At 36.6% G+C, this 56,434-nt stretch carries 49 protein-coding genes and 2 tRNA genes; 5 read left to right on the top strand and 46 right to left on the bottom strand.

Annotation, left to right across the window (positions count from 1 at the left end):
* From mutL to IV36_RS02890, 9 genes are all read right to left on the bottom strand, one after another.
* Positions 1-1,406 (bottom strand): DNA mismatch repair endonuclease MutL (gene mutL, locus IV36_RS02930; protein WP_056990713.1); only part of this gene is annotated, 1,406 nt, incomplete at its 3' end.
* A 28-nt stretch (positions 1,407-1,434) separates the two neighbouring features.
* On the bottom strand, positions 1,435-4,062 hold the full coding sequence (gene mutS, locus IV36_RS02925; protein ID WP_056990712.1) for a DNA mismatch repair protein MutS: 2,628 nt from the start codon (positions 4,060-4,062) through the stop codon (positions 1,435-1,437).
* Between the two features lie 23 nt (positions 4,063-4,085).
* The gene (locus IV36_RS02920) at positions 4,086-4,883 is read right to left on the bottom strand and encodes a TIGR00282 family metallophosphoesterase (RefSeq protein WP_056990711.1); all 798 of its coding nucleotides are present in this window, start codon (positions 4,881-4,883) and stop codon (positions 4,086-4,088) included.
* A gap of 228 nt (positions 4,884-5,111) precedes the next feature.
* Positions 5,112-6,677 carry a ribonuclease Y gene (rny, locus tag IV36_RS02915; protein ID WP_056990710.1) on the bottom strand — a complete coding sequence of 522 codons (1,566 nt, stop codon included), beginning with the start codon at positions 6,675-6,677 and terminating at the stop codon, positions 5,112-5,114.
* 269 nt (positions 6,678-6,946) lie between these two features.
* A complete protein-coding gene (gene argS / locus IV36_RS02910) occupies positions 6,947-8,641 on the bottom strand; it encodes an arginine--tRNA ligase (RefSeq protein WP_056990709.1) in 1,695 nt (564 codons plus the stop codon).
* Positions 8,642-8,878: 237 nt separating this feature from the next.
* A tRNA-Gly gene (locus IV36_RS02905) sits at positions 8,879-8,949 on the bottom strand.
* Between the two features lie 43 nt (positions 8,950-8,992).
* Positions 8,993-9,205 (bottom strand): hypothetical protein, encoded by a 213-nt coding sequence (locus IV36_RS02900; protein WP_003688309.1) that lies wholly within the window; start codon positions 9,203-9,205, stop codon positions 8,993-8,995.
* Between the two features lie 100 nt (positions 9,206-9,305).
* Positions 9,306-10,664, bottom strand: coding sequence for an MATE family efflux transporter (locus IV36_RS02895; protein WP_056990708.1), 1,359 nt, complete (start codon positions 10,662-10,664; stop codon positions 9,306-9,308).
* Positions 10,665-10,768: 104 nt separating this feature from the next.
* Positions 10,769-11,662, bottom strand: coding sequence for a LysR family transcriptional regulator (locus IV36_RS02890; RefSeq protein ID WP_056990707.1), 894 nt, complete (start codon positions 11,660-11,662; stop codon positions 10,769-10,771).
* Between the two features lie 134 nt (positions 11,663-11,796).
* Here IV36_RS02890 and IV36_RS02885 point away from each other — a divergent pair, with 134 nt between their 5' ends.
* On the top strand, positions 11,797-12,981 hold the full coding sequence (locus IV36_RS02885) for an aminotransferase-like domain-containing protein (RefSeq protein WP_056990706.1): 1,185 nt from the start codon (positions 11,797-11,799) through the stop codon (positions 12,979-12,981).
* A 125-nt stretch (positions 12,982-13,106) separates the two neighbouring features.
* On the opposite strand, the gene purD is transcribed toward IV36_RS02885, so the two are convergent.
* From purD to IV36_RS02815, 14 genes are all read right to left on the bottom strand, one after another.
* Entirely contained in the window at positions 13,107-14,363 is a 1,257-nt protein-coding gene (gene purD / locus IV36_RS02880; protein WP_056990705.1) for a phosphoribosylamine--glycine ligase, read from the bottom strand.
* Positions 14,364-14,379: 16 nt separating this feature from the next.
* Positions 14,380-15,918: a bifunctional phosphoribosylaminoimidazolecarboxamide formyltransferase/IMP cyclohydrolase gene (purH, locus tag IV36_RS02875; RefSeq protein WP_056990704.1), complete on the bottom strand. Its 1,539-nt coding sequence runs from the start codon at positions 15,916-15,918 to the stop codon at positions 14,380-14,382.
* Between the two features lie 6 nt (positions 15,919-15,924).
* Entirely contained in the window at positions 15,925-16,506 is a 582-nt protein-coding gene (purN, locus tag IV36_RS02870) for a phosphoribosylglycinamide formyltransferase (RefSeq protein ID WP_056990703.1), read from the bottom strand.
* Positions 16,507-16,516: 10 nt separating this feature from the next.
* On the bottom strand, positions 16,517-17,554 hold the full coding sequence (purM, locus tag IV36_RS02865) for a phosphoribosylformylglycinamidine cyclo-ligase (protein ID WP_056990702.1): 1,038 nt from the start codon (positions 17,552-17,554) through the stop codon (positions 16,517-16,519).
* Entirely contained in the window at positions 17,551-19,008 is a 1,458-nt protein-coding gene (gene purF / locus IV36_RS02860; protein ID WP_056990701.1) for an amidophosphoribosyltransferase, read from the bottom strand. The genes purM and purF overlap by 4 nt, the downstream gene beginning before the upstream one ends.
* Entirely contained in the window at positions 18,993-21,212 is a 2,220-nt protein-coding gene (gene purL, locus IV36_RS02855; RefSeq protein WP_056990798.1) for a phosphoribosylformylglycinamidine synthase subunit PurL, read from the bottom strand. The genes purF and purL overlap by 16 nt, the downstream gene beginning before the upstream one ends.
* 5 nt (positions 21,213-21,217) lie before the next feature.
* Positions 21,218-21,907: a phosphoribosylformylglycinamidine synthase subunit PurQ gene (gene purQ, locus IV36_RS02850; protein WP_056990700.1), complete on the bottom strand. Its 690-nt coding sequence runs from the start codon at positions 21,905-21,907 to the stop codon at positions 21,218-21,220.
* On the bottom strand, positions 21,907-22,155 hold the full coding sequence (purS, locus tag IV36_RS02845; protein WP_056990699.1) for a phosphoribosylformylglycinamidine synthase subunit PurS: 249 nt from the start codon (positions 22,153-22,155) through the stop codon (positions 21,907-21,909). Before purS ends, purQ begins: the two co-directional genes overlap by 1 nt.
* Before the next feature lie 2 nt (positions 22,156-22,157).
* Positions 22,158-22,877 (bottom strand): phosphoribosylaminoimidazolesuccinocarboxamide synthase, encoded by a 720-nt coding sequence (gene purC / locus IV36_RS02840; RefSeq protein WP_056990698.1) that lies wholly within the window; start codon positions 22,875-22,877, stop codon positions 22,158-22,160.
* 549 nt (positions 22,878-23,426) lie between these two features.
* Positions 23,427-24,722, bottom strand: a complete 1,296-nt coding sequence (purB, locus tag IV36_RS02835; protein ID WP_056990697.1) for an adenylosuccinate lyase — start codon at positions 24,720-24,722, stop codon at positions 23,427-23,429.
* A 12-nt stretch (positions 24,723-24,734) separates the two neighbouring features.
* Complete coding sequence (gene purK / locus IV36_RS02830) at positions 24,735-25,856, bottom strand: 5-(carboxyamino)imidazole ribonucleotide synthase (RefSeq protein ID WP_056990696.1); 1,122 nt, start codon at positions 25,854-25,856, stop codon at positions 24,735-24,737.
* Positions 25,849-26,313: a 5-(carboxyamino)imidazole ribonucleotide mutase gene (purE, locus tag IV36_RS02825; protein WP_056990797.1), complete on the bottom strand. Its 465-nt coding sequence runs from the start codon at positions 26,311-26,313 to the stop codon at positions 25,849-25,851. Before purE ends, purK begins: the two co-directional genes overlap by 8 nt.
* A 260-nt stretch (positions 26,314-26,573) precedes the next feature.
* Positions 26,574-26,777, bottom strand: a complete 204-nt coding sequence (locus tag IV36_RS02820; protein WP_010077680.1) for a hypothetical protein — start codon at positions 26,775-26,777, stop codon at positions 26,574-26,576.
* 123 nt (positions 26,778-26,900) lie between these two features.
* Positions 26,901-28,121: an acetate/propionate family kinase gene (locus IV36_RS02815; RefSeq protein ID WP_056990695.1), complete on the bottom strand. Its 1,221-nt coding sequence runs from the start codon at positions 28,119-28,121 to the stop codon at positions 26,901-26,903.
* A 172-nt stretch (positions 28,122-28,293) separates the two neighbouring features.
* Here IV36_RS02815 and IV36_RS02810 point away from each other — a divergent pair, with 172 nt between their 5' ends.
* A complete protein-coding gene (locus IV36_RS02810; RefSeq protein ID WP_056990694.1) occupies positions 28,294-28,851 on the top strand; it encodes a nucleotidyltransferase family protein in 558 nt (185 codons plus the stop codon).
* Between the two features lie 150 nt (positions 28,852-29,001).
* Here the strand turns inward: IV36_RS02810 and IV36_RS02805 are convergent, their stop codons facing one another.
* The 4 genes from IV36_RS02805 to IV36_RS02790 form a co-directional block, all read right to left on the bottom strand.
* Positions 29,002-30,444 carry an APC family permease gene (locus IV36_RS02805; RefSeq protein WP_056990693.1) on the bottom strand — a complete coding sequence of 481 codons (1,443 nt, stop codon included), beginning with the start codon at positions 30,442-30,444 and terminating at the stop codon, positions 29,002-29,004.
* Positions 30,445-30,608: 164 nt separating this feature from the next.
* Positions 30,609-31,037, bottom strand: a complete 429-nt coding sequence (locus tag IV36_RS02800) for a hypothetical protein (protein WP_056990692.1) — start codon at positions 31,035-31,037, stop codon at positions 30,609-30,611.
* Positions 31,038-31,163: 126 nt separating this feature from the next.
* On the bottom strand, positions 31,164-31,496 hold the full coding sequence (locus IV36_RS02795) for a hypothetical protein (RefSeq protein WP_056990691.1): 333 nt from the start codon (positions 31,494-31,496) through the stop codon (positions 31,164-31,166).
* Positions 31,497-31,512: 16 nt separating this feature from the next.
* Positions 31,513-31,962, bottom strand: coding sequence for a universal stress protein (locus IV36_RS02790; RefSeq protein WP_056990690.1), 450 nt, complete (start codon positions 31,960-31,962; stop codon positions 31,513-31,515).
* A gap of 220 nt (positions 31,963-32,182) precedes the next feature.
* On the opposite strand from IV36_RS02790, the gene IV36_RS02785 reads away from it, so the two are divergent.
* Positions 32,183-32,266, top strand: a tRNA-Leu gene (locus IV36_RS02785).
* A 431-nt stretch (positions 32,267-32,697) separates the two neighbouring features.
* Here the strand turns inward: IV36_RS02785 and IV36_RS02780 are convergent.
* The 18 genes from IV36_RS02780 to IV36_RS02695 all read right to left on the bottom strand — a co-directional run bounded on the left by IV36_RS02780 (position 32,698) and on the right by IV36_RS02695 (position 53,365).
* The gene (locus IV36_RS02780; RefSeq protein ID WP_056990689.1) at positions 32,698-33,654 is read right to left on the bottom strand and encodes a 3'-5' exoribonuclease YhaM family protein; all 957 of its coding nucleotides are present in this window, start codon (positions 33,652-33,654) and stop codon (positions 32,698-32,700) included.
* Positions 33,655-33,676: 22 nt separating this feature from the next.
* Positions 33,677-35,911: an ATP-binding protein gene (locus IV36_RS02775; protein ID WP_056990688.1), complete on the bottom strand. Its 2,235-nt coding sequence runs from the start codon at positions 35,909-35,911 to the stop codon at positions 33,677-33,679.
* The gene (locus IV36_RS02770; RefSeq protein ID WP_235810223.1) at positions 35,892-37,103 is read right to left on the bottom strand and encodes a metallophosphoesterase family protein; all 1,212 of its coding nucleotides are present in this window, start codon (positions 37,101-37,103) and stop codon (positions 35,892-35,894) included. Before IV36_RS02770 ends, IV36_RS02775 begins: the two co-directional genes overlap by 20 nt.
* Positions 37,104-37,271: 168 nt before the next feature.
* Positions 37,272-37,610 (bottom strand): YlbF family regulator, encoded by a 339-nt coding sequence (locus tag IV36_RS02765; protein WP_056990686.1) that lies wholly within the window; start codon positions 37,608-37,610, stop codon positions 37,272-37,274.
* A gap of 74 nt (positions 37,611-37,684) precedes the next feature.
* Positions 37,685-39,805 (bottom strand): PBP1A family penicillin-binding protein, encoded by a 2,121-nt coding sequence (locus tag IV36_RS02760; RefSeq protein WP_056990685.1) that lies wholly within the window; start codon positions 39,803-39,805, stop codon positions 37,685-37,687.
* A gap of 108 nt (positions 39,806-39,913) precedes the next feature.
* Positions 39,914-40,378, bottom strand: a complete 465-nt coding sequence (gene argR / locus IV36_RS02755; RefSeq protein ID WP_056990684.1) for an arginine repressor — start codon at positions 40,376-40,378, stop codon at positions 39,914-39,916.
* A 74-nt stretch (positions 40,379-40,452) separates the two neighbouring features.
* The gene (locus IV36_RS02750) at positions 40,453-41,175 is read right to left on the bottom strand and encodes a Crp/Fnr family transcriptional regulator (RefSeq protein WP_056990683.1); all 723 of its coding nucleotides are present in this window, start codon (positions 41,173-41,175) and stop codon (positions 40,453-40,455) included.
* Positions 41,176-41,339: 164 nt separating this feature from the next.
* Entirely contained in the window at positions 41,340-42,380 is a 1,041-nt protein-coding gene (gene recA, locus IV36_RS02745) for a recombinase RecA (RefSeq protein WP_056990682.1), read from the bottom strand.
* A gap of 100 nt (positions 42,381-42,480) precedes the next feature.
* Positions 42,481-43,719 carry a competence/damage-inducible protein A gene (locus tag IV36_RS02740; RefSeq protein ID WP_056990681.1) on the bottom strand — a complete coding sequence of 413 codons (1,239 nt, stop codon included), beginning with the start codon at positions 43,717-43,719 and terminating at the stop codon, positions 42,481-42,483.
* Between the two features lie 92 nt (positions 43,720-43,811).
* A complete protein-coding gene (pgsA, locus tag IV36_RS02735; RefSeq protein WP_056990680.1) occupies positions 43,812-44,399 on the bottom strand; it encodes a CDP-diacylglycerol--glycerol-3-phosphate 3-phosphatidyltransferase in 588 nt (195 codons plus the stop codon).
* Between the two features lie 47 nt (positions 44,400-44,446).
* Positions 44,447-45,334 carry a helix-turn-helix domain-containing protein gene (locus tag IV36_RS02730; protein WP_056990679.1) on the bottom strand — a complete coding sequence of 296 codons (888 nt, stop codon included), beginning with the start codon at positions 45,332-45,334 and terminating at the stop codon, positions 44,447-44,449.
* 90 nt (positions 45,335-45,424) lie between these two features.
* The gene (ymfI, locus tag IV36_RS02725) at positions 45,425-46,150 is read right to left on the bottom strand and encodes an elongation factor P 5-aminopentanone reductase (protein WP_056990678.1); all 726 of its coding nucleotides are present in this window, start codon (positions 46,148-46,150) and stop codon (positions 45,425-45,427) included.
* Positions 46,150-47,451 (bottom strand): EF-P 5-aminopentanol modification-associated protein YfmH, encoded by a 1,302-nt coding sequence (gene yfmH, locus IV36_RS02720; RefSeq protein ID WP_056990677.1) that lies wholly within the window; start codon positions 47,449-47,451, stop codon positions 46,150-46,152. The genes ymfI and yfmH overlap by 1 nt, the downstream gene beginning before the upstream one ends.
* Entirely contained in the window at positions 47,438-48,709 is a 1,272-nt protein-coding gene (yfmF, locus tag IV36_RS02715; RefSeq protein ID WP_056990676.1) for an EF-P 5-aminopentanol modification-associated protein YfmF, read from the bottom strand. Before yfmF ends, yfmH begins: the two co-directional genes overlap by 14 nt.
* Positions 48,710-48,887: 178 nt before the next feature.
* The gene (locus IV36_RS02710) at positions 48,888-51,215 is read right to left on the bottom strand and encodes a DNA translocase FtsK (protein ID WP_156648624.1); all 2,328 of its coding nucleotides are present in this window, start codon (positions 51,213-51,215) and stop codon (positions 48,888-48,890) included.
* A 59-nt stretch (positions 51,216-51,274) separates the two neighbouring features.
* Positions 51,275-51,787, bottom strand: a complete 513-nt coding sequence (gene trmL / locus IV36_RS02705) for a tRNA (uridine(34)/cytosine(34)/5-carboxymethylaminomethyluridine(34)-2'-O)-methyltransferase TrmL (RefSeq protein ID WP_056990675.1) — start codon at positions 51,785-51,787, stop codon at positions 51,275-51,277.
* 207 nt (positions 51,788-51,994) lie between these two features.
* Positions 51,995-52,852: a methyltransferase domain-containing protein gene (locus tag IV36_RS02700; RefSeq protein WP_056990674.1), complete on the bottom strand. Its 858-nt coding sequence runs from the start codon at positions 52,850-52,852 to the stop codon at positions 51,995-51,997.
* A gap of 15 nt (positions 52,853-52,867) precedes the next feature.
* Positions 52,868-53,365 (bottom strand): YbaK/EbsC family protein, encoded by a 498-nt coding sequence (locus IV36_RS02695; RefSeq protein WP_056990673.1) that lies wholly within the window; start codon positions 53,363-53,365, stop codon positions 52,868-52,870.
* 212 nt (positions 53,366-53,577) lie between these two features.
* Here IV36_RS02695 and IV36_RS02690 point away from each other — a divergent pair, with 212 nt between their 5' ends.
* Positions 53,578-54,555: a GMP reductase gene (locus tag IV36_RS02690; RefSeq protein WP_056990672.1), complete on the top strand. Its 978-nt coding sequence runs from the start codon at positions 53,578-53,580 to the stop codon at positions 54,553-54,555.
* A 142-nt stretch (positions 54,556-54,697) separates the two neighbouring features.
* On the opposite strand, the gene IV36_RS02685 is transcribed toward IV36_RS02690, so the two are convergent.
* Positions 54,698-55,054: a PTS glucitol/sorbitol transporter subunit IIA gene (locus IV36_RS02685; RefSeq protein ID WP_056990671.1), complete on the bottom strand. Its 357-nt coding sequence runs from the start codon at positions 55,052-55,054 to the stop codon at positions 54,698-54,700.
* Between the two features lie 144 nt (positions 55,055-55,198).
* On the opposite strand from IV36_RS02685, the gene IV36_RS02680 reads away from it, so the two are divergent.
* Positions 55,199-56,230, top strand: a complete 1,032-nt coding sequence (locus IV36_RS02680) for a lactonase family protein (protein WP_056990670.1) — start codon at positions 55,199-55,201, stop codon at positions 56,228-56,230.
* Positions 56,231-56,434: the final 204 nt, after the last annotated feature.

Genomic DNA, 56,434 nt, shown 5'->3' with positions numbered 1-56,434 from the left:
CTTTGCGCAAAGAGATATGTACCATGCATTTGTCCAATATATACTAGGTCTGGAAACCTCTTTTTTGTTTTTTGCTCGTCTAAACTGGCTTGTTTTATAGGAAACTGGGTATCAGCCTGTTTCTTGCCACCCTTATTACCATATTTTTTATCCCACTCGGCCAAATTAGTTGTCAAATCAGCTTTTTTTTCAACTACAAAAACATCTGGAACACTTTCTTTATCCACCAGCGTCTTCTCGTCTACCTTATCTGACACATCCCCATAACCAGAAGAAGTTTTATCTTTCTGTAAGCTTACAGGTGTTTCATTTTTTGTTTGATAAAGTCTAGAAGACTCATTCAAATCAATCTCCAATTGTTTTAAATCAACTGCAGATTTCTCTTTTTTTTCGAGGTTCTTCAGTGCATCGGGGATCAAATTCTCCGGTGCAATTCTTTGTGCAATACTTTCTCGTATTAATCCACCTAATTGTTCTTCCTTACTAATTCTGACTTCTTGTTTTGTAGGATGCACATTAACATCAATCAAAAGCGGATCCAATGAAATTGCAAGGACGGCAAATGGATATCGGCCAACCATCAGCTTGGATCCATATCCCTTTATAATTGCATTCGTTAGTTGATAATTCTTAATATACCTGCCATTAATCAAGATACTGATATAATTCTTGGATGCCCTTGTTAATTCGGGTAAAGATACAAAGCCGCTAATCTTAAAATCAAGGTCTTCGTTCGCAAAAGCCAGCATTTTCCTAGCATTATTGACACCATAGATTGCACTAATTGTCTGTTGTAAATTTCCATTGCCAGCAGTCTGTAGCAAAGTTTTACCATTACTTGAGAATGAAAACGCGATATCCGTGTTGCTCAAAGCCAATCTGTTCACAATATCACTGATTGCAGCCAGCTCAGTCTGGATACTCTTGAGATATTTCAGTCTGGCAGGAGTATTAAAAAACAAGTCAGCTACCGTGATCGTTGTTCCTTGTGAACGTGCTGCCATTTTCTTTTCAAGAATTTGTCCACCCTTAATCTTAATGACCGTCCCAGTAGCATTCTTAGCAGCTGTTTCCAGTTCAACTTCCGCTACCGACGCTATGCTTGGAAGAGCTTCACCCCTAAAGCCAAGTGTTCTAATTTTGAACAAATCCTTTTTTGTCAAAATTTTACTAGTCGAATGTCTCTTAAAAGCTAGTTCCACATCACTGTCTTCGATGCCTTCACCATTATCGATAACCTGAATTTTAGCCAATCCACCGTCTTCCACTAAAATGTCAATTTGTGAACTATTAGCATCAATTGCGTTCTCAACTAACTCTTTAACGACAGATGCGGGACGCTCAACAACCTCACCAGCAGCAATCTGATCAGCCAAAATATCTGTTAATTCATGGATTTTTCCCAAGACAATCGCCTCCAATCAACTACTCTAGTTATTTTCTTAATTCCTTTTGCCATTCATACAACTTATTGAGAGCATCAAGCGGAGTCAGTGACATTAAATCTGCCTCCTTGATTTTATGCATAACTTTTTCCTTCTTATTTGATAGCTTCTTTTCTGGAGGTCCAAACAACGAAAGCTGCTCTTCTTCAATCATTTCTGGGTCATTCTCGACTTTTTCTTTCTGTCCAGAAGATTTAACATCATCTAAAACAGGTTCTGCCTTTGAGGTATCCTTTACATCATTTTCAAGTGCAGTAAGGATTTCGGTGGCACGCTTTAATAAAGCAGCTGGCATTCCTGCTAATTTTGCGACGTGAACACCATATGATTTGTCGGCCGGGCCTGGCTGCATTTTGTGCAAAAATATTAAATCGCCATTTTTCTCAATTGCTCCAACGTGAATATTTTCCAATTCAGGCAAAGTCTCAGATAAATCTGTGAGTTCATGATAGTGCGTTGAAAATAACGTCTTAGCATGAACATGATCATGTACGTACTCGATAATTGCCTGCGCAAGTGCCATTCCATCATAGGTTGCAGTTCCTCGCCCAATCTCATCAAACAAGATAAGTGAGTTTGATGTCGCATGCTCTATGGCTTGATTGGCCTCCTTCATCTCTACCATAAATGTTGATTGACCTGCAATCAAATCATCAGCTGCCCCAATTCTTGTAAAAATTTGATCAAAAATTGGTAATTTTGCTGAATTAGCTGGCACGAAACATCCAATTTGAGACATAACCACAGTTAATGCAAGTTGTCTCATGTAAGTACTTTTACCAGACATATTCGGACCGGTAATTAGCAAGATATTTAGGTCTTTTGGCATAACTACATCATTAGGTACATAACTTTGTTTACCCATAACCTCTTGGACAACTGGATGCCAGCCATCCTTAATCTCAACATCATTACCATTTTCGATTAGTTCTGGCATAACAAAATGCTGTCGTTCACTAACTACGGCGAATCCTTGAACAACATCTAAGGCAGCTATTGCTTTTGCGAGCCTCTGCAAACGTTTAATCTGGTCTTTAATTCGTTCACGAATATCAACAAATAGCCGATATTCTAAGTCCGTTGCCTTCCCCTGTGCACCAAGAATCAATTCTTCTTTTTCTTTCAATTCTGGTGTAATGAATCTCTCAGCATTCGTTAATGTTTGTTTGCGCTGATACCTTTCTTCTGGCAACTTAGCTAAATTAGCCTTTGATACTTCGATAAAATAACCAAAAACCCTGTTGAATCCGATTTTGAGCGTTGATATACCAGTTATATCACGCTCTTTTTTCTCCATCTGTGCTAACCATTTTTTCCCATTTTTCATGGCATCAGTATAACTATCAAGCTCAGAGTTATATCCTTCCTTGATCAAGCCACCGTCCGTGACCGATAAAGGCGGTTCATCAACAATCGCTTGTTCTATCAAGTCAACTACATCTTCAACAGGATCAAGTTCGTCAATAATTGATGTTAACGAGCCATCATTAATTGTCTCTAAGACATATTTAATTTTGGGTACTTGCTGTAATGACTGCTTTAATTGAATCAAGTCACGTCCATTAACACTTCCAAATGCCACTCTTCCAGCAAGACGCTCTAAATCATATACTTGTGTCAAATCCTCTTGAAGTGCACTGCGTTCAAAATAATGATCAAGCAGCAACTTGACCATATTATAGCGCCTTGTAATTTTCTCTTTTTCTAATAAAGGACGATCAATCCATTGTTTTAACAGTCTGCCACCCATTGCGGTCTTAGTCTCATCAAGAAGCCACAACAAAGTCCCAGCCTTTTTTCCAGTACGGCTATTTTCAAGTAATTCCAAATTTCTCTTTGAATAATGATCCATCTTGAGAAAATATCGTGGCTCATAATGAATTGCACGTTGTAGATGACCCAAACTGCGCTTTTGAGTATTATTTAAATAACTAATTAGGTGTCGTACGGTCTCAATCTCTAATGAATCTTTCAAATCTTGTATTGCATAATTTAATTCAGAATTTTCAATGGTCTCATTTTGTTTTGAAATCAAAATTTTTAATGGTGCTAAATCTTCTAGCGTCGCTGTTGATACTGTTTGATCTACAACCAATTCCTTGGTTTGCAAACTGATCAATTCATTTATTACCTGCTCAAGAGAATTTAAACTTGCAGACTTTAGCTCACCTGTAGACAAATCAGTATACGCGAAACCGTATAATTCTCCTTCTTGATGGAGTGCGGTCAGATAATTATTTTTTTTTGCTTCATTCGCAGAATTGTCAATCATTGTTCCGGGTGTCACGAGTTGAATTACTTCACGTTTCACCATTCCCTGTGCGAGTTTTGGATCCTCCATCTGCTCACAAATTGCAACTTTATAACCTTGCTCAACTAAAATATCAATATAGTTTTGTGCAGCATGATGAGGAACACCGCACATTGGAATTTTATCTGCAGCATTTTTATTACGGGTTGTTAAAGTCAGCTCTAATAATTGTGACCCTTTAATTGCGTCATCATAAAACATCTCATAAAAATCACCCAAACGGTAGAATAAAAAGGCATCAGAATATTGTTCTTTAATCTTTAAATACTGCTCCATCATAGGGGTATTCTTTGTTTTTTGCGGCATCCCTTAATCTCCTTTACTCTTTTTTAGTCCTCAAAAGGATGATCTGTATTAATTTGAATGGTCTGAATCTTCTTTGCAGTACCATCATCTGTCAGATCAATTAAACATCCTGATAAAGTTTGTCTTCCATCTTCATCAACTTCAAATCTTGTCGGCATCTGATTAAGAAATCTTTCAATCACATTTTCACGGCGCATCCCTATGATGCCATCATAGGGTCCGGTCATTCCAACATCGGCCAAGAATGCTGTTCCTTGAGGTAAAACGCGGGCATCATTAGTTTGGACATGCGTATGAGTTCCAACCACTGCTGAAAGCTGGCCATCAAAAAACCAAGCAAAAGCCTGTTTCTCACTTGTTGTTTCAGCATGAAAATCAACAAAAATGAAGTTTGTTTCTTTTTTGATTTCTTTAATTAATGTCGCTGCAACTGCAAAAGGATCATCAGAAGGAGTCATGAAAACTCTGCCCTGCATATTAATCACAGCAAGTTTTTGCTGATTTATTTGCATTATTGTATAACCAACACCTGGTACTTTACCTGCAGGCAAATTAGCGGGACGTACCATTTTTTTTGCTCTGCCTATAAATTCATTTATTTCTGGATTATCCCAGACATGATTACCCATCGTAATGACATCTGCTCCCAAACTCAGAATCTTTTTATAGACCTTTTCATTAATACCTCTTCCTCTTGTCGCATTTTCGGCATTAACAATCGTTGCTTGCGGATGAAATTTTCTCTTTAATCTGGGAAGATATTCTTCAATCATATTCTGACCAGAATTCCCCATAACGTCACCAATGAACAAAATTCGCATTCTTTTCCTCTTTTCTACAAAACTCATAATCTTAATTTTAGCATTTTTCTTGAATTGTTGTGCACCTTGACACGTTTTTTTGTTAATTTTATCTGAACAATCAAAAAAGCTGTGACACTATCATTACGCCGTCACAGCCTTCATATTCGGTCACATTTACAACTTTCCTGCAACCTTTAAAAATTTATTAAACCTAATCTAACATAATCAGCAAGCAAAAATAGTCAATTACTTGGCATACTCGATTGCACGCACTTCCCTAATAACAGTGACTTTAATGTGTCCCGGATATTCCATCTCTTCTTCGATTTGGTTTTTAATATCACGTGCTAACACAGTTGATTCCAAATCACTAACTTCATTAGGTTTTACGATTACACGTACTTCACGCCCAGCCTGAATTGCATAGCTCTTCTTAACGCCATCAAAAGCATTGGTAATCTCTTCAAGTTTTTCAAGTCGATGAATATAGCTTTCAAGCGACTCGCTTCGAGCACCTGGCCTTGCTGCGGAAATCGCATCTGCAGCTGCTACCAAGACAGCAATCGTATACTTAGCCTCAACATCGCCATGATGTGAAGCTATCGTGTTGATAACCGTGTCACTCTCATGATACTTCTTAGTGAGTTCAACACCAATCTGAACATGTGAGCCATCCACTTCATGGTCAATCGCCTTGCCAATATCATGCAGTAATCCTGCACGCTTTGCCAAATTGACATCTTCACCTAATTCTGATGCCAACACTCCTGCTATTTTAGCCACTTCAATCGAATGATCAAGAACATTCTGACCATAACTGGTACGGAACTTCAAACGACCAATTGTCTTGATCAAGTCAGGATGAATTGAATGCAGTCCTAATTCAAAAATTGCTTCTTCACCAATGTCACGAACTTTTGCATCCATTTCTTTAGTTGATTTTTCAACCATTTCTTCAATTCTGGCCGGATGGATTCGTCCGTCTTGAATCAATTTTTCAAGTGTCATCTTAGCGATTTCTCTTCTGATTGGATCAAAACCACTTAAAACAACGGCTTCTGGGGTATCATCAATAATTAAATCAATCCCAGTCAATGTCTCCAGTGTCCGAATGTTACGCCCTTCACGTCCAATAATTCGACCTTTCATCTCATCATTTGGTAATGAAACCACTGATACAGTCGTCTCCGAAACAGTATCTGCAGCACTCCTCTCGATGGCTTGCGCAATCAAAATTCTGGCAGTACGATCAGCGCTAGCTTTTGCTTCATCTTCACTATCTTTAATCATAACTGCCATCTCATGACTTAATGCCTCTTTTGTTTCAGACATCACGATTTTGCGAGCATCTTCATGTGACAGCTCTGCAACTTTCTCCAACTCTAATTCTTGTTCATGAACCAGTGAATCAGCCTTTGCTTGTTTCTTTTCAATTTCTTTTTGCTGCTGCTCCAAGTGATTTTCTTTTTGAATTAAACCTTGCTCACGTTTTTCGAGTGCTCCGTCTTTTCTATCTAGGTTTTCCTCTCTTTGCAGTAACCGATTTTCTTGTCTTTGAATCTCAGACCTACGTTCCTTTAATTCACTTTCTATCTCGCCACGATAACGATGACTTTCATCCTTAGCTTCTAAAATAGCTTCTTTTTTTTGTGTCTCTGCCTCTTTTTCAGCATTCTTCAAGATTCCTTGCGCAGTTTGCGTAGCAATATCGAGTGTTTTCTCGTAACTTTTCTTATGAGCTACGATGCCCCCAGCAAATCCAATACCAAAAGTTATAATAGCGATGGCGAGGATAATAATTGTAAAATTCAAACTTTCACCTCCACATCGTCAAAAAATGATTACTAAATTAACAATCATTACTTTTTAGATGTATTTTAATTTATCCATACACGTGTATTTTACGTTGTAAAACCATGTTATGTCAACATAAAACATGCCACTTTGTATAATGCAAATGTTTTCCACTCCGATATTAAAGCTCGTTCTCTAGACAAAAAAGTTCTGACAGAGTCAAGACAACTTGATTCTACCAGAACTTTTCCAAAATAACTAATTACTTTGCAGTTTAAAACCAGTAATTACATTTCTTCAGGTGCCTGAACTCCCAATAAACGTAGGGACTCATTTAATACTGTTGCAACACTCTTGACTAATGCAAGACGTGAGAGCATTTGTTCATCTTCAACTAGAATTTTTGTGTGTGCGTAATACTTATTAAATGCTTTTGCAAGATGCAAAGAATACTTCGCAATGACTGATGGTTCGTATTCTTCAGCGGCACGCTTGATTACATCTGGGAACGCGGCAATCTTAGTAATAACCTCCCATGAATCCTCGTCATCCAATTGATATGTCATTTCTGCAGTCAATTTTGGATTATTTGCTTTTCTTAAAATACTCATTGCTCTAGCATGTGAGTACTGCACATATGGTCCCGTTTCTCCTTCGAAACGTACAACTTCTTCCAAGTCAAAGTCAAAATTATTCATTCTCTCGTTCTTTAAATCATGGAATATTACTGCCCCAACTCCAACTTGATCCGCAACTTCTTTCTTGTTATTCAAATCTGGATTTTTTTCAGCAATTTGTTTTTCTGCCAACTTGATTGCATCATCCAAAACTTCCTCAAGCAAGATAACCCGTCCGGCTCTAGTAGAAAGCTTTTTCCCACCTTGAGTGATTAAACCAAATGGGATATGATGGATGTCCTCAGACCAGTCTTCCCCCATTTCATTCAAGACAGCTTTTAGCTGTTTAAAATGATTTGTCTGCTCATTACCAACAACATAGAGCGACTGAACAAAATCATAAGTTCGTTTGCGATAGATTGCTGCTGCTAAGTCTCTTGTTATATATAACGTTGCGCCATCTGTCTTTTTGATCAAAGCAGGATTGAGGTTATATTTTTCAAGATCAACTATCTGTGCCCCCTGACTTTCTTTCAACAAATTACGGTCTTCAAGCATCGAAACTACTTCGTCCATCTTGTCATTGTAAAAGGCTTCTCCGTTATACGAGTCAAACTCAACACCTAGCACACCGTAGATTTTCATAAACGATTTAAGTGACTCTTTGCGGAACCATTTCCACAAACGAACGGCTTCTTCGTCTCCATCTTCTAATTTTTTGAACCATGCACGGGCTTCTTCATCTAGTTCAGGATGATCGACATCCTCTTTATGAAAACGTACATAATACTCAAGTAATTTATTGATTGGATCAGCCTTAACTTCTTCTTCGCTTCCCCAAAGTTTATATGCTTCAATCAACTTACCGAACTGTGTACCCCAATCACCTAAATGATTAATCTTGATTGGTTTGTAATTTGTTTTTTGCAGTATCTTGGCAATTGAGTTCCCTATAACAGTCGAGCGTAAATGCCCCATCGACATAGGTTTTGCAATATTGGGTGAAGACATGTCAATTGGCACATTTCCTGCATTACCTATATTTTGATCACCATATTTTGAATCTTCTTCGATTACTTGATGCAAAATATCCGCACTAAAAATATTCTTATCTAGGAAGAAGTTAACATATGGGCCGACTGCTTCTATTTTTTGAAAGCCCTTCTGGTCAATATTTGCAACAATATCTGCTGCAATCATTTGGGGTGCCTTATGCATAACTTTTGCCAGAGGAAACGCTGGAAAGGCAAAATCACCCAATTCTAAACTCTTAGGCTTTTCAAGTAAATCATAAACTTTCTTTTCTGAAATCTGACCATCTAAAACTTTAACTAATGCATCTGAAACTAATTTTTTGTAATCCATAACCTTCTCCTTTTTTTATGTATAAAAAAACTCTTACATTAAAAAATGCAAGAGACGAGATAAACCCGCGGTACCACTCTAATTGATTAGTAATCCACTCATTATTAAATTATCTTCCTAGAAAGTACGATTCGCATTAGTTTTAATCCCTGGCTCACATCAACCCAAGGTCGCTTAAATATCCACTAATCTACTAATTTTCATGATTGGAAATATACAATATACAACTGCTACAAAAGCGGGTGACGAGAATCGAACTCGCGACATCAGCTTGGGAAGCTGGGATTTTACCACTAAACTACACCCGCACAACAAATAGTAGTATAGCATAAAATACTTTCTATGTCAGTATTATTTTACAGTGACTTTCTTCATGTCTTTCAGTCTTACGATTACTCGATTATGAAAATCATTAACGGCAACTTCATCGGTAGCATCATGTTCCACAATCGCTACCATTGCTGAGTTTTCATAAATTTTTTCCACCGCACCAACAAAATCATGACTCAATGTTCCGAATTTTTTGCATTTGACTTTTTCACCAATTTTAAATTCTGTTTCCATATGATCTACCTACCTTTATTCAATAATCTTTAGCATGATATCAAATTTGTATAGGCAAATCAACAATTTAAACTAGTTTTTCGCTATGCTTTTAAAAAAATTACGATACTTGCTGATCTTTTTCGTATTGTTTCTTCTTTAACATCTGCATTGCTCTGAAATAGGACACAATCAACACACAGCAAGAACCCAGCCACGCCAACGGATTAGCGAAACATGCACCAACATATCCAACAGTTGTTGCCAAAAAGATTGCAGCTAAACATCTCATTACCAGCTCCATAACCCCAGCAAGAGTTGGAATAATACTGCGACCTAAGCCTTGCAATGTGTATCGCAAAATAAACAAAGTAGCTAGGATTGCATAAAGACTACTATTGGCATTAAAGTAAACTTGCGATAGCTGTAATACTTTTTCTTCAGAGTTACCAACAAATAAGACGACCAAGTCTCTCCCAAAAAAGATAACAAGTCCACCTGCAACAATGCTAAATAAGCCAGAAACCAGCAAACACTGTTTTACGCCCTTTATAATTCTGCCATATTTTCCCGCACCATAATTTTGTGCAGTGAAGGTAGCCATGGCAACTCCAAAAGACATCATTGGCTGAATTGCCACTTGGTCAATCTTGCTTGCCGCTGTTGTAGCAGCCACAGCAGTGGTTCCTAGTCCATTTAAAGCCGATTGAACCATAATGCCACCAATTGCAATAATTGATGCTTGGAAAGCCATTGGCAGGCCAATATAAAGATGCTGCTTAAAATCTCTCATTGAAAATGTTGTAAAATCCCTTTTTTTGACCTGCAATAAGGGAATTTTTCTCATAATATAAATAATACATAGTGCGACTGAGAAAATTTGAGCGATAACAGTTGCATATCCCGCACCATCAACTCCCATATGAAATACCAAAATAAAAATCAATTCTAGAACGATATTGACTATCGCCGCAACGATCAGAAAATAAAGTGGGGTCTGACTATCTCCGAGAGCTCGAATAACATTTGCTAGAAGATTGAATGCCATGGAAGAAAAAATTCCTGCAAAAATAATCGAAATAAATAACTTTGCATCGGCTTCAATTGCCTTGGGTGTTTGCATCAAATTTAAAATATCGCCAATAAAGTAAAGACTCAGAAAGGTTAAAATAACGGCTGCAATAGCACTAATAATAATGCTGACCGCGAAGCTTTGTCGAACTTTGCGATAATTACCCGCTCCAAAATGCTGCGCTGTAATAATAGAAAGCCCCGCAGTTAATCCTTGAGCAAAACCAATTATTAAAAACTGGATACTCCCAGTTGAACCAACAGCGGCTAATTGATTAACGCCCAGAGTCTGTCCAACAATCAAAGTATCTGAAATGCTATATAATTGTTGAAAAAGATTACCCACTAATAATGGAATGGTAAACATTAAAATAAGTTTAATCGGACTTCCTTCAGTTAGCTCCTTCAATAGTTTACCCCCCATTCAGAATTTACGATAAATATCACTCTATGAAATCATATTTTACCATGTTAGCATACGGAGAAAAACAAATGAACCCCCATCTCAAAAAATTATTGGTGTATTTGCTCTTGTGGGTAACGTTTTGCCACATATTTTTGAATTTCGCTAACAAACGCTCTTGTAGAAGGCGTTTGTTTGGTCTCAAAATGAGAAATCAAACAAATTGTGCGATAAAAATGTTCCTTGAAAGGATAATGATTCACATTGCCTGATAATTTTTGTAAAGCCAGTTCAGGTAAAATTCCCAACCCCAAACCACTTTCGACCATTGCAATGATGGAAGCATCATCAATACTGTATTGGATAGAATTAACTGAAACATCGTATGTGTCCAAAGCTCTCTTAGTATCACGATCATAATCTATTTGCTGTAAAATAAAATTTTCATTTTTGATATCTTCTTTTGTAACTACTCCAGCTTGGGGATTAAAACTTTCTGGTGCTATGCAGTAAATCGGGTCACGGTGCAATGGCAAAACTTCCAGCTTTTCTTTGATTGGTAATGCACTGAAACCAATATCAAGTGTTCCTAGACGAACCTGTTCCGCAACCTCATTAAAATTCCCTTGCGTAACTGACAATTCAATATCTGGGTATTCTTTCTTAAAACTCTGAATAATATCCGGCAGCCAGTTAATACAGACACTACTGAACGCTCCAATCCGAATTCGTCCCTGATTTAACCCATTGATTCGGGCCGCTTCTTCTGCTAGTTTTGCCTCAGAATTCAAAATATCCTGAATAACTGGCAAAACTTTCTGCCCATCCGGAGTCAGTTTCACTCCAGTTCTATTGCGAATAAATAATGCAAATCCAAGTTCTTTTTCCAGGCCTGCAATCGAATGACTGATTGCTGAAGGCGTAACATTCAATTGTGTTGCCGCAGCAAAAAATGTCTTGCGCTTTGCAACCTCACTAAAAACTTCATACGAAAATGTGGACATATTTGACACCTCTATATTTTAATGATGAATTATATTCATCTTAAATTGAAAAAAATGAATTTTACTTAATTCAGAAATAACGGTACACTTTAATCATTAACAAAACAAGTAAAAATATCTGAGGAGGATTTATTATGATACCAACTTTTTCAAGTCGCATAAATCAAGAACCAACTAGCCTTGACGCATTATTCGCGTTGAGTGGCCGAGCTGACTTGATTTCATTTGCGGGTGGCTATCCAGATCCTGCTCTGTTTCCCAAGAAGGAACTTAACAATGCATTTGAGAATAGAATAAAGAATGCATCTACTGAAATTTTTCAATATCGCTCAGTACTAGGATACGAACCATTACGCCAAAAAATCGCTAATTATGCTAAAACAACTGGAACAACTTGCAGTCCAGAAAATATTATGCTGACACAAGGTGCACAACAAGGGATCAAACTTCTGGCAGATCTCTTTCTTGATGATTTTGACGGAGTTGTAGTTGAAGCACCTACATATATAGGTGGGCTCGAAGCATTCAACGAACATAAGCCAACTTATTACGAAGTACCAATGGAAGACGATGGTATGAATATGGATGTATTGGCAGAAACACTTGAAGAAAACGACGTCAAGCTTATTTATACGATTCCAAATTTTCAAAATCCAACGGGTTATTGCATGTCTGTTGAAAAAAGAAAACAACTCGCTGAATTAGCTTCCAAGTATAATGTTATCGTTATTGAAGATGACCCTTACCGTGAACTACGCTACGTTGGGAACTCTCTTCCTTCCATTAAATCATTTGATTTAACTGAGAATGTCGTTACTTTAGGAAGCTTTTCAAAAATTTTATCACCTGCCCTTCGATGTGGTTGGTTAATTGGTGCTAAAGACATCATCAATCAGCTGTCATCATTAAGACTATCTTATGACTGCCAATCTTCAAATATCCTGTTAGAAGGCATCGATGAATATTTGGAACATAATGATATTGCAACACATATCACCAAGTTACGTACCGCCTATCGACAAAAAATGAATGCAATGTTATCTGGACTTTCAGAAAATCTTCCCGTAGAATGTAGTTTTTCTAAACCCCAAGGCGGTTTCTTCATTTGGGTAAATTTGCCTGAATCACTTGATGCACGCAAGTTATTGAATAAGACAAAAAAAGTGGCATTTTTGGAAGGTTCATCCCTATTTGCAACTTCCAAGGAAGCAAATCATCTTAGACTTAATTTTACCGGAATTACGGAAAAACAGATTGAAGAAGGCTGTATCGATCTTGGCAATACGATTAAAAATGCACTTTTAGCATTAACAATCTAGCTATCTCTACATTTTTTCTCAATATTACTAAAATATTATATTTTAAAAAGGAGTGTAACACGAGAATTGTTTCTTGTCTCGTTACACTCTTTTTTTACAATTATTTTGAAATTCTTGGATATTGGTTACATCAGTGCCTTATTTCCAATATCTTTACGATAGTAGCAATTTTTAAATTCAAGTTCATCTATATACGCGTATGCCTCACTTTGCGCATTACTAAGAGTATCTTGCAGTGAAACTACACTAAGTATTCTGCCTCCATTACCATATAAGCTACCATTTTTTGCAAGCACGTTAGCATAATCGATTGAAATACCAGCTTTTTCCCCAAATTTAGGAATCAATTGTCCCTTTACAGGTGAAGTTGGATAACCTTCAGCAGCCAGCACTATCCCAAGACATGCCTGCGAACTAATTTCTAATTGATTCATTTTTATATCATTAAGACAATTATCAATTATTTCCGCAAAATCTGTCTTTAATCTTGGTAATACCACTTGCGTTTCAGGATCTCCTAGTCTGACATTATATTCAATTACTTTTGGCCCATTGTCTGTCAGGATTAGACCGATGTACAAGATGCCATGATAATCAAAGTTATCTTTATTAAGACCAGCAATCGAAGGTTCAACTACCTTTGAAACCATTTCTTGATAATCTTTCTCCAATAGTTGAGGAACAGGACTGTAAGCACCCATTCCACCCGTGTTAGGACCCTCATCGTTATCATACGCACGCTTATGATCCTGCGCCATCGGTAAAATCTGAAAATCAGTCCCATTGACTACAACAAACAAAGAATATTCTGGGCCAGTTAAAAATTCTTCAAGAACAACCTGGCTCTCTCCATTCGTAAACATCTTGCTAATAACCTTTTGCGCATCTTTTCTCGACTTTGCAATTGTAACCCCTTTTCCGGCAGCAAGACCATCTGCCTTGACCACGATAGGAGCATCAAAATCTTCAAGTGCTGCGATGGCCTCTTTCGCGCTTTGAAAGGTTTGATAATCAGCAGTTGGAATATCATGTCTTACCATAAACTTCAAGGCAAAGTCCTTTGAACCTTCTAATTGAGCCGCAAACTTATTGGGTCCAAAGATTGCAAGTCCACGTTCTCTGAAATAATCGGTAATACCCGCAACAAGTGCATCTTCTGGTCCAACAAAAGTCCAATCAATTTGATTCTCAACTACAAAATCTGCCAAAGAGCTAAAATCCAACTCTGAAATATTCACAGTCTTAATCCCAGCTGACTCCATCCCGCTATTTCCAGGAGCACAATAAACATTAACAACATTTTGACTTTCATTAAAGGATTTACAGATGGCATGTTCGCGTCCACCAGAACCGACTACCAACAAATTAAGTTTCTTACTCACAATTACATCCCCCAGCTTAATGTCTGAAATGACGGATACCAGTTGTCAGCATCGTAATCCCATATTTGTTAGCCATCGCAATTGAATCTTTGTCTCGAATACTGCCTCCTGGTTGTACAATTGCCTTAATTCCATGTTTAGCAGCGTACTCAACACAATCATCCATTGGGAAGAATGCATCACTAGCTAATACGGCTGTATCATCCAAGTCATTACCAGCATTTTTAATAGCAATTTTAGTTGAATCAATTCTGTTAGGTTGACCTGCACCAATCCCTAGGGTTTGGTTCTCATTTGTCACAACAATTGCGTTACTCTTAGTATGTTTGACTGCTTTCCATGCAAACAAGAGTGTTTTTAGTTGTTCTGCCGTAGGTTGTTTTTCTGTTACCACTGTCCAATTTGCAGGGTCTTCTTCCAAAACATCTTGTTCCTGCACAAGTAAACCACCCATCACAGAAACAGTTTCCTTATTTGGTTTTTCATCCTTATTTGTGAAATCCAACTGAAGTAAACGAATATTTTTCTTTTTAGCTAAAACTTCAAATGCCTCATCTTCATATGCTGGTGCGATGATAATCTCTAGGAACAAGGAATGCATCTTTTCGGCCGTTGCCAAATCAACCTTGCGATTTAAAACAATTACACCACCAAAAATTGAAATAGAGTCAGCTGCATAAGCCCTATCCCAAGCTTCTTCAAGAGTATTCCCCTTGCCAATACCACAAGGATTCATATGCTTAAGTGCCACAACTGTTGGTTCAGCAAATTCACGCGCAATCCTGATAGCAGCATCAGCATCTTTGATATTGTTATAAGACAATTTCTTACCGTGCAGCTGCTTGGCATTTGTTATTGCATAGCTTTTTGGTAATGCATCCTTATAAAACCATGCTTTTTGATGGCTATTTTCGCCATAACGCATTGTATCCTCTAAGTCATAAGTTAGCGTCAATTTCTCTGGTGCAACAATTCCCGCTTTGTCAGTTAAGTAACTTGCAATCAATGCATCATAAGCAGCCGTATGCCTAAACACCTTAGCAGCAAATCCAGCACGCGTTTCTAGCTTGGTGTCCCCAAATTCATCCAATTCATCCGCAACGACTTGATAATCTGCGCTATCAACAACAACGGTCACGTCGTGATAATTTTTTGCTGCGCTGCGCAGCATACTAGGCCCACCAATATCAATGTTCTCAATTGCATCTGCAAGTGTCACATCAGGTTTTTCAATTGTTTCTTTGAATGGATAAAGATTTACACAAACCAAATCAATAGGTTGAATGTGCAGTTCTTTCATCGTCTTAACATGTTCTGGCAAATCTCTTCGTCCAAGTAAACCACCATGAATAAATGGATTTAAAGTTTTTACACGTCCATCAAGAATCTCTGGAAAACCAGTGACATCTTCCACTGAAATCGTTTCTATACCGGCATCTTCCAATACCTTTTTTGTGCCGCCGGTAGAGATGATTTCAAAATCATTCTCAATCAATTTCTGTGCAAATGACACCAATCCTGTTTTGTCAGAAACACTCATCAAAGCTCGCTTCATTTTTTATTATTCTCCTTTTTCAGTTAATTCATTCAAAATAGATTTTACAACCTGAGGATACAACTGATGCTCACATGCATGAATTCGTGCTTCCAAAGACTCAACAGTATCATCCTCAAAAATTGGAACTCTTTTTTGTGCAATAATTGGACCCGAATCCAAGCCTGAATCAATATAATGTACAGTCACACCAGTCTGTTTCTTGTGATCTTCAAAAGCGCGTTCGATTGAGTGAAGACCTGGATATTCTGGTAGGTAAGCTGGATGAAGATTAACAATTCTACCTTCATAGTTATCAAGAATTGGTGTTCCAATAACTCTTAGATAACCTGCAAGAATTATAAAATCAATTTTATAACTCTCAAGCAGCTCTGCAATTTTTTCTTCATACTTCTTTTTACCACCAGACTCCTTAACGGTAAATGTCTCGAAAGTCACATGATGCTTTTTGGCACGCTCAACCACATAAGCATCTGGATGATCACAAAACAATAATGCTAATTCACCTTGAAGCTCTTTTTTCTCAAATAAGTCCGCAAATATCTCGAAATTTGTCCCATTACCTGATGCAAAAATTGCAACTCTCATATCAATTGCCTCACTTAAAACTAATTTTTTCAGAATTATCAGGTCTAGCAGCTAACTTACCAATAATATAAAACTTTTCTTCTTCAGAAGCCAAAATGGCTTTTGCTTTCTCTAAGTTAGCAGGAGAAATGGCAACTACCATTCCTAATCCCATATTAAATGCCTCAAAACAATCTTCATCTGACAAATTACCCTGTTCTTTTAGATACTCAAAGATAGGCAATATTGGCCAAGAATCCCGCCTAATTTGTGCTTGCAATCGCTTGTTGAACATGCGCGGTAAATTTTCGATTAGACCACCGCCAGTAATATGACTAACACCGTTGACAATTGCTGCTTCTAATAATGGTAACAGAGACTTAACATATATTCTAGTCGGTTCAAGCAACACTTCACCAAGTGACATTCCATTGAACATTGATGGTCTATCCGAAAGTTCAAACTCATTGTCCTTGAAAAGAATCTGTCTTACTAATGAAAAACCGTTAGAATGTAGTCCGCTTGATGGTAAGCCAATCAGAATATCCCCTGCTTGTGGTTTTTCATTAGTTAATAGCTGACTTTTTTCTACTACACCAGTTGAATATCCTGCTAAATCATATTCTTCAGGTGAATACATATCGGGCATTTCAGCCGTTTCACCACCAATTAGTGCAACTTTTGCTTGCCGACAGCCGCTTGCAATTCCCTTGACGATTGCAGCCATTTTTTCAGGATTGTTATGACCAGTTGCAATATAATCTAGAAAAAATAGTGGCTTTGCTCCTTGCGCAACAATGTCATTGACACACATTGCAACACAATCAATCCCGATTGTCTCATGCTTATCTGCTCTTTGTGCAATCAACAATTTTGTTCCAACACCATCAGTACCTGATACCAAGACCGGATGTTTAATATTTAATTCTCCTAAATCAAATAATCCGCCAAAGCTCCCAAGGCCACCGAGAACACCAGGTTGTTTGGTACTTGCTACTTCATTTTTAATTCGCGCAACAAGTTCATATCCAGCGTTTACATCCACGCCTGCATCTCGATACCTACTCATTTCGCACCAACCTCCAATTCATGCTGATGTTTTAGCGACTTCAAGTAACCTTCTTCATAATCGTATAAAGGAGTTGGATACTTACCATCAAAGTAAGCAACACACAGTCCACCATTTGGAGCATTATTTGCATCGGGAATATCAATTGCCTTGATTAAATTCGGAATAGTCAAAAACTCAAGTGAGTCCGCACCAATTTCCTTACACATCTCATCAACGGAATAATTAGCCGCCATGAGTTCAGAACGTGTAGAAATGTCAATTCCGTAAAAACACGGGAAACGTAAAGGTGGTGAGGCAATTCGCATATGAACTTCCTTAGCACCAGCTTCCCTTAATAATCTAACAATTTGCTTACTTGTGGTCCCACGAACAATCGAATCATCAATAATTGCAACTTTCTTGCCTTCAACAACTCCACGAACGGCGGATAATTTCATTTTGACCCCACGCTCGCGTAGTTCTTGTGTTGGTTGAATAAAAGTTCTTGCAATATATTGATTTTTTATCAATCCCATTTCGTAAGGCAAGCCACTTTCTTCGGCATATCCGCTTGCAGCTGACAAAGAAGAATTAGGTACGCCAACTACCATGTCGACATCAAGTGGGGCTTGTCTTGCTAGCAATCTACCCATCTTTTTACGTGCATTGTGTACTGTCACACCGTGAATAATCGAATCTGGACGTGAAAAATAAATATATTCCATTGAGCAAATTGCCAATTGAGTATCATCTGTATAACGATCTATATGCAGACCATCCTTATCAATAATTATTAATTCACCTGGCTGAACATCTCGGACTAATTTTGCTCCTACCATGTCCAAAGCACATGTTTCACTGGCAACGACATAAGAACCATTTGCAAGCTGTCCAATTGACAATGGTCTAAAGCCGTTTGGATCTAACGCTGCAATTAGACTATCTTCACGCAATAACAAAAATGCAAAACCACCATGAACCTGGTTTAGACTTGCTTTGAGTGCATCAATAAAGTCCATATGTTTCTTTTGTCGAATCAAATGAATCAAGATCTCAGTATCTGAAGTAGACTGAAAGATAGCACCATCTTTTTCAAGTTCACGCTTAATTGTCTCAGCATTAGTGAGATTGCCATTATGAGCTAGTGCAACATCACCATCTCCAAAATGAAATAAAAATGGTTGTACATTCGCAAGAATATTATTTCCGCTTGTTCCATACCGTACATGTCCGATTGCAGCCATTCCAACTAAATTATCCAAGTTTTCCTTATTTGCAAAAACTTCGGCCAATAACCCACGATTCCTAAACTGCTGCAGTTTTTCTCCATCGCTCACAACAATTCCGGCACCTTCCTGCCCTCGATGTTGCAAACTATGCAATCCAAAATATGTCAGATGGCTTGCTTCTGGTGTACCAAAAACACCAAAAACACCACATTCTTCATTTAATCCTTTTATTTCATAAGGCATGGTATTGCTTCCTCCCAAATTTTCTGAGCTTCCGCAACTTGAATCTCAAAATCTACATTTTGACATTTCAAATGTACCTTCTGATTTGCGGTCGTCTCACCAATCTCCATACAATCATCTTCCATTATCTCGACAAACTTCTCAACATTTTCAGGAATCACGCTCACAACAAATCTCCCTGGAGTCTCACTGAACAAATCTTGTGCCTTCATTGCCTTTAATTCAATATCTAGTCCTATATCACTTGAAAAAGTACTCTCTACCAAACCTACACCAAGTCCACCTTCACTCAAGTCATGAGCACTATCTACTAGCCCTGCTTCAATTGCTTGTAATAATTTGAGAAGCTTTTTACTTTCAAATTCAGTATCAATAGCGTTCAACGTACCTGAAATTTTGCCGGTCAACATTTTTTGAATCTCAGAACCTGCAAAATCGGCACGTGTGTCACCTACTAAGAACACCTTAGCTCCACTGTTTTTGAAAGTATTAGTCAAGTGTTTATTAATATCCTTGACTAAACCAACCATACCGACCATTGGAGTAGGATAAATTGCTTCACCATTGTTTTCATTATATAGCGACACATTTCCAGAAATTACGGGTGTGTTCAGCACGCGACAAGTCTCAGACATCCCTAAAACTGACTGATGCAATTCCCAATAAATTTCAGGATCATTAGGGTCACCGTAGTTCAAACAATCAGTCATTGCTAAAGGAAGTGCTCCACTTGCAATCAAGTTTGCGGCAGCCTCTAAAACGGCAATTTGTCCACCAACAAAAGGATCAAGGTATACGAAACGTCCATTTCCATCAGATGTCATCGCTAAACCCTTATTTGTTCTTCTGATACGCAAGACAGCCGCATCACTACCAGGTCCAACAACTGTATTAGTTCTAACCTGTGAATCGTACGTTTGCGTAAAGATTTCCTTTGATGCAATTGTTGGTTGGGCCAATAATTTTCTTAGTATCTCTTCAACATCTGTAAATTCTGGAATCCAATTAGATAAATTCTCAGCTTGTGTAATTCTTTCTGGTTTTCTTTCTTCACTAGGTTCCTCTAAAACATCGTCTGTCAAACTTGAAACAGGAATATTGGTAACAATTTCACCATGATGTCTCAAAACGTAGTCATTTCCATCTGTAACACGGCCGATTACGACTGCCTCTAATCCATAGTCTTTGAATAAAGATTTAACCTCTTCTTCGAATCCTGCACGAACGCACAACAGCATTCTTTCCTGCGACTCACTTAGCATAATCTCATATGCTGACATTTCTGTTTCTCGTTGCGGTACATTATCTAACGTTAAATCCATTCCGCTGCCAGCCTTAGACGCCATTTCACAACTCGATGAAACAATTCCAGCCGCACCCATGTCCTGAATACCAACCAACCATTCCTTATGCTGGCTAGTCAATTCCAAGCATGCTTCCATCAATAGTTTCTCCATAAATGGATCTCCCACTTGAACAGCCGAACGTTGTGTTTCCCGATCATCTGCAAAGTCGGCCGATGCGAAGGTCGCACCATGAATTCCGTCACGACCAGTCTTGGCTCCTACGTACATAACTGCATTGCCAACACCTTTTGCCTGTCCTTTTTGCATGTCTTTTTGATCCATAATACCCACACACATTGCATTTACTAATGGATTACCCGAATAACATTCATCAAAAGTTGTCTCACCGCCAACGGTTGGAATTCCCATACAATTGCCATATCCACCAATTCCTGCAACCACTTCATTAATCAAGTATCTTGTGTGTGCATTGTCAATTTCACCAAAATGCAATGAATCAAGCATCGCAATCGGTCTTGCACCCATACTGAAGATATCGCGAATTATTCCTCCCACACCAGTTGCTGCACCTTCATAAGGTTCAACTGCAGATGGGTGGTTATGACTTTCTGCCTTGAATACAACCGCTTGGTTATCACCAATATCAACAATACCGGCACCTTCACCAGGTCCTTGCAATACACGTTCATTTCTGTTAGGAAATTCGCGCAATACTGGTTTTGATTTCTTATAAGAACAATGCTCACTCCACATCACTGAGAAAAGACCTGTCTCAGTATAATTGGGCAATCTTCCCAACAACTTTTCAGAGATGAAGTCATATTCCTTTTCTGTCAATCCCCACTCAAGATAAGGTTTTTTGTTTTTTATTTCCACAGGGCTCATTTCGACTTTCACAGCCATCAGCGTACAGCCTCCTCAGTAGTGACTTTCCCATTTTCGAGTAATGATTTGAACAAACGCAGTCCATCCAGATTTCCTAATATTGCTTCAACTGCTCTTTCTGGATGTGGCATCATTCCTAAAACATTACCCGCCTTATTTGTAATACCAGCAATATTATTTAGACTTCCGTTTGGGTTTTCTCCAGCATAGCGAAAAACAACTTGATGATTTTCTTCAAGTTCCGCCAAGGTCTCTTCATCAGCATAATAGCTTCCATCAGCATGTGCGATTGGTAAGGCTATTGTTTCTTTTTCCTTATATTGTGTTGTAAAAAGAGTTTGATTATTTTCAACTGTCAAGGGGACTGTCTTACAAATAAATTTCAAACTATCGTTTTGCTTTAAAGCCCCAGGCAAGAGCCCAGCTTCTGTTAAAATCTGGAAACCATTACAAGTTCCAAAGACTGGCTTGCCTTGCTTAGCAAATTCAACAATTGCTGGCATGATATTACTGAAACGAGCAATTGCGCCACATCTTAAATAATCACCATACGAAAATCCACCTGGTAACATGACTGCGTCAAAGCCATCTAAGTTGTCCTTCTTATGTGAAACGTACTCCACTGCAGCACCACAAACTGTATGAAGTGCCTCAAAAAGATCAATATCGCAATTCGAACCAGGGAAAACCACAACAGCAATCTTCATTACGCTTCCTCCATCACTTCATAATGATATGTTTCTAAATTAAAGTTAACTAACAATTGTTCTGAAACCTGACTAACAATTTCTTCGACCGATTTGCCGTTAGGTTCTATCTGTAAATCAAAAAACTTGCCAACATTTACTTTTTTTACTGCAGAAAAGCCTAAACTATGGATAGCATCTGTAATAGTCTCTCCTTGGGGATTAAAAACTGATTGCTTATAAGTCACAAAAATACGTACATTCACCATAATTACATATCCTCCGTAAGAACTGTTTCTAGTCGTTTTAATACTTCTTCATATACAATCGTCAAATCACCAAGATCACGGCGGTACACATCTTTATCCATATGGGAATTATCCTTCATGTCCCAAAGCCGGCAATTATCTGGAGAAAATTCATCTGCTAAAACAATTTCACCATCTTTTAGTTTGCCGAATTCGAGCTTAAAGTCAATCAAACGTAAATCTATCTTCTTAAATAATTCTGTCAATAAATGATTTACCTTTCGTGAAATATCCCACATCTTTTCGATCTCACTCTCTGTTGCAATTTTTAATGCCAAAATTTGGGAATCATTCATAAAAGGATCATCTAGCTCATCGCTTTTAAAATATGTTTCCTCGACTGGTGTCTCAAATATTTTTCCTTCTTCAACTCCAAAGCGAGTCGTAAAATGACCAGCTGCCACATTTCTTGTGACCATTTCAAGTGGTAGAATAGTTACTTTCTTAACAAGTTCTTCAGTATCTGAAATTCTTTTGATAAAATGATTCTCGATTCCTTGCTGTGTTAGATATTCAAAAATTAAGGAAGATATATGGTTATTCAGAATTCCTTTACCTGAAATCTGATCTTTCTTCTTACCATTCAATGCTGTTGCCTGATCCATGTAAACTACCTTTAAAATCTCATCATCTGCAGTTGTCCACATTTGTTTGGCTTTTCCTGCATAAATCATTTTTTCCATCTTTCAAACTCAATCCTTTCAACTATAAGCGAATATTAAGAGCAACTTCTACCATAAACGGTCACTAATTCACTTAAAGATTAACAATAAAAAAACAAATAGTCAATATGTAAAATCCGAACTTTACTTTCTAATAATTTATATTTTGTTTGTTTTCTTATAAAGATAGCAAAATCAATTACACAGCATATTTTTATTACATAATTAATCCGAACAATAAATTGTATTCAATCATAAGAAATTATGATTGAATTGACATCATATAAAAATATTACTATATCTATTGTTTGCTTTTTAGAGAAAAAACGACTTACAATGCATGACTATCAATAATAAATAAAAAAAACTGGGTCAAAAATTAAATTTTGATCCAGCCTCTGCTGATTTCATTTAGATACGTTTCATAAGTTCAAATTTCTAATCTAACTTCAAATTAATTATAGTAACGAATTCTTATTCCTATAATTTCAAGTTAATGCCTGTGTTCCACAGACCTATGTCACACTCACCGATGTTTCTTTACTGTTATCTTTAAATACTTTTTTGCATCTAACCCAAACCGACGCGCTCAAAAATTTCATCTACATGACGTAAATGCCAATGATAATCAAATGCATCATCCAAGTCTTCTTTTGAAAGTCGACTAGTAATCTTCTTGTCTTGTTCGAGCAATGGGCGGAACTGAACTTGTTTATCCCATGATTCAGCTGTTTTAGGCTGAATCAAATCGTATGCCTCTTCTCGACTCATACCAGTGTCAATCAGTTTAAGAAGAACTCTTCCACTGTAAATCAAGCCGAATGTTCGACCCATATTACGCAGCATATTTTCTGGAAAAACTGTCAAATTCTCTAAAATTCTGCCAAAGCGATTCAGCATGTAGTCTATCAAAATAGTCGTATCTGGTAAAATAATTCTTTCAGCTGAAGAATGTGAAATATCTCTTTCATGCCACAAAGTAACATCTTCAAATGCTGTCACCATATGTCCGCGAACCACACGTGCTAATCCACAAATATTTTCCGAACCAATTGGATTACGTTTATGGGGCATTGCAGATGATCCCTTTTGTCCCTTTGCAAAATGCTCTTCGACTTCTCTCGTTTCAGATTTTTGCAATCCTCGAATCTCAGTTGCAAATTTTTCTAGACTTGTTGCAATTAACGCCAATACTGCAATATATTCAGCATGCAAATCACGTGGTAGAACCTGACTTGAGATTTCTTGGGGACGAATTCCCAATTTCTCACAAACATATTTTTCAACAAATGGATCAATGTTAGCAAATGTCCCCACTGCACCACTGATTTTACCAGCTTCAACTCCCTTAGCAGCATGTTCAAAACGTTCGATATCGCGGTTTATTTCTGAATACCATCTTGCAAGCTTCAGACCAAAAGTAGTTGGTTCGGCATGTACTCCATGAGTTCTACCCATCATTACAGTATTCTTATATTTTTTTGCTTGACTGGCAACAATCTCCTTGAAATGCGCCAAGTCTTTTCGTAATAGCTCATTAACTTGTTTCAATTGGTATCCATAAGCCGTATCAACAACATCTGTACTCGTCAAACCATAGTGAACCCATTTTTTCTCCTCACCAAGCGATTCCGATACGCAGCGGGTAAAAGCAATTACATCGTGATGTGTTGTCTCTTCGATTTCTAAAATTCTGTTAACATCGAATTTAGCATTCTCGCGAATCTTTGCAACATCTGCTGCAGGAATATGTCCAAGTTTTGACCAAGCCTCATCTGCAGCTATCTCTACTTCTAGCCAGCATTCATATTTTTTTTGATCTTCCCAAATTGCTGCCATTTCTGGTCGTGAATATCTTGAAATCATTAGTTTGCTCCTTTAATCCCATACTTTTGTTTTTTCGATCTCAGAAAGTGTTTCTTCAACGTTATTAGTCAAAATTGTAACATGTCCCATCTTCCTATCATGCCGAGCGTCAGCCTTGCCATAATCATGAAAATGCCACTGCGGCTTTTCTGAAACCAGTCTTGCTGCTCCTGCAACATGCTGACCAAGGATATTGACCATAACAACTGGTTTTAGTAACTCAACCTTTGGCATTGGCCAGTTACAGATTGCTCGATTGTGTACGTCAAACTGTGAAAAATTGCATGCCTCAATTGAATAATGCCCTGAATTATGTGGACGTGGGGCAAGCTCATTTACATAAAGTTCACCGTCTTTGCCCACAAACATCTCCACACCAAGGATACCACATAGATTAATCTTGATCGCAATTTTTTCAGCCATCTTTTGTGCTTTTTCTTGCAGAACATGCGAAATCCTTGCAGGTACAATACTCTCATGCAAAATCTGATTTCTATGAATATTTTCGCTTGTAGGAAATAGCGAAATTGCACCATCAACATTTCTCGCAACCATTACGGAAATTTCCTTAGAGAACTCAACCCAATCCTCAAGTATGCACTGTCCTTGTTCTATCAGTTCAGGTGCTCCGGCCAAATCTGTAGCATCATGCAGCACCAACTGTGCTTTTCCATCATAGCCGCCTTGGCATGTCTTTAAAACCGCGGGATATCCGAATTTTTGAATTGTTTCTCTTAAATCAGCAATAGAGTTAATTGCTGCAAAGGGTGTTACCTTCAAACCACTATCTTCTAAAAATGTTTTTTCATTTAATCTATCTTTAGTAATTGCTAACAACTTTGTTCCCTGGGGAACTGAAACCATCCTTGTAACATCTTCTAATGCTTTTAAATCAACATTCTCGAATTCATATGTTAATACATCTGAACGTGCTGCCAGTTCCTCAATTGCAGAAACGTCTTCATATTCTGCAACAATTTGATCATCAGAAACCTGTCCTGCAGAACAATCTGGATTAGGATCTAAGATCAGTACACGAAAACCTGCAGATTTAGCTGAAAATGCCAACATCTGTCCTAATTGTCCTCCACCAATAATTCCAATTGTTTGTCCTTGTGTAATCATCTTAGACAAGAGTCTCACCACTCTTCACTGCTTTATCATGCATCTCTTTACGATAGACCGTAAGTTTTTGTGCAACCTGAGAATCAGTGATCCCGAGTATCTGTAATGCTAATAATGCCGCATTTTTCGCCCCAGCAACACCAATTGCAGTCGTTGCCACCGGGATTCCAGCAGGCATTTGCACAATAGATAATAACGAGTCAAGTCCGCTAAGAGCATGGCTTTGAACGGGCACTCCAATCACTGGTAAAATCGTATTCGCTGCAATCATTCCAGGAAGATGTGCCGCACCACCAGCTCCTGCAATTATTACTTTGATTCCATTATCTGCAGCACCATTGGCAAAATCAAACATTTCCTGTGGCATTCTGTGTGCTGAAATAACTTGTTTGTCAAAACTAACACCAAATTGTTCTATTATATTGGCCGCTTCCTTCATTGTTTTCCAATCAGAGGAGCTTCCCATTATAATACTGATTTCCTTGCTCACCGTTATCCCTCCTAAAGTACAGCCTTAGCTTAGCAAAGGATATAATAATTGTCAAAGCTAAAATCGAACTTTATTTGTAATAATTGTACATTCATACGCATTAAGCTAGTATATTGCCTTAATTATCTCAAAAAAAACTTTTTATTTCGTATTTTATTTTGTAATCATAAAAAAAAGAAAATCTACTAATGAGATTTTCTAATTTATTAACTCTTTTTTATTTTTGCTTACTTTGATTAATCTTCTGCAGCGTTCATTGCTTCTAAAATGATCTCAAGTTGTTCACGTTCTTCTTCAACATTACGTTTCTTTTCATCGTAAGCATTTAATAAGTGGCGTCCCCGTTTTGAGTTGCTAATCCTCGTACAAACTTCGTCAAGTTCAGCAATTTTAGCAACTGTCTCTTGATAATCGTGTAAAATATCAAACTTATTACCCATGACAAAAGTCCTCCTAAAATTAGTTAATTTATCGACTTGAATAATCTAACACTTTTTGTCATGTTTGTGAACAGTTTTATGTTACGATTTCGTTACAAAATTGCTTTCTTGAACATAAATTATCTATACCAATTTGGCACTTTTGACATTCCTTTTTTCCATTATTTTGTTAACATCTCGTGCAATCATCAATTCTTCATCGGTTGGAATCACAAGAGCCTTGACTTTTGAGTTACTTGTAGAAATTACAATGTTCTCTCCTCGTAATGAATTTTTCTCCTCATCAACCTCAATTCCCATGTAGGACAATCTTTTCAAAACCGCACTTCTGATTTCTGCAGAATTTTCTCCAATCCCTGCCGTAAATATTATTCCATCAACCCCATCCATTTCAGCAGTATATGAACCAATATACTTAACGATATCCTTGACAAAAATATCAACAGCAAGCTTTGCACGAGAATTTGTTGTGCTTTCTTCCATGACATCACGCATGTCGGATGATACTCCCGAAATACCTAATAATCCTGATTTCTTATTCAAATCGTAAATTGCTTCGGGCATAGAATGCATATCTAACTTTTGCATCATAAATGATATCATTGCAACATCCGTATCCCCAGAACGAGTAGCCATTGTGATTCCGGTTAAAGGAGTAAATCCCATTGAAGTATCAAAGGATTTGCCATTCTTAATAGCACAAATTGAGGCCCCTGCTCCAAGATGACAGCTAATTAGTTTAAGTTCCTCTAATGGACGCTTCAACATTGAAGCAGCAACACCTGCAACATAACGATGACTAGTGCCATGTGCCCCATACCTTCTTACACCATACTTTTGATACCATTCATATGGCACGCTGAAAATGTAATTTTCTTTTGGCATGGTCTGATGAAATGATGTATCAAAAACCGCTACTGCTGTTGCAGTTGGAAGAATTTTCTTAAATGCTTTAATTCCCATCAAATTTGCTGGATTATGAATTGGAGCATATTCGGCCAATGAATTAATTTTTCGGATAACCTTACTATCAATCGCGACCGATCGTTTAAAATATTCACCACCTGCAACAACACGGTGGCCCACACCTTTTATTTCTGAAAATTCATGAATGATTTCCAGATTAAGCAATAATTCCAGTAGACGCTTAACAGCATATGAATGATCTTTTATTTCTTCATTTGTTTTAAATTCTTCATCAGCACCGTACTTGATTTTTATTGCTCCCTGCGCCAAGCCAATTCTATCAAAAAGACCTTGTGCTAAAACTTGTTCTGTGTTCATTTCAAACAGCTTAAACTTTAGGCTTGAGCTTCCAGCATTAATTGCAATTATCTTTGACATGGGAATTCCCCCTCATTGTATTCAAAGCGCTTTCACAATAATAATATACCAAATTTTCAAATATTTTTCACTAGTACTAATGCGGATTTAATAATTATTCAACAAGTTTTGACTTTCATTCTCCACGAAAAAACATTACAATTAATCTTAGTAATTTTTACGGAGGATATTAATGGACTACAAACAACAATTACTTGATACATTGATTACTAATACAGAGCTTGCCGAAATCTTTGAGATTTTGAAAAAAGAACATTTAAGCACTGCATTTGTCTGCAGCGGTGCTCTTCGGACAATCGTTTGGAATAACCTGTCTTCTCAGAAAACCAATTTGGTTCTAGAAAACATTGATGTTCTATATGCTGATCCCAGCGAATCATATGAGCAATTCTTAACGAGAAAAGCAATCTTCTCACAGAATTATTCCAAATATTTGTGGAATCTTGAAAATATCCGTTTGAATGACGCAAAATCAATGCAGCCATTTGGAAAAGATATTGAGTCAGCACTAAGAAGTGTACCCGAAACTTGCAATAGTGTTGCACTAAATTTAAATGACACTGAATCTGCCATCATTGCCCCATTTTCTTTGGAACATCTCTTTAATTTTGAGATTCATCCAACTCCGCGTTTCCAATCTGATAAAGTTCTACTTGAACAATATAAAGCACGTGTTATTAACAAAAAATGGCAGGTTAAATGGCCAAGACTCAGTTTCTTTGTAGACTAACCTGATGTGGACAAAATAAATATATATGCTTGTTATTGGTAATTTGAAATCAGACGGAAAATTTTGACTTATGGAACATTTTTATATGGAATAATAAAGGGACTGGATCAAAATATAACTTTTGACCAGCCCCTGTTTTTTATAATAGATTTAGTTTTCTTTGTTCTTCTTCCCTAAATACGAATTTCTAATTCCATATGCAAAATAAATTATCAATCCAATGAAGAACCACAACAGAGCATATAACTTAGCATCGTTTCCTAATCCCCAAAAAACACCGAAGGCCCCAAGAAAGGCTAATGCTGGTAACACCGGATAAAATGGCATTTTAAAACTCGGTTTTGGTAAATCTTTACCCTCACGCGAACGTACAGCGTAAATTCCAACAGAAACGAACATAAATGCAATCAATGTTCCCGCAGAAATCAGTTGTGCTAAAAATGCAAACGGGAACAATGCACCAATTACAATACCAATTGTTGAAAGTGTAAGTGTTGCATTATTTGGCAATTTGTCCTTGTTTAACTTTCCTAACCATTTTGGAAGCATACCGTCTCTACCAAATGAATAAAGTAAACGCGATCCTGCCAGCATCATACCTATTAAAGCTGTAAACATTCCTACAACAGCAATTGTTTGTACGACTGTCGCAACAATTGGGTGTCCGCTTTGACGCAATGCCCAGCCAATTGGTTCTGCATTATTAGCATAGTTAGTATACTTAAACATTCCCACAATTACTAATGACACGACTACGAATAATACAACAGCAATCAAAAGTGAGCCTAAAATTCCACGTGGCATTGTTTTCTGAGGATCTTTCGCTTCAGCCGAATTCGCTGCAATTGAATCAAATCCGATATACGAAAGAAAAATTGCTGAAATTCCTGCATATATCCCTTGCCATCCGCCAAAAGCAGAGCCATCCGCATTTAGATGATATTTAGGAATAAATGGCGAATAATTAGCCTTATGCAAGGCAGTCATGCCGACGATTACAAATAGAATAATTGCAAGAACTTTAAGAACAACCAAAATATTCTCAACACGCGCTGCTCCTGAAACACCTCTTGATAATAAAATAGCAACTATCAAAACTACAACCATGGCTACCAAGTCAATAATTCCACCCTCAGTCCCAAAAGCATTAGCAAGCTGTTTTGGAAAATTGACACCAAGTGGTTCTACTAATCCGCGGAAATTTGCAGATATCCCAGAGGCCACAAAGGCAACTGCAATGAAATATTCAGCTAAAAGTGCCCATCCTGCAATCCACGCAAAAAACTCACCAAAAACAACATTTATCCATGAATAGGCAGAACCTGCAAATGGCATGACAGAAGACATTTCAGCATATGCAAATGCTACAAGTCCTGCAACAACAGCTGCCAATAAAAAAGAAATAACAACTGCTGGGCCCGCATGGGTAGCTGCAACCACTCCTGGAAGAGTGAATATTGAAGTAGAAACAATCGTTCCAACACCTAATGCCAAAAAGTCTTTGACAGTCAATACTTGAGACAAATGTGCATCTTTAACTTGATAAACATTTGGATCTTCTTTTAAAAGCAATCTCTTTAAAAATTTTCCCATTAAAACTCCTCCAAATAAATTAATAAATAATAAAATTATATCAAGAATATTAGAGAAGTCAACCGCTAAACTAATTTTTATTTACCAAAAGCTCATTTAATCTTAATAAAAGCAAGTTTGTTTTCCTTATTATTTCTTTTTTTAATATAGAAAAAATATATACCTTAGTTATTAATTAACAATTTTTGCATAAAAATTACTGGTGCTGCTATTAGTAAAAAACAGTGTTTCATAAAGCTCAAAAAAGAATTCAATAAAATATCCCTTGTATCATTTTCTTGAGCTGCTCTTCTTTTGGATCTTTTTAACATCTGATCAGTCATAACTGATTCTTCAGGCGTTTCTGAACTTTCAGTTGTTTTTTCAGCCGATCTTTTTGTTCGACTCATAGTATCGGCAGCGACATTGATATCTTCCTTCACTCCAATATTCATCATATTAAAAGGATTTAATAATAAAAAATTGCTAATTAAATAATAATCCAACACTAGCTTCCAACTTGTTGGAATAACTAATTGCGCCAATGCCAATAAAATAACAAATGATACCGAACTATTAATTAAAATCCTACTATATTTTGCAAAGTTTCCCATTTTCCATTCCTCAATTCATCTTATCCTTCTTGATACCTAAATCAATATTTTTATACGTAATTTATTTCACTAAAAAAGCCAAGGTTAAGAAAATCACCCCAGCTTTATTTCCTTACTTACCTTTAATTATAATTTTATGAGCTCGGTAAAGACTTTCCGATTTACCAGATTTATATAAATCACTGCAATAGTATACAAGTCTAGAAAATAAATCAATAGTCCCATTGAGCCATACAGCATCATAACAATTGATATCCAAAACAGACACTGACTTAAAACGGTCCATTTTTTTCTTGTCTTTATCGCATCAACAATTTCCTTATTGGTAGATTCAGTAAGTTCTATTTCTTTCCCCTTACTTAATTTATCACGTAGTTTTTTCACCATCAAACCTAACCTAATATTGTATGCCATTAACAGTATTAAACTAAATAAAGCAATTATTTCTAATGTTGACATCATCATTACCTCACTTTCAGCCTACAACCAACACATCACACCTTGCAGTCCTGACAACACCATCTGTCACGGAGCCTACGAATATGCGTCCAACCGCAGACATCCCAGTCTTTCCCAAAATAATTAAATCTACCGGATAATCTTCTAAAAAATCATGAGCAATCACAACCTTTGGAGAACCGAATCTTACATGAACATCAACATGGGAAAAGCCCTCTTCTTTTTTGATACTTTCCTTTAGCTTTTCAAGATATTCCTTTACCGCTTCAAAAGTGGAGTAGATAATATCACCCGACATGCTGACAATCCCACCAAAGTTATTTGTGAATTGTCTTGTATCTATCACATTCAGAACTTCAATTTTTCCATTATTTCTTTTTGCTACCTCAATTGCCCTTTTTAACGCTTTCTCTGCATTTTTTGAACCATCAACGGGAACCAGAATACTATGATATTTTTGTTCCATTGAGCTCACCCCTTATTCCTCGCACCAATTATAACATCCCTATTCCAACTTTTTACTTTAACTAACTATTTCATTAAGCAATCTTAATCTTCAGGATATAAATGATTGCGTTTTCTTTACTTAATTTTAAATGTTATTCAAATAGTATGCAAGTGTTTCGTTTTTTATACTTTTATTTAATACAAGTTTGTTGTATAATATTTTAGTGTTATCGTTTATTGCCCTCGTGGCGGAATTGGCAGACGCGCAGCGTTCAGGTCGCTGTTTGGGTTTCCAAGTACAGGTTCGACTCCTGCCGAGGGCATACTTTATGCATTTTATGTAATTCTGAAAGTCTTAAAACGTTGATTTTAAGGCTTTTTTTATTTTCTGTAAGATATCTTATGTTGCAATCTTGTTGCTGGAACACATCGTCTGCTTTTATTTACACCAAAAATATACTTTTTTATGACCTATCGTGCTCCATACTTAATCATTTTGTGCTTACCTTCAAAAACGTTGGCCGCAACAAAAAAGCCACACACTTTGAGTACCTCATAATCATTAGATAATAAGACTAATCATTATGGGACACTTCATCGGGGTGTGACTTTAATTTTGAGTGCAAAATAACAATAAAATAACTATACTACGCTACATCATAAAATTGCGTAAAGAATCAGCTTCTATTAGCTTAATAGTTGTGATATCTCTTTAGAACTCGAATCTTATTTAAAAAATAGTATCTCGAGCTAATCAATTCTTATCTTCTGTAGAACGATAGAAGTTTCTCCCATCCATCCCAAAAATTCTTTCAGAAAACGTTCCAGGTTCAGTATGTTCAAGCGTTCCCTTTAACATCTGAATAGAGGCATCCAATTGGTCAATTTGATGCAGTACTTCTGCTTCTAAAATGTGAGGTTGAACTGGTGATCCATATTCCAATAACCCATGATGTGATAATATCATATGGCGGAGTAAGATCATATCTTCGCTTTCAAGATCGATCTTCAACTTATCAGCTGCTTTAATAATCTGTTCATCAATAAGTACGATATGTCCCAGCAAATTACCTGCTAAAGTATACTGTGTCGCTACGGGGCCTGATAGTTCGATTACCTTACCCAAATCATGCAAGATTGTCCCTGCATACAGTAATGGAGCATTAATATTATCATATTCCTTAACAACTGCATGCGCTAAACGCAACATTGATAATGTGTGAAAGGCAAGACCCCCAGCAAATGCATGATGATTTTTCTTAGCCGCAGGATAACTAAAAAACTGATCGTGATATTCAGTCAAAAGGTATCTTACAATCCGATTCCAATTTGCATTTGTAATTTCAAAAAGAGTAGCATTAAACTCGTCTTCCATGTCATCCACAGAAACAGGAGCTTTTTTTACAAATAAATTAACATTATTCGGTTCTTGTTCATTTGCTAAGCGCATCTTGAATATTTTAACCTGAGGATTCCCTTGATAGACCTCCCGCTTACCCTTAACAAAAACTATTTTTCCTGGTACAAATGATGCGATATCATTATCAGATGCGTCCCAAAATTTTGCACTTATTTCACCTGAGCTATCGGCAAACATAAAAGCAATAAACTTATTACCATTCTTTGCAATCCGGACATCTGCAGACTTTATCAGCATGAATAATTCCATACTTTCATCCACTGCATAGTCATATATTTTATTTTGACTCAAACTTAATCCTCCCTTTTATTTTCTAAATAACCAAAATTCCTTCGTTACTTACCTTATCACATATGGCAGAAATATCGACTGTAAAACATAATATTTGCGTTTCAGTACTGATTTCTAACAATAAATCAATAATTTGAAATTTGCGCTTTCTGTCAAAATTTACGAATCCGTCATCTATTATAATTGGTAACCCAATTTTTTTGTTGAAAGTAACCACGAATGCTAGTCTCAGCGATAGATATAATTGTTCTGCCGTCGCCCTTGATAATTCAGTAACCCTAAAGCTTTGGTTATCACTGGCCTGCAAAATAAATTGGCTTTCTTTTAGAATAATACTAGTAAAATGGCCCCTAGTTAATCTTTTAAAAAAATTGGTGGCGAGCTTAATCACCTGTGGCAATCTATTCTTTGATAACTTACTTAAGTAATCATCCAGCCATCTATCCGTAAGTGACAAGGCTAACCATTCTTCAATCTTTGTATTAATCTGTGCTCTTTGATTTGCTGCCTCCTGCTGTAAGACGGCTATCTCATTTGAATCCCCGATTTTTTCCAATTGAATTTTATAACTTATTACGAGTTCAAGTCTCTTATCATAATCATCCTTTTTCAGCTTAAATTCATTACTAATATTACTTTTCTCTTCTTCAATTTCATTTCGGCTCGAATACCTTTTCAATTTCCCAATTAGGCCGCTTGGAATTTGCGATTTTAAACCATACAGTCTGCTTTCTGTTTCAATCTGATTTTGCTGTTGAAAGTATGTATTCCTCAGAGCTGCAAAGCTATCATACCCAAATTCTTTGAGCTGGGTATCAAGTTGGATTTGTTCCCGTCTTAATTTGGATAGTTTATCATTTTGCTCTTGAATCAAAAATCTTTTCTTTGCTTCATATTCATCCCTATGATTCTGCTGTTCTTTAATTTGGTTTTGAAAATTCAAGATTCTTTTTAAATTCTCTGGATAATCAGTGGAAAGTCCCAATTCTTCTTTACAAAAATCAAAATTGTTCTGCTTTGTAGTCTGCTCAGGCCTATTATCAGATTCATTACCTGAAACCTTTTTGATCGTTTTGCTAAACCCATATATTCCAGCAATAATACCTATCAGACCGATACTTTTTACTACTGTGTTGGAAACAAAAAACAATATCAAAATCGATATTCCAAGTATCCCAAGAAATACCAGACTAATTTCACTATTTTTTGAATTTTTGCTTCTCCTACTTAATATTTCGGTATTATCCGTCGCTCGTTCAGACTGTTTCTTTGAAGAACTCAATGACACAAATAATTTATCAAAATCATCCTTATTTCGTAAATAAAAACCTAATTCTGCAAAATCTTTTTCATCTAATTGTGATTTTACATGTGCCATTTGTTTTTCTAAACTGTTAAGTGTCTCTTCAATTGCATTGATTTTATTATTTTGAAGCTGCATTTTTTCAAATACTGCTAGCTTGATTTTTACCTTATCACCTGTGACCATTTTCGAAGTACTCAGCATCTCTTGATATGAATCCCACGAAGAGATTAACTGCTGCAGCTCTGATATTTGTTGCTCATATTTTCCTTTTTCCTGTTGAAATAACAAATTTTGTTCCTGCAGTTCGACGATCTTTTCCTCAAGCTGCTTGGACTCATCCACCCTATTAATTAAATGCTGTAAGTTCTTTTGCTGCCTATCATAGTTTTTAAGCATAACATTAACTTTAGGGACTCTGCCATTAGGTTTATATAATTCTCCAGCTGCCTTCAAAAACTTCTTTTGCATCTCAAAGATTTCTTGACTACCACTGGTTGCGATACTGTAAAAATTTCTCTCGAGTTCATTAGGTTTTAAATCCAGAATTGCATGTAAACCAGTTTGATTTACAGCATAGATTTCATTAAATAGCTGCTTATCAATTCCTGATAACCATTTTTTTAATAAACTTTCTGGAATTTTTTCACCATTTTGTTTGTTGACTATTGATAAACTATTGCTCTTATCACTGTTAATACGCTCAATTAAATACTTTTGCCCATGTTGTAAAACTACTAAATTACCACCATAGATACTTCCCTTTTTAGGTACATAATTCTCATTTTTTTCTCGTTTGGTTGGGAATCCAAATAAAATTGAACTAACAAATGACTTGAATGTAGATTTGCCGGACTCATTTTCCCCCGTAATAACTTGAAAATCATTTGAAATATCAAAATGACGATCAATAAAGCAGCCATATCCGTAAATGTTAGCTTCTAAAATCTTCATAGTCATCAACATCCTCAATCAAATTTAACTTTGCTTTTTCTAAAATTTCTTGGATTACATTTTCATTTTTAAAATGATCATCAATAAATTCAAAATCTTTTAATTTACCTAGTAGATCACCAATTACTTCTTCATTAAACACACCATCTTTAACTTTTTCCAAAATTTCTTGGTCTAAATGAGATGTTTCGTCACCTGTAAATATTTCATAATTTATTTTTCGAATAAAAACTTCCTTGCCTACTCTTCTTCTTAAAGTACGCAAAAGATACTCGTTTTGAAGATTTACCAACAATTCAGTATTTTTTGCATTTATCTTCAAATTAATACTAGCCACTGTCAATCCATTATTTCCGCTTGTTTTGCGCTCTATATCTTGGATTAATTCTGCTTCCACGTTCTCATACGTCCGAATCTCTGAAATGCTCTTATCTATATTTTCCCATTTAAGTCCATCGACTTCCCTAAACTCAGGACAAAGCTGCCCATCATTTTCTTCAACCATGTAAAAGCCTTTTGCTCCAACTTCCTTATTGTTTCTACCCTGAAGCGAACCAGCATAAACAATCGGTGGCTTTTCATTAAGGATACGTCGACTGTGAATATGTCCCAAAGCCCAGTAATCATAATTTTTACTTAACAATTCATTCAGCCTAAATGGTGCATAATTTTGTAAACTATCATCCTCCACAGCAGCACCATGCAACATGCCAATGTGCCATTTCACATCAAGATGTTGGGGATAGTTCGCAATCTCACTTTTTACCCATCGTTCACCATAGCTAAACCCAGTTACTGCAATTTCATCATTTCCAATTATTATTTTTTTAGTTGTTACCTGATTGGGAAAAATATAAACATTTTCGGGAAAATAAAAATTAACTTTATCTAAATTTTGAAAATCATGATTTCCGAACGCTATGAATACATAAATATTATGATTTTGTAGTTTTTCAAACAAATTTTTAAGTTTAAGCTGCAAGGATAAATTAATTTGATGTCCATCGAAAATATCACCCGCAAATATTATAAAATCAACTTTCTCTGCTACAGCCGCAGCAATCACTTTTGTGAGTGCTCCTATTCCAGAATTTATCAAGATTTTCAATTGTGAATCATCGATACCATCTAGGCCTTCAAAGGAACTGCCTAGATGTAAATCTGCACAATGAATAAATTTCAAATTAATCACCCCTTATTTCAAACAAGTAAAAAAGGGTAGGGTCAAAAGTTATATTTTGTCCTATCCCCTCCGTTGATTACATATAATTTTGTTCCACAAATTAAAATTTTATGCCTAACTTCAAGTTACTCAGAACAACCAACATCTTGCTCGTAGTTTTAAGTTAGTACTCAAATTTTATCCTTGATATAACTCGCTTACTGGTTTAAACATGATTTGATTAATTTCATCAATTAATTGTGCTAATGCTCTTTCTTTATTCATCAAATTCATGATCACTTCGACCTTCTCAACTTGTTCTCCCAATTCCTTAATATCATTAAGGTCGGATTCTTGAATATTTCCCTGTACCTGCTTATTTTGAAAATCAATTTGAGCTTTTTGAAATTCCTTAAATTGTTGATAAGCACTGTCATCTGCCTTAACAACATCATACGCAGCCTTCAAATCCTTGTATTCCTGTGTGCTTCTTAAATCTTTTTCTAATTGATTTGCTGAATCATATATATTGATCACAATATAGCCCCCTTTATTAGTATCCACGCCAATTGTACCATTTTAGTTCCCAAGAACTCCACATTTTTAGTAGGCTAATTTCCAAACCATTGTTGGATTTTTTCTTTTCCTTCACTAAATAATCCGCTGGCTTTCTCTTTTAGACTATTGGCGGACTTTGAAACACTTTCTCCTGCATCTTTTAAACCATTCCAGATGCTGTTTGCAGAACTGCTACTCTTTGTATTCGCAAGCCTAGTAGCAGCACTCTTGACTGAAAACGATGTTTTGGCAGTATATGGCAAAATATTCTCCATTTCATTTTTGAATAATGCAGACCCTCCACGAACGCCTTCATTGTCAAGACTATACTTTGCTGAGTCAAACCCGACCCATGTCGCTACAACAACATCAGGGGTATATCCAATATACCAATGATCCTTATCACTTGTGGCCGTCCCAGAATCTGCTTTTGTTGTTCCTGTTTTACCAGCAATCGTGTAACCATAAGGCTTTGCATTTACCCCAGTTCCATCATTGAATACATCAATCATCATGCTTGTCATTTCGTTTGCTGTCTTCTTACTGATTATACGTTTTGAAGAGACCTTATTATTTACGATTGTTTTTCCAGAGGCATCTACAATTTTTGTAATCAAATACGGTGAAGTTTTTACACCACCATTAGCAAATGTCGTGTACGCTTCAGCCATCTGGTATGGAGACACACCTTTAGTCAGTCCCCCCAATGCAAGACTCAAATTATCATCACTCTTTGAAACATTTAAGCCAAATTTTTTCACCATATTGTATCCATTCTGAACACCTATCTTATTCAATAACCAAACTGTCGCAGCATTCTTACTTTCAGCAAGTGCCTTATACATCATAATATTACCCGCATAATCATCATCTATATTGTGTGGAGTATATTTATTTGTCCCATAAGATCGTAATTTATCTTTCAATATAGAATCATAGTGGTATCCAGATTCCAACGCTGGCGTATATACAGCAATCGGTTTAATTGTAGAGCCAGGTGAACGAATCAACTGTGTTGCCCTGTTATATCCACGGAAAACATGGGACCCTTCTCTACCACCGACAAGTGCTAGTACACCCCCGGTTTTGGGGTTAATTGCGATTGAAGAACCTTGTGCCTTAGTGCCATCACTTGCATTGTACGGAAATAACGTTGAGTTAGCAAAACTGTTTTGCATTTTTGTCTGATATGTCTGGTTCAATGAAGTATAAATTTTATACCCACCATTCATAATTTCGGTTTCACTCAATCCATATTTACTAATTGCCTCACTAATTACTGCATCAAAATAATATGGATACTTATAACCAGATTCGTATTGATAATTGTCATGCACAGTCATCGCAATCTGCTTATACTGTTTTGCTTGAGCTTCTGTGATCTTATTATTTTCTACCATTAGCCCAAGAACAACATTTCGTCGATTTGTCGCATTTGTTAAATGATCAATCGGATTATATTTCGTTGGATTGGTAAGCATTCCCGCCAAAGTAGCAGCTTGCCCCACAGTAACATTTTTAGCCGAAACACCAAAATATTTTTCTGCAGCATCTTGCACACCCCAGACACCATTTCCAAAATATGCGCTGTTTAAATACATCTCTAAAATTTCTTTTTTGCTGTACTCATTCTCAACCTGCATTGAGATAAAAATCTCTTTTGCCTTACGAGAAAAAGTCTGTTCTTGCGATAAAAACGCATTCTTGACTAATTGTTGTGTGAGTGTACTACCCCCACCGCTAATATAATTTCTGCCTAATATTTTATTTTTTAATAACAATAAAGATGCACGTCCAATACCCTTGAACGAAAAGCCATACTCGTGATAAAAGTTCCGATCTTCAGTTGACAAAACAGCATCAGTAATATTGGACGAAATATTATCCATATCCACCCACGTGCCCTTTTGAGAGTACAAATATCCTGCTTTGTTACCTGAGTGGTCATATATTTCTGTTGTTTGTTCCAACTCGTCTTTCAAATTTCCAACATTTGCAGTCTTAGCAATAAAGACCAAGTAAATACTCATTACCAAAAATAACGCTAAGCAAACGATGATCAACCAGCGAATTAACTGATACCTTCTAATTTTCTTATTTAACCATTTACCCAATTTCTTGGAGAAATACTTTACTTTGCTCAACAAATTTTCTAAAAAAGAACCATTTCCCATTGTTTTAATCCAATCCTTTTACAAGTATTTCTATGATTTTATCATACTTGTAAATAATGCTCATTTTTGAAACAAAAGCGTTAAAAATAATTAAAAATTGCTTTACTCTCATGATCTTCCAATTCTCAAATATTTATTGAATAAGTCATTCATGATTTTAGCATCTTCCTTGTCCTTACTGATAACCAAAATAGTATCATATCCAGCAATCGTTCCAACTACCTCTTCTTTTTTGAGATCATCAATAATTGCAGATAAAACATTGGCAGTTCTGGGCAATGTATGTACAACGTTCATTGTTTGTACCAAAGTAACATCTGTCACCGATTCAGAAATTGCAGCATACATCTTCTCTTCTTCAGAAGGTGAGTTTCCCTTGAAAATAGTATAGCGGATGCGTCCACTCCCATTTGGTTCTTTAATAATTCTCATTTCTCTTATATCTCTTGAAATAGTTGCTTGAGTTGCCTTGATACCTTCCTGAGCTAGGACGTCCATTAATTCTTCTTGGGTACCAATCTCATTTTGCGTGATTAATTGTTCAATTTTAGCTTGTCTAACTTCTTTTTTCATATTAATCAACCTCATAAATTCATTTTGGTTTCATTATAGCAAAAAAAGTCTATCACTTCGAATCTTATCCCACATTATAAATAGTCTTTATATTTCCTAAAAAAAGTATACGTAAGCCGTTCTTTTCCAGTTGTACCAACTAGTAAATTTTCATTCCTCAACATTCTATAGGTTTTCCCTACTGTCTCTCTTGTAGTTCCAGCAAGCTTAGCGAGTTTTGCCTGAGTTAGCCACTTAGGAATAACATTTTCAAAAGATTCATTTACCATACCGAATTTTTCACTCATATGTTGTAACATCAAAATAACTCTCATCTGTGGTTGTACATACGAATTTATCATATTACATTTTAAGAAATCAGCGATAATATTACTTTTTTTGTCATCCAAAAAATTCTCAATTGCAATATCGTTATGAACCATTTCTTCAAAATCATTTTTCGTTATTGCTACAATTGTTATATCTGTACAGGCTACCAGATTAAAATTTTTTAAGGTACTTTTCAAAATCATTGAAAACGGCAAGAATTCATTCTTCCCCAAAAAGAATGATCCTTCCGCCTCCCCATTGCAGCTATACACATTTATATTAACTATTCCTTGTGTCAAAAAAAAGAATCTTTGTTTCCCGTTGCTATCAAATATTAACCTCTCACCACGTTTATACCGCAATACCACTGATTTTTCCAAAATTGAAAGTACTCTTGCTTCTTCAAATAACGAAAATAATTCCTTTTTCTTTAATTCACAGAGCACCAAATTTAAATTATCCTGTTGCATAAGCCCCTGATTTTCCATATTATCCCCCCTCATATAGATTATATTCTATTATATTAAATAAAAATATATATTTATTTAATGTAATAACTATTACTTTGCATATAACTACGCAAAAAAAGGAATTTAGCATATTATCCATTCAAGAATGGATAATACATTAAATTCCTTCTGATTTTATTGATTTATTCACTATCTAGAGGTAATTCCGTTGAGACTTCAGCAGCTTCTCCTTCATCTGCAATTCCATATGCCTGTCTTACTTTCAACATAATTTCATGCATAACTTCAGGGTTATCTGCTAAATATTGTTTTGCATTCTCTCTGCCTTGACCAATTCGATCTTCACCATAAGAATACCAAGAACCACTTTTCTTAATAATATCCTTTTCAACTGCCATATCAACGAGCTCACCAGTTTTTGAAATTCCTTCACCGTACATAATATCAACTTCTGCACGTTTAAATGGTGGAGCAACCTTGTTCTTTACAACTTTTATTTTTACACGGTTACCTATAATTTCAGTTCCATCTTTTATCTGTTCAGCTCTTCTGACTTCCAGACGAACAGTCGAATAAAACTTAAGTGCACGACCACCTGGTGTAACTTCCGGATTACCGAACATAACTCCGACTTTTTCACGAATTTGGTTGATAAAAATCGCAATTGTTTTTGTTTTGTTAATAGTTCCTGACAATTTACGTAATGCCTGTGACATCAATCTTGCTTGTAAGCCAACATGAGCATCACCCATTTCGCCTTCGATTTCAGCACGGGGAACCAAAGCTGCAACAGAATCGACAACGACAATATCAATTGCACCTGAAGAAACAAGTGCATCCGCAATCTCTAATCCTTGTTCACCAGTATCCGGCTGTGAAAGGAGCAATTCATCAATATTGACACCTAGTTTTGTTGCATAAGCTGGATCCAACGCATTCTCAGCATCAATATATGCTGCCACCCCACCGTTACTTTGAACTTCGGCAACAGCATGAAGTGCAACTGTCGTTTTACCTGAACTTTCAGGTCCATAGACTTCAACGATTCTCCCACGAGGATATCCACCGACACCAAGAGCCTCATCAAGTGCAAGTGAGCCACTTGAAACTGTTGAAATTTGTGTATCGGCCTTTTCGCCCATACGCATAATTGATCCCTTACCAAAATTCTTTTCTATCTTTTTCAACGCAGCATCAAGAGCTGCTTGTCGTTCATCAGCCAAATTTACTCCTCCTAATAATACCGTATAAACAATCCTTTACAGTCTTATAATACAGATTAATTCTAAAAAAAGCAAGCAAAAAGCGAACAAAAGTTCGATATTAAAGAGACCTTCTTATGTAATCTAGACCAGACAGTGCTGCTCTTTCTCTTATAAAATAACGATTACTTGAGAAATGATATAACTTTGCAGTTGTTTCTTGGCCTTTCATTGCAAGACCTATCCAAACTGTTCCAACTGGTTGTCCTTCTAGTTCTGTAGGGCCCGCAACTCCGGTAAAGGAAATTCCAATATCTGTGCCAAGTTTTTCTCTTACAGAATCAGCCATTTCTTTGGCCGTTTGTTCACTCACAGCTCCTTCATTTTCTAAGGTCTCATGAGAAACACCTAACAAACGTTCTTTAGCTTGGTTTGAATAAGTGACTACCCCACCATAAAACACAGTTGAAACACCAGGAACACTTCCTAAAGTAGATTGAAATTTACCTGCAGTAAGACTCTCTGCAGCTGAAATCGTCAGTTTCCTCTTTTTTAACTGTTCAACTACAACTGCGACCAAACTATTATCGTCGCCGTATCCATACATAAATTCGCCAACACGTTCATCTATCTCGTTCTCTAGTTCATCTAACATCTTTGTAGCAGCAGCTTCTGTTTCGCTACTTGCCGTTAGCCTTAAAGTGACCTCGCTGGTTTTTGCATATGGAGCAATTGTCGGATTAGATTGTCCATCAATTAAATCAGCCAATTTTGTAACCAACATTGACTCACCTATTCCGAAGAAACGTAATACTCTTGAAAATAATCGGTGATCATTAAAATAAGTCTCTTGCAGTCTTGGCTGTGCTTGATGAACGAACATTGGTTTCATTTCACTAGGTGGACCAGGCAACAACAGAAAATCCGTTCCATTTGCGTTCTTAAAATAATTTCCTACTGCAAATCCTGTCTCGTTTTTTAAAGCAATGGAATCCTGAATATAAAGTGCTTGTATTTTGTTGTTTTCAGTCATTGTTTTTCCAGTTTCAGCATAATAGCGCGTAATTTTAGCCATTGCTGCCTCATCCTCAACAAGATCTTTCCCTAAAAACTCTGCAACAGTTTGTTTTGTTAAATCATCTTTTGTTGGCCCAAGCCCTCCTATCAGGATTACAAGTTCACTCCTAGAGGCAGCCCTCTTAACCTCACCTAAAAGGCGTTCCTCATTATCTCCAACTACAGACTCAAAATAAACATCAATCCCCATATCTGCCAACCTTTTTGCAACAAAAGTAGCATTAGTATTAACAATCTGTCCTAAAAGAATTTCTGTTCCAACCGCGATTATTTCTGCATGCATTATTAAATGCCTCCCACTAAATTATATATACGCAAAATTTTAAAAAAACAACCAATCTTTGTATTCAACAATACAGGATTAGTTGTTATTTACTATTTATCAAATGAATCTGCAAATATTTCCCTACTATTCACAAAATATTCGATACCTGAATATACTGTAAAGAATAAGCAAATATATAACAAAATTTCCCCAATCGGAATGCCCACAGCTGCAAAAAAGATGTTATTCAAAAACAGAAAAATAATTGATAACATTTGAGTCGTCGTTTTTATTTTTCCAGGCATTGCAGCTGCAATCACCTTGCCATCATTCTCAACAACAATTAGGCGCAAGCCGGTAACGGCAAGCTCACGACAAACAATTATCGCTGCCACCCATGCAGGTACCTTGCCGATTGAAACTAAAATAATAAAAGCTGTCATCACAAGCATTTTATCAGCCAGAGGGTCGGCAAATTTACCAAAATTCGTTACTAAATGCTGTCTGCGGGCAATTTGTCCATCAGCAAAATCTGTAATTGAAGCAACTGCAAAAATTAATGCCCCTAAAATCTGTGTAGTGGGAATCATGGTGCCACCAACTGAAGCTGTTCCCCAGTCAAGTGGCAGTAACAAAATCAACATAAAAATTGGAATTAAAATAATACGTATTACCGTAAGTTTATTTGGTAAATTCATTAGAAAATAGTCCTCTCAATCCTTTTTTATACTAGTACTTTAAAATACTAGTCCTCTAAATTAATTGTAATCGTCCTAACTGTCAAAGAACTATCGTCCTTTTTATAATTAAACTTCTTACCATTAATTGTCAGTGTAGTAGCTCCAGAATTCCCCAAGTTAATAGTAATCGCTGTTGTTCCGCTTGGTAAACTAACTTCATGACTTTCCCCACTGCTTAAAGTTCCTTGCCATTGTTGTGTCCCATTCGAGGATACCGCACTCCAAGCCTTGCTGCCGTCAACTGAAAGTTTAACGGTATTTGTACTTGCAGGGTTAGTCATTGTGTATACGAATTTCGAACCGCTGCTTGATGCTAAACTAATTTTTGACTTGCTGCTCTTCTCTTTTTTTGTTTTCGAGCTGCTTGAACTCTTTGAAGACGACTTCTTACTTTCACTCGAAGTCGAACTCGATTTCGAGTCCTTTTGTGAAGAAACAGAAACCTTCGAACTGCTCTCAATTTGCTGTGTCTGCGCATCCTCTTGATGCTTACTCCATGCAACATAATAAATAGATCCAAGTATCAATACCACCACTGCAACAACAATGATGGTAGGAAGATAGCCTAAAAAGTGATTAACCTTATTTGATTTCTGGATACTCTCACGAGTAACCTCGCTTCGAGTTTTTGCAGTCTTCTCGACCGCATCATCACTTTCAGTTGCCTTTTGGCTTTCAAATGCACTTAAAAATTCTGTCGGATCTACATCAACACATTCTGCATATTGCTTAATAAATGCTTTGACATAAAAATCTCCTGGCAATGCATCAAAACGTTCATCTTCAATTGCAATCAAATATCTCTTTTGAATTTTTGTGATCTGTTGTAAATCATCTAAGGTATATCCCTTTTCAATTCTTGCAGCTTGTAAACTTTTTCCAATTTCAACCATTTTTAACTCTCCAATATTAGCTTATATCTATAATTATCTAATCTATATTAAGTATATCATAGACAGTTAAATATATTAATTAAGAATTACTTATTTCAACCAACCACCGGTTACATAAATCGTCTGCCCCGTAAGATAACCTGCTTGCTCTTCCAAAGCTACCTTGACCCAATAGCTGATCTCATCCGCAGAAGCAAACCTTCCCATCGGAATTTGCTCATCAATTTCTTCTTTTTGACTATCAGAAAATAACGAATTCATCTTTGTATCAACCGCACCTGGCGCAATTACATTGACAGTGATCCCAAGTGAAGCTACTTCCTTGCTATAGGCTTTTGCAAATGCCGCTAAGGCCCCCTTTGCAGTGCTATAAGCAACCTCCATTGCACTACCCGAGCCACCATATACTGAACCTAGAAAAACAATTCTACCATAACCGTTTTTTGCAAGTTTGTCTTCCAATAATTGAATCAGTCTCAATGGACTAAGTACTTGCATCTGAATGATTTCAGCAGTGTTGTCATACGCACTTTGGCTAAATAATCCATAGTGCGTTGTCCCTTGTGCAAATATCAGTGCATCCAAAGAAAACAGCTGATTCATTATACCTTCAACTTGTTTCAAATCATTGAAATCTGCTTTAATTTGTAAAAAATCCTGTTTTTGATGCTCTGATCTTAACTTTTCAATTAATTTGTTTACCTTGTTGATTCCTGTGTTTGCATGCAAATACAATGACCATCCATCTTTTGCCAAATCAAGCGCAATTTTTTCTCCGATATCTCCAGATGCGCCTACTACCAATGCCCATTTCATTAATCAACATCTTCTTTCGGTAAGACTTGATACACACTAATATTATCAGGTTCAATGAATTCACCAACTGCCTGCAGAATATCTTTCATTTCCAGCTCTTCCAAAATTTTAACTGCATCAAAGCTCAGCGCTCCATCAAATAATTTTCCTTCATGTCGATTTGCAATTCCCTCAAGTGAATTCATTGACTGAATTTGTCTGCCAATAAATTCCTTCTTTGCCAGTATAAATTCTGCTCTCTGGCCGCCAATTGCTTCATTAGCAGTCTTTAACAGTTCCATCACTTTCATAATAAGTTTTTCTGCGTTACTTGTTTCACCACTTATAACACAAAAATGATATCCTCGGCCAACTGAAATATCGTAATCAAAACTATCATCAATTAAGCCTTCATTATATAGTTTATTGTATGCCTCTGAAGATTCACCCATCAACAAGTACATCCCAATATTTAAAGCAATTTTATACTTTAATCCCATTTTACCGGCCGGTAATTCTATATTCCCGCGAATTCCAACCGCAACTTTTGGCCGACTTGTGTCAACCCTGAGTGTGCGATGAGGAATAATGTCATATTTATCATTTATCATTGTCTTACTGTGCATAATCTGGGGAGCACTAGGAAATTGCTTTTTACTTTGATTTTCCTCAACCCATCTGATTACCTCATTTGGATTAATTGCACCCACCACAAACAAATCCATATTACTAGGTTGATAGAAAGTCTGATAACAATCATACAAGTCTTTGCTTGAGATATTTTGAATCGACTCTACAGTGCCTGCTATGTCTTTGCTTAAAGGACTGTGTGGATACAAATTTTCAACTATCCCACTATATAATCGCCAATTATAGTCATCATTATACATCATGATTTCCTGGGTAATTATTCCCTTTTCCTTCTCAACTGATTCCTTCGTAAAATATGGAAATTGCACAAAATCAAGCAAGGTATCAAGACATTTCCTGACATTCTCAACAGTTGAAAAAAGGTAACTCGTTTTTGTATATGAAGTAAATGCATTTGAATCTGCACCTAACTGTCCAAACAATTCAAAAGCGTCATAGTCAGGTTTCTCAAACAATTTATGTTCCAAAAAATGTGCAACTCCGTCTGGCCTGTTCATAATCTTATTATCATCCAATGATGTAAACGTTGAATCTACCGAACCATAATTTACAGTAAAACTTGCATATGTCTTATGAAATCCTACTTTTGGAACCAGATTAACGATCAATCCATTTGGTAATACCTCTTGGTAAACTTTCTCTTCAAAATTAGGATAATCAATTATTTTCATTCTTTACTTCCCCATCTAAAAAGCTGACTGCTTCTAAATGTGCCTTTCCGGCAACCGCGGCGATATCAGCGGTCGTCACACTTTTTATTTTCTCAATCCACTCATTTTCTTGTAGTTCTTTATTCAATAAGCCATTAAACAGTGCTCGACTTAGTAAAACACCCTGATGATCCAACTGGCTTAAATAACTGTTGATCAAAGATCTTTTTGCAGTCTCTACTTCTTTTTCTGTGAAGTTTTCATTTCTTAGTTCTTCTAGCTGTTGGTTAACAATCTGTAAAACCTTGTCTTTGTTCTTTGCTTCAATCCCAGTTTTAACTGAAAGGAATCCACGAAAGCTATCATATGAGCTGCTCGCATAATATGCCAAGCTTGCTTTTTCACGAACATTGACAAACAATTTTGAAAGCGGTTGTCCACCAAACAAGTCATTAAAAATTAAGGCAGCGTAATACTTATTTTCTTGAAAATAGACAGGCAACGAATATCCAAGATTTAATTTAGCTTGACTGATTTCAAGATGATGAACACGTTCCTTAACCTGAGTTTGCAATGGTTGTACATAAAACAACGGTACTTTCTCAGGATACCTATCAGAAAAATTAAGACTAGCAGCTATTTTTTTTGCTTTTTCAACTGTCACATCACCTGAAATAATTATCTCGACTTGATCATTGTTAATGCATTCAACGTAATACTTGTATAGTTCTTCATTTGTAATCCTAGCTAGACTTTCAACATCTCCAAATGAAGGAAGCGCTTGCCCGTCATCTTCAAAAAAGGCATTATTCAATTCAAGTGTCGCAAATAACTGTCTGTCATCTTTGACCGAGCCGATATAGTCAGCCAGAACTTCCTTTTGTCTCTCAAAAGTCTTTGGATCAAAGCGGTTACCATCTAACAGTGGTTTAAAAATAATTTCCTTTAAGAAATTGATTCCTTGTTCCAATAATTGACTATTAGTATTCAAAAAATGTTCATTGACGCATTCCAAGTTAAAGCTTAACGCATGAATATTTCCCTTTCTTTCTGTAGAAACACCAAACCCTGCACCATACATCCGTGCAAGTTCTTCTGATAATATCTTCTGACTAGGATATTTCTGACTGCTATTTTCCAAAATACCAGCTAAAAGCAAGCGCTTGGTTAATGATTCAGACTTCAATGGAGTTATCAAATCCACTGCTATTCTAGTTGTTTTAAATTGTTTGGTTGAAATCAACGATAAACTAACACCCGGATTTAAGCTTATACGCACTTATTTTTCCTCCCTAAATATTCATAGACCTAATAATAAGCGAAAAAAATACAAAAAACAATCTGACTTTCAGCATACATTCACATCTCAAACTAATAAGGGATTGCCCAAAAGATACTTCAGCGCAATCCCTTATCTATAGCCAGCCATCTTGTTCTTTGTATACCTTTTTAACTTGCTATTCTTCCATTGTTGAATCATCATCTCTTTGAACAAACACTTTACGAGGTTTGCTGCCCTCAGATGGGCCGATCATACCATGTGCCTCCAACTCATCTACAAGTCTAGCGGCGCGATTATATCCGATCCTAAAACGGCGCTGAAGCATTGAAATGCTGCATGACTGTTCTCTTGCAATTAACTTAACTGCATCCTCAAACAATTCATCTTCTGCATCATCAGGCTGATTTTGCTGTGTTTCTTCATCTGAGACAATTAACGATTCATCATACTCCGCTGGCTGTTGTTCTTTTACAAAAGCCACTATGTTTGCCACATCTTGATCAGAAATAAATGCACCTTGAACCCTGATTGGTTTATTAAGTCCCATTGGAAGAAACAACATATCTCCTCGGCCTAATAATTTTTCTGCACCATTTGAATCAATAATTGTTCGTGAGTCAGTACCACTTGAAACCGCAAAAGCCATCCGTGAAGGAACATTTGCTTTTATCAAACCAGTAATAACATCGACTGAAGGGCGCTGAGTCGCTAAAATCATATGAATTCCAGCAGCACGTGCCATTTGTGCCAACCTAATAATCGCATCCTCAACTTCATTTGAAGCTACCATCATCAAGTCAGACAATTCATCAACCACGATTACAATATAAGGCAACAGTTGTTCAGCTGTCTTCATTTCCTTATTTTGCCGTTCTACCATCTCATTATACCCAGCAATGTTTCTCTGACCCGTGTTTGCAAAGAGCTCATAGCGGCGTTCCATTTCCTCAACCAACTTATTTAGAGCCTTTGCAGCTTTTTTAGGATTTGTCACAACAGGTGTCAACAAGTGGGGAATCCCATTATAGACACCCAATTCAACTTTCTTTGGATCGACCAGCATCAACTTGACTAAATGCGGTGGACAGTTCATTAATAAACTTGTAATAATTCCATTAATTGCAACCGACTTTCCGCTACCAGTAGAGCCTGCAATCAACAAATGGGGCATTTTGCCTAAGTCAGCTGTAACAAGATTACCTGCAATATCCCTTCCTAGAGGCACCTCTAATAATTTAGAATGTTGTCTCTTTTGTTCCTCAATTATACTTCTGAATGAGACGGTTGATACTTTCTGATTAGGGACTTCAATACCAATCAGTGACTTGCCAGGAATCGGTGCTTCAATCCTAATGTCTTTAGCTGCTAGCGCTAAGGCCAAATCATCCGTCAATCCAACAATTTTGCTAACTTTCACACCAATTGCAGGATGTAACTCATATTTGGTAACAGAGGGACCTAAGATCGCTTTTTTTATCTCGACATCAACACCAAAGCTTTTGAATGTCTCCTTAAGAACCTTAGTATTATGCTCAATTTTCTTATACTCATCGCTTTGATCTTCTGCTGCAACTTCTTGCAGCAACTCTGTACCTGGTAACTTATAGTCTGGATTCACTGAATTTCCGGTAATAAGTACTTCGCCACTACTATCATCTCTAGTACTCTTACCAGTTGACTCTTCAGCCTCATTAGTCTCATTTTTTTCTGTATTCCAACTATTAGTTTTGACAAATTCTGTCTCAGTAACATGTTCCTGCTCTTTTATCTGTTCCTGTTGAGTATTATCTGCAACAATCTGTTGTTTCTGCTGCGCAAGTTCCTTTTGTTTTTTTACAATTTTTTGTTCATGTGATTCCTTATTATGCTTTTTTATCTTGATATAACCACTTTTAACTGTTTCAAACAGTTTTCTTAATACAACACTACAGCCCCTTATGAAGTAGTTAGCAGTAACTCCAATTACCTGTAAAACCTTAGTAAACGATACTTCAAAAAAAACGCACAAACTAAGGACGGCAAGGACCGAACCGAATATATAAGTCCCTACCTGCGAAAATAGAAAATAAGCTGGAGCATAGAAAAATGCACCCAGCATTCCCCCGCCTACACTCGTCCCAATATCACCAGCTACTAGGTCATTTTGGAGATACTGCCACGTAATATTAATGAAATGAGAATGCAAATCAAGCTTGCCAAACAACATCGCATGCAATACCAACAGTAAGGACAATATAAGACCGCTTAATCCCCAAACCCAATTTTTCTTTAGCTTTGGCTCAGTTCCAGAAACTAGAAGATAGGCTCCAAGTACAACAAGTGCAGCCAAGCCGATTACTGCTACATCTCCTAGAAAAATACGGAAAAGATTCAAGCACAATATTCCTAGAAATCCCAATTTAAAAATTCCAAACACACCAAAGAAAATAAAAAAGGCTCCACAAATCCTATTGGACTCTCTCTTTTTAGCCTTGATACTTGGTTTTCTTTTTCTCTGTGCCACCTTTTTCACCTCGATATATATCTGACTCAATTCTAACATAACAAATGCTCAGATATTGTCTACTTCAATTTGTCATTCTCATAAAGATGTGTTTGCTCTAAATCAGGAAAGTTTTGCTGCCTTAAAACTTCAAAAATTACAATTGCTGCACTATTGGATAAATTTAAGGCTCTGATATTTTTATCGTTTTGCGGGATACGAATACATTTCTCCATATTTGCACGCATAAATGGTTCAGGCAACCCTGTCGTCTCTTTTCCAAACAAAAAATAGTGGTTCTTGTTTGTGTCAGAATAATCTGCTTGAGCGTATGACCTAGTTGCAAATTTTGAAACTAGATACAGTTCATCATTTTCACCCAGAGAGTCCATAAAAGCTGGTAGATTTTTATGATAAGTAATCTTGACCTTGTCCCAATAATCAAGACCAGCTCTTTTAAGATATTTATCATCAGTTGAAAATCCAAGCGGCTCAATTAGATGCAGTTCTGTATTTGTTCCAGCACACGTTCGCGCAATATTACCCGTATTTGCTGGCATTAATGGTTCGAATAAAACAATATGATTTGTCATTTTAGATAGGTCTCCATTCACAAAAATTTACAATAAAAAAAGCGTAACTGTTCGGTGTGGGCACGGCGAACAGTTACGTTAAATGAAGTACAATTATGTAATGACTAACAATGAAAATCGATAATCACTAAAAACCGATTTCTTGAAATTATATTACCATGCCCTTATTAAGTTTTCAAGGTTTTCTTACAAAAAAATTAATTTTTATTAGCTTTTAACAACTAAAACCGAAACATCGATAGTTATCTCATCCAATTTGTTGCTCAGAGCCTGTTCAAGTTTCTCGGAGTCTGCTCCCCAATGAAGAGGAGTCATATACACAAGGTTTTCAAATAATTCTGGCGTTAAATTGAAGGAATACCTAAGTTGTTCGACTTTTGCAGTCGGATAGTTCTCCCTAAATAATTCTAATACATCATGATTACTATATGAATAGTTCTTGTCGCCTTCGTCGTATAGAAGATGCCGTAATTCAATTAAATAATTACTATTAGGAATAATTTTAATCAGTGAACCGCCTGGAGCAAGTACCCGCTTAAACTCACTGTATGATGAAGGTGAAAACATATCAATGACAACATCGAAAACACCCTCGTTAAAAGGAAGTTTTGCCAGATCCGCGATACAATAAAATGCGTTACTTTCTCGTTTAGCTGCTAGATTTATTGCTCGTTTTGAAATATCAAAACCTATCATTACATCTTCACTATTCTGCCGCCTGTTTTCAATGTACGAAAGTGTTGATCCCTCACCACATCCAACATCTAATATTCGCTGTCTTTCTTCAGTACCAATAATTGATGTTATTTTTTCCGCAATTGGCTCGAAAAAACCAGCCGTCTGAATTTTTGCTCGCGAATTCCACATCCTATCGTCATCATAGTCGCTTGTTATTTGATGTGTCAGGAGATACAATGTTCCCTTTTTTGAAAAATCAAAATTATGACCATTCTTACAGATTACACTATAAGGTTGAGTATCTACAAAACTCGATCTACAAACAGGACAGACAAACATATCAATATTCTGTGCAACAAAATGTAACTTTTTCTCGATTTTTTTCAAGTTCGTCTCCCTACTCTACTGGACCTTCAAATATTTTCCTGCAACAAGTTCAACTAAATCACTTTGCTTTAGACGAACTGAACGTCCAACCTTGCCAGCTGAAACCGATATTTCTTCGTATTCTTTAATACGTTCGTCAAAATAAATAGGAAAACCCTTGCGAATATTTATGCCAATTGGTGTATTAGCTCCGTGAACATATCCTGTAATATTAATTAGTTTCTTATTGTCTGCGAGATGAACCTGCTTTTTATTCAGCTGGTTAGCGATCAACTTCAGGTCGATTTCAAATTCTAATGGCAAACAGACTACAAGATAATCATTTTCATCATCGCTTCCCTTTAATACTATAGTCTTCAGGATACTTTTGGGTGGCACCCCTACGGCTTCAGCCTCACCTAACGCATCTGCTCCTTTTTCTAACCAATTGAAAAAAACTTCCTGATATTTTACATGATGCTGATCAAGAATTCTTTCATCATTTGTTTTTTTGATTTTCTCTTTTTTTGACATTTTACTTACTCTCCTCAATATAATTCATCATATTGATTATAACCCGTACTAAGAATTTAGTCATTCTCAGAACAAAACACGAATATTCATCATACTTTTCCTACTTTCAATTTGACTTTTATCACATATTGCTGTAACTTACAATGTGTTTGTCGTTTTGATAAACGTATTCACCGAATTATGTGTTCAATAAAGAATGAGAGGTTTTAAAAATGTCTGTATTCGATTATGAAGATATTCAATTAGTTCCAAATAAGTGTATCGTTAAAAGTCGGTCTGAAGTTGACACCACTGTTAAGTTTGGCCCAATGACTTTCAAAATTCCCGTAGTCCCAGCAAATATGCAAACAATAATTGATGAACCACTTGCTATCTGGCTAGCTCAAAATGGTTATTTTTATATCATGCATCGCTTTGAAGAAAATAAAAGAACAGCTTTCGTACAGATGATGCATTCCAAAGGGCTTTTTGCTTCAATTTCGGTTGGCGTGAAATCAAATGAATACAAATTAATAGATGAACTAACTGCACTCAGAGCCATTCCAGAATACATCACTATCGATGTTGCCCACGGTCACTCTGACACAGTCATTGAAATGATCAAGTATATTAAGAAAAAGCTTCCTGGCACTTTTGTAATTGCTGGAAATGTCGGTACTCCAGAGGGTGTTCGTGAACTCGAGAATGCTGGTGCCGATGCAACAAAAGTTGGAATTGGTCCTGGTAAGGTTTGCATTACAAAACTTAAAACCGGTTTTGGTACTGGTGGTTGGCAATTAGCTGCAGTTCGTCTCTGCGGAAAGGCTGCAAGTAAACCAATCATTGCAGATGGTGGAATTCGCCACAATGGCGATATTGCAAAGTCGATTCGTTTTGGCGCCTCAATGTGTATGATTGGTTCGCTGTTCGCTGGTCATAAAGAAAGCCCGGGTGAAATCATCGAGCAAAACGGCGAGAAGTTTAAGACATACTTTGGTTCAGCATCACAATATCAAAAGGGCCAATACAAGAACGTCGAAGGAAAGAAGGTACTAATTCCTTATCGCGGTTCTATTGCCGACACATTGCGCGAGATGCGTGAGGATTTGCAGTCGTCAATCTCTTATGCTGGTGGTCGAGAATTAAATTCATTAAGAAAAGTTGATTATGTTATCGTAAAAAATTCAATTTTCAATGGAGATAATATCTAACAAGTATTTTTAAAAATAAAAATGTAACAAAAAGGAAGCTAGGTCGATTACCCTTTAACCTAGCTTCCTTTTTAATTACACGTACCCATTTCTCCTCTTGAGTCATGCTTCTTTTATATTCAATTCTGTGTCAAGTCTAGTTCTAGTAGTACTTAATAACACTTCCAACAGAGATATTTGGTAATTTATATGGTTCTAAATAAATTCCGCTATGCTGTGGTTTTTCAGGAACTGGTGCAAAGAACAAAGTAGCATGACCAATCATTTCCATATTACTTTGAACCAGTTCTCCAATATGTTTTATTTCATAAACTTGGTCATCAATCTGAATGTTTTTCAGACTTTTAATATCTCTTTTTTTAATATCTGAATTTATAAAATGTTGTACCACAGATACTCGTCTTAATTGGACTGATGCTGTTTCATCAAAAAGAATCATCAACGGATCGTCTTTTGAAATAGCTTCTGGTCCGATTTCAACAACCTTTGCTTCTAGCATACTACTGACCCCTTCTCCACTAAGTGTTTGTCTCTACCAATTATTGTATCACATTGTAGCTGAACTTTACTAAGTAATTGTTACCGTTTTTATAAGATATGATATACTTATAAAAAATAATAAACACACTGAGGAGGACATATATTGACTCAAAAAATTCTATTTGGTACTTACACTAAAAAAGCTTCTAAAGGTATCTATGAAGCAATTCTCGATGAAAATAAAAAACGATTATCCACACCCAAATTATTTATTCAACTAGATAATCCCACTTATCTGCAAAGTAATTCTGCTGGTCAAGTCTTTACCGTTGCAAAAGACAAGGATTTGGGTGGCATCGCAAGTTTTTCTGGCAAAACGGCTCCTAAACTTATCAATACACAAACGGCTGCTGGTGCGCCTCCCTGCTATGTTGGACTAGATAATGAGCATCATCTAGTCTTTGCTGCGAACTATCATAAGGGTACAGTCACAGTCTACAAAGTCGATTCAGATGGTGTATTAACAACTGTTAATGAAGTTAAGCATACTGGTCATGGTCCACTACCAGAACAAGATACAGCAAAAATCCATTTTACTGATTTGACTCCGGATAAACGTCTGGTTGTCTGTGATTTGGGATCCGATAAGGTCTATACTTACGATATTAGTTCAACTGGACAATTAAGTTTAGTCGCAACCTTTGAAACAGCTCCTGGCTTCGCCCCGCGTCATATCGTTTTCCATCCAAATGGTAAATTTGCTTATCTTGTTGGTGAACTCAGCAACCACATATCTACGTTGTCTTACGACAGTCACACTGGCAAATTTGATTTACTTCAGACACTTGCAACGATTCCCGAGACATTTGATACCGCTCATAACGGGGTTGCAGCAGTTCGTATTTCATCTGATGGTAAATTCGTCTATGTCTCTAATCGTGGTCACAATACAATTGCTGCGTTCAAAGTCAATCCTGATTTCACACTCAGTCATTCTGGCTACACATCAACAGAAGGTGAATTTCCACGTGATTTTGCACTAGATTCAACTGAAAAATTTCTGGTTGTCACTAACCAAAACACCGACAATGCTACACTTTTTGAACGTTCCAGTACAGATGGTTCACTTACTCTACTTCAAAAAGATATCCCTGTGCCTGAGGGAGTCTGTGTCTCTTTTGCGCGTTTCGATTAATTTTTCGACACAAGAAAAAAAGCGTGGCATAATTCAGTAAAATTTGAATCTAATAGGAATTGTAAATATAGCACGTTCTTTGCTATGAATAATTCGGGATTTGTTGGAAAAATTTAACTTGCGACACGTGTTTATACGAAATAATAGGAGGCTGTGACATAAGTCTCCATAATAAAGGCCGGTTTGGAAAAATCTTTGGTTTTT

Source organism: Liquorilactobacillus mali, assembly GCF_001437155.1.
Lineage (GTDB): Bacteria > Bacillota > Bacilli > Lactobacillales > Lactobacillaceae > Liquorilactobacillus > Liquorilactobacillus mali_A.
Note: the sequence above shows the minus strand (reverse complement) of the source record. Positions and strands in the feature narration are given on the sequence as shown.

Coding starts and splice junctions, on each gene's coding strand:
- argR (WP_056990684.1), bottom strand. CDS start 40,378: ATGAAAAAAGAAGTTAGACAAGCTAAAATTGAACAATTAATCACGCAA.
- IV36_RS02775 (WP_056990688.1), bottom strand. CDS start 35,911: ATGAAGATTTTAGAAGCTAACATTTACGGATATGGCTGCTTTATTGAT.
- purC (WP_056990698.1), bottom strand. CDS start 22,877: ATGGAAAAAATGATTTATGCAGGAAAAGCCAAACAAATGTGGACAACT.
- IV36_RS02690 (WP_056990672.1), top strand. CDS start 53,578: ATGTCTGTATTCGATTATGAAGATATTCAATTAGTTCCAAATAAGTGT.
- IV36_RS02750 (WP_056990683.1), bottom strand. CDS start 41,175: ATGGAAAATCAGGGGCTTATGCAACAGGATAATTTAAATTTGGTGCTC.
- yfmH (WP_056990677.1), bottom strand. CDS start 47,451: ATGAAAATAATTGATTATCCTAATTTTGAAGAGAAAGTTTACCAAGAG.
- IV36_RS02920 (WP_056990711.1), bottom strand. CDS start 4,883: ATGCGAATTTTGTTCATTGGTGACGTTATGGGGAATTCTGGTCAGAAT.
- mutS (WP_056990712.1), bottom strand. CDS start 4,062: ATGCCGCAAAAAACAAAGAATACCCCTATGATGGAGCAGTATTTAAAG.
- IV36_RS02890 (WP_056990707.1), bottom strand. CDS start 11,662: ATGTCCACATTTTCGTATGAAGTTTTTAGTGAGGTTGCAAAGCGCAAG.
- IV36_RS02810 (WP_056990694.1), top strand. CDS start 28,294: ATGGACTACAAACAACAATTACTTGATACATTGATTACTAATACAGAG.
- IV36_RS02820 (WP_010077680.1), bottom strand. CDS start 26,777: ATGGGTAATAAGTTTGATATTTTACACGATTATCAAGAGACAGTTGCT.
- purB (WP_056990697.1), bottom strand. CDS start 24,722: ATGATTTCAAGATATTCACGACCAGAAATGGCAGCAATTTGGGAAGAT.
- purQ (WP_056990700.1), bottom strand. CDS start 21,907: ATGAAGATTGCTGTTGTGGTTTTCCCTGGTTCGAATTGCGATATTGAT.
- ymfI (WP_056990678.1), bottom strand. CDS start 46,150: ATGAAATGGGCATTGGTAGTAGGCGCATCTGGAGATATCGGAGAAAAA.
- purF (WP_056990701.1), bottom strand. CDS start 19,008: ATGCCTTATGAAATAAAAGGATTAAATGAAGAATGTGGTGTTTTTGGT.
- IV36_RS02790 (WP_056990690.1), bottom strand. CDS start 31,962: ATGGAACAAAAATATCATAGTATTCTGGTTCCCGTTGATGGTTCAAAA.
- IV36_RS02815 (WP_056990695.1), bottom strand. CDS start 28,121: ATGTCAAAGATAATTGCAATTAATGCTGGAAGCTCAAGCCTAAAGTTT.
- IV36_RS02685 (WP_056990671.1), bottom strand. CDS start 55,054: ATGCTAGAAGCAAAGGTTGTTGAAATCGGACCAGAAGCTATTTCAAAA.
- IV36_RS02740 (WP_056990681.1), bottom strand. CDS start 43,719: ATGCATGCAGAAATAATCGCGGTTGGAACAGAAATTCTTTTAGGACAG.
- purH (WP_056990704.1), bottom strand. CDS start 15,918: ATGAAGCGAGCTTTGATGAGTGTTTCTGACAAAACAGGATTGGTGTCA.
- IV36_RS02695 (WP_056990673.1), bottom strand. CDS start 53,365: ATGTCAAAAAAAGAGAAAATCAAAAAAACAAATGATGAAAGAATTCTT.
- pgsA (WP_056990680.1), bottom strand. CDS start 44,399: ATGAATTTACCAAATAAACTTACGGTAATACGTATTATTTTAATTCCA.
- IV36_RS02885 (WP_056990706.1), top strand. CDS start 11,797: ATGATACCAACTTTTTCAAGTCGCATAAATCAAGAACCAACTAGCCTT.
- argS (WP_056990709.1), bottom strand. CDS start 8,641: ATGGATTACAAAAAATTAGTTTCAGATGCATTAGTTAAAGTTTTAGAT.
- purS (WP_056990699.1), bottom strand. CDS start 22,155: ATGGTGAATGTACGTATTTTTGTGACTTATAAGCAATCAGTTTTTAAT.
- IV36_RS02805 (WP_056990693.1), bottom strand. CDS start 30,444: ATGGGAAAATTTTTAAAGAGATTGCTTTTAAAAGAAGATCCAAATGTT.
- purN (WP_056990703.1), bottom strand. CDS start 16,506: ATGAGAGTTGCAATTTTTGCATCAGGTAATGGGACAAATTTCGAGATA.
- IV36_RS02795 (WP_056990691.1), bottom strand. CDS start 31,496: ATGTCAACATTAGAAATAATTGCTTTATTTAGTTTAATACTGTTAATG.
- IV36_RS02900 (WP_003688309.1), bottom strand. CDS start 9,205: ATGGAAACAGAATTTAAAATTGGTGAAAAAGTCAAATGCAAAAAATTC.
- trmL (WP_056990675.1), bottom strand. CDS start 51,787: ATGACAAATCATATTGTTTTATTCGAACCATTAATGCCAGCAAATACG.
- purE (WP_056990797.1), bottom strand. CDS start 26,313: ATGGGAAGCTCCTCTGATTGGAAAACAATGAAGGAAGCGGCCAATATA.
- IV36_RS02800 (WP_056990692.1), bottom strand. CDS start 31,037: ATGGGAAACTTTGCAAAATATAGTAGGATTTTAATTAATAGTTCGGTA.
- purM (WP_056990702.1), bottom strand. CDS start 17,554: ATGAGTAGGTATCGAGATGCAGGCGTGGATGTAAACGCTGGATATGAA.
- IV36_RS02760 (WP_056990685.1), bottom strand. CDS start 39,805: ATGGGAAATGGTTCTTTTTTAGAAAATTTGTTGAGCAAAGTAAAGTAT.
- IV36_RS02730 (WP_056990679.1), bottom strand. CDS start 45,334: ATGGTTGAAATTGGAAAAAGTTTACAAGCTGCAAGAATTGAAAAGGGA.